General features: G+C 66.9%; 55 protein-coding genes (2 of these 55 running past the window's edge). 8 read left to right on the top strand and 47 right to left on the bottom strand.

Translation table 11 applies throughout. The features are described 5' to 3' along the window. The 31 genes from ACSDHM_RS08260 to ACSDHM_RS08410 form a co-directional block, all read right to left on the bottom strand. Positions 1 to 755: the 5' portion of a flagellar hook-length control protein FliK gene (locus ACSDHM_RS08260; protein ID WP_353761820.1), read on the bottom strand. It extends 415 nt beyond the left edge of the window; only the first 755 of its 1,170 coding nucleotides appear in the window; it begins with the start codon at positions 753 to 755; its stop codon lies beyond the left edge, outside the window. Further along, positions 755 to 1,222, bottom strand: coding sequence for a flagellar export protein FliJ (fliJ, locus tag ACSDHM_RS08265; RefSeq protein WP_005416437.1), 468 nt, complete (start codon positions 1,220 to 1,222; stop codon positions 755 to 757). Before fliJ ends, ACSDHM_RS08260 begins: the two co-directional genes overlap by 1 nt. A gap of 3 nt (positions 1,223 to 1,225) precedes the next feature. Next, the gene (locus ACSDHM_RS08270) at positions 1,226 to 2,611 is read right to left on the bottom strand and encodes a FliI/YscN family ATPase (protein WP_065178546.1); all 1,386 of its coding nucleotides are present in this window, start codon (positions 2,609 to 2,611) and stop codon (positions 1,226 to 1,228) included. Next, positions 2,608 to 3,249, bottom strand: a complete 642-nt coding sequence (locus ACSDHM_RS08275) for a FliH/SctL family protein (RefSeq protein ID WP_111008423.1) — start codon at positions 3,247 to 3,249, stop codon at positions 2,608 to 2,610. The genes ACSDHM_RS08270 and ACSDHM_RS08275 overlap by 4 nt, the downstream gene beginning before the upstream one ends. Then, positions 3,246 to 4,232 (bottom strand): flagellar motor switch protein FliG, encoded by a 987-nt coding sequence (gene fliG / locus ACSDHM_RS08280; protein ID WP_024958226.1) that lies wholly within the window; start codon positions 4,230 to 4,232, stop codon positions 3,246 to 3,248. The genes ACSDHM_RS08275 and fliG overlap by 4 nt, the downstream gene beginning before the upstream one ends. A 7-nt stretch (positions 4,233 to 4,239) precedes the next feature. Continuing rightward, a complete protein-coding gene (fliF, locus tag ACSDHM_RS08285; RefSeq protein WP_227838170.1) occupies positions 4,240 to 5,886 on the bottom strand; it encodes a flagellar basal-body MS-ring/collar protein FliF in 1,647 nt (548 codons plus the stop codon). Between the two features lie 13 nt (positions 5,887 to 5,899). Continuing rightward, positions 5,900 to 6,265 (bottom strand): flagellar hook-basal body complex protein FliE, encoded by a 366-nt coding sequence (gene fliE / locus ACSDHM_RS08290; RefSeq protein ID WP_061478712.1) that lies wholly within the window; start codon positions 6,263 to 6,265, stop codon positions 5,900 to 5,902. Between the two features lie 429 nt (positions 6,266 to 6,694). Continuing rightward, complete coding sequence (locus ACSDHM_RS08295) at positions 6,695 to 7,111, bottom strand: hypothetical protein (RefSeq protein WP_227838308.1); 417 nt, start codon at positions 7,109 to 7,111, stop codon at positions 6,695 to 6,697. A 185-nt stretch (positions 7,112 to 7,296) separates the two neighbouring features. Continuing rightward, the gene (locus tag ACSDHM_RS08300) at positions 7,297 to 8,799 is read right to left on the bottom strand and encodes a sigma-54 dependent transcriptional regulator (protein ID WP_072166963.1); all 1,503 of its coding nucleotides are present in this window, start codon (positions 8,797 to 8,799) and stop codon (positions 7,297 to 7,299) included. Beyond that, entirely contained in the window at positions 8,796 to 9,173 is a 378-nt protein-coding gene (locus ACSDHM_RS08305; RefSeq protein WP_005409556.1) for a response regulator, read from the bottom strand. The genes ACSDHM_RS08300 and ACSDHM_RS08305 overlap by 4 nt, the downstream gene beginning before the upstream one ends. 14 nt (positions 9,174 to 9,187) lie before the next feature. Continuing rightward, positions 9,188 to 10,597 carry an RNA polymerase factor sigma-54 gene (gene rpoN / locus ACSDHM_RS08310; RefSeq protein WP_072166964.1) on the bottom strand — a complete coding sequence of 470 codons (1,410 nt, stop codon included), beginning with the start codon at positions 10,595 to 10,597 and terminating at the stop codon, positions 9,188 to 9,190. Positions 10,598 to 10,881: 284 nt separating this feature from the next. After that, positions 10,882 to 11,514: a response regulator gene (locus tag ACSDHM_RS08315; protein WP_005413261.1), complete on the bottom strand. Its 633-nt coding sequence runs from the start codon at positions 11,512 to 11,514 to the stop codon at positions 10,882 to 10,884. A gap of 92 nt (positions 11,515 to 11,606) precedes the next feature. Then, positions 11,607 to 12,185, bottom strand: a complete 579-nt coding sequence (locus tag ACSDHM_RS08320) for a PilZ domain-containing protein (protein ID WP_061478708.1) — start codon at positions 12,183 to 12,185, stop codon at positions 11,607 to 11,609. Continuing rightward, on the bottom strand, positions 12,182 to 12,475 hold the full coding sequence (locus ACSDHM_RS08325) for a hypothetical protein (RefSeq protein ID WP_139727060.1): 294 nt from the start codon (positions 12,473 to 12,475) through the stop codon (positions 12,182 to 12,184). Before ACSDHM_RS08325 ends, ACSDHM_RS08320 begins: the two co-directional genes overlap by 4 nt. Then, on the bottom strand, positions 12,472 to 12,888 hold the full coding sequence (gene fliS, locus ACSDHM_RS08330; RefSeq protein WP_005416447.1) for a flagellar export chaperone FliS: 417 nt from the start codon (positions 12,886 to 12,888) through the stop codon (positions 12,472 to 12,474). The genes ACSDHM_RS08325 and fliS overlap by 4 nt, the downstream gene beginning before the upstream one ends. Positions 12,889 to 13,016: 128 nt before the next feature. Further along, complete coding sequence (gene fliD, locus ACSDHM_RS08335) at positions 13,017 to 14,432, bottom strand: flagellar filament capping protein FliD (RefSeq protein ID WP_061478707.1); 1,416 nt, start codon at positions 14,430 to 14,432, stop codon at positions 13,017 to 13,019. Positions 14,433 to 14,873: 441 nt separating this feature from the next. After that, a complete protein-coding gene (locus tag ACSDHM_RS08340) occupies positions 14,874 to 16,052 on the bottom strand; it encodes a flagellin (protein WP_072166967.1) in 1,179 nt (392 codons plus the stop codon). 86 nt (positions 16,053 to 16,138) lie between these two features. Beyond that, a complete protein-coding gene (locus ACSDHM_RS08345) occupies positions 16,139 to 17,329 on the bottom strand; it encodes a flagellin (protein WP_072166968.1) in 1,191 nt (396 codons plus the stop codon). 72 nt (positions 17,330 to 17,401) lie between these two features. Next, positions 17,402 to 18,619 carry a flagellin gene (locus ACSDHM_RS08350; protein WP_005416451.1) on the bottom strand — a complete coding sequence of 406 codons (1,218 nt, stop codon included), beginning with the start codon at positions 18,617 to 18,619 and terminating at the stop codon, positions 17,402 to 17,404. Positions 18,620 to 19,018: 399 nt separating this feature from the next. Then, positions 19,019 to 20,221: a flagellar hook-associated protein FlgL gene (gene flgL, locus ACSDHM_RS08355; protein WP_053496687.1), complete on the bottom strand. Its 1,203-nt coding sequence runs from the start codon at positions 20,219 to 20,221 to the stop codon at positions 19,019 to 19,021. Continuing rightward, a complete protein-coding gene (gene flgK, locus ACSDHM_RS08360; protein ID WP_053496686.1) occupies positions 20,218 to 22,098 on the bottom strand; it encodes a flagellar hook-associated protein FlgK in 1,881 nt (626 codons plus the stop codon). The genes flgL and flgK overlap by 4 nt, the downstream gene beginning before the upstream one ends. An 8-nt stretch (positions 22,099 to 22,106) precedes the next feature. Next, positions 22,107 to 23,306, bottom strand: a complete 1,200-nt coding sequence (gene flgJ, locus ACSDHM_RS08365) for a flagellar assembly peptidoglycan hydrolase FlgJ (protein WP_439426854.1) — start codon at positions 23,304 to 23,306, stop codon at positions 22,107 to 22,109. Between the two features lies 1 nt (position 23,307). After that, positions 23,308 to 24,450, bottom strand: a complete 1,143-nt coding sequence (locus ACSDHM_RS08370) for a flagellar basal body P-ring protein FlgI (protein ID WP_072166970.1) — start codon at positions 24,448 to 24,450, stop codon at positions 23,308 to 23,310. Between the two features lie 2 nt (positions 24,451 to 24,452). Further along, positions 24,453 to 25,145 (bottom strand): flagellar basal body L-ring protein FlgH, encoded by a 693-nt coding sequence (gene flgH, locus ACSDHM_RS08375; protein WP_005416456.1) that lies wholly within the window; start codon positions 25,143 to 25,145, stop codon positions 24,453 to 24,455. A gap of 22 nt (positions 25,146 to 25,167) precedes the next feature. Beyond that, complete coding sequence (gene flgG / locus ACSDHM_RS08380) at positions 25,168 to 25,953, bottom strand: flagellar basal-body rod protein FlgG (RefSeq protein WP_005416457.1); 786 nt, start codon at positions 25,951 to 25,953, stop codon at positions 25,168 to 25,170. Positions 25,954 to 26,056: 103 nt separating this feature from the next. Next, a complete protein-coding gene (locus ACSDHM_RS08385) occupies positions 26,057 to 26,806 on the bottom strand; it encodes a flagellar basal body rod protein FlgF (protein WP_049412405.1) in 750 nt (249 codons plus the stop codon). 32 nt (positions 26,807 to 26,838) lie between these two features. Beyond that, positions 26,839 to 28,062 carry a flagellar hook protein FlgE gene (gene flgE / locus ACSDHM_RS08390; RefSeq protein WP_005416459.1) on the bottom strand — a complete coding sequence of 408 codons (1,224 nt, stop codon included), beginning with the start codon at positions 28,060 to 28,062 and terminating at the stop codon, positions 26,839 to 26,841. Positions 28,063 to 28,094: 32 nt separating this feature from the next. Further along, positions 28,095 to 28,778: a flagellar hook assembly protein FlgD gene (locus ACSDHM_RS08395; protein ID WP_353080011.1), complete on the bottom strand. Its 684-nt coding sequence runs from the start codon at positions 28,776 to 28,778 to the stop codon at positions 28,095 to 28,097. Positions 28,779 to 28,801: 23 nt separating this feature from the next. Then, positions 28,802 to 29,209: a flagellar basal body rod protein FlgC gene (gene flgC, locus ACSDHM_RS08400; RefSeq protein ID WP_072166972.1), complete on the bottom strand. Its 408-nt coding sequence runs from the start codon at positions 29,207 to 29,209 to the stop codon at positions 28,802 to 28,804. A 3-nt stretch (positions 29,210 to 29,212) separates the two neighbouring features. Next, positions 29,213 to 29,608, bottom strand: coding sequence for a flagellar basal body rod protein FlgB (gene flgB, locus ACSDHM_RS08405; protein ID WP_005409576.1), 396 nt, complete (start codon positions 29,606 to 29,608; stop codon positions 29,213 to 29,215). 138 nt (positions 29,609 to 29,746) lie between these two features. Continuing rightward, positions 29,747 to 30,691: a chemotaxis protein gene (locus ACSDHM_RS08410; RefSeq protein WP_019659622.1), complete on the bottom strand. Its 945-nt coding sequence runs from the start codon at positions 30,689 to 30,691 to the stop codon at positions 29,747 to 29,749. A 166-nt stretch (positions 30,692 to 30,857) separates the two neighbouring features. On the opposite strand from ACSDHM_RS08410, the gene flgA reads away from it, so the two are divergent. The 4 genes from flgA (at position 30,858) to ACSDHM_RS08430 (ending at position 33,542) form a co-directional block, all read left to right on the top strand. Beyond that, positions 30,858 to 31,514 carry a flagellar basal body P-ring formation chaperone FlgA gene (gene flgA / locus ACSDHM_RS08415; RefSeq protein WP_069138596.1) on the top strand — a complete coding sequence of 219 codons (657 nt, stop codon included), beginning with the start codon at positions 30,858 to 30,860 and terminating at the stop codon, positions 31,512 to 31,514. A gap of 75 nt (positions 31,515 to 31,589) precedes the next feature. Then, positions 31,590 to 31,895 (top strand): flagellar biosynthesis anti-sigma factor FlgM, encoded by a 306-nt coding sequence (gene flgM / locus ACSDHM_RS08420; RefSeq protein ID WP_005409579.1) that lies wholly within the window; start codon positions 31,590 to 31,592, stop codon positions 31,893 to 31,895. Continuing rightward, positions 31,892 to 32,230 (top strand): FlgN family protein, encoded by a 339-nt coding sequence (locus tag ACSDHM_RS08425; protein ID WP_014037132.1) that lies wholly within the window; start codon positions 31,892 to 31,894, stop codon positions 32,228 to 32,230. The genes flgM and ACSDHM_RS08425 overlap by 4 nt, the downstream gene beginning before the upstream one ends. A 91-nt stretch (positions 32,231 to 32,321) precedes the next feature. Further along, a complete protein-coding gene (locus tag ACSDHM_RS08430) occupies positions 32,322 to 33,542 on the top strand; it encodes an ATP-binding protein (protein WP_439426855.1) in 1,221 nt (406 codons plus the stop codon). 93 nt (positions 33,543 to 33,635) lie between these two features. Here ACSDHM_RS08430 and ACSDHM_RS08435 read toward each other — a convergent pair whose 3' ends face one another. Next, on the bottom strand, positions 33,636 to 35,408 hold the full coding sequence (locus ACSDHM_RS08435) for an EAL domain-containing protein (RefSeq protein ID WP_439426856.1): 1,773 nt from the start codon (positions 35,406 to 35,408) through the stop codon (positions 33,636 to 33,638). 4 nt (positions 35,409 to 35,412) lie between these two features. Then, positions 35,413 to 37,515 (bottom strand): sensor histidine kinase, encoded by a 2,103-nt coding sequence (locus ACSDHM_RS08440; RefSeq protein WP_072166974.1) that lies wholly within the window; start codon positions 37,513 to 37,515, stop codon positions 35,413 to 35,415. Between the two features lie 130 nt (positions 37,516 to 37,645). Here ACSDHM_RS08440 and ACSDHM_RS08445 point away from each other — a divergent pair, with 130 nt between their 5' ends. Further along, positions 37,646 to 40,405 carry a bifunctional diguanylate cyclase/phosphodiesterase gene (locus tag ACSDHM_RS08445; protein ID WP_088497508.1) on the top strand — a complete coding sequence of 920 codons (2,760 nt, stop codon included), beginning with the start codon at positions 37,646 to 37,648 and terminating at the stop codon, positions 40,403 to 40,405. A gap of 185 nt (positions 40,406 to 40,590) precedes the next feature. Here the strand turns inward: ACSDHM_RS08445 and ACSDHM_RS08450 are convergent, their stop codons facing one another. The 8 genes from ACSDHM_RS08450 to ACSDHM_RS08485 form a co-directional block, all read right to left on the bottom strand. Then, positions 40,591 to 41,766, bottom strand: a complete 1,176-nt coding sequence (locus ACSDHM_RS08450; RefSeq protein ID WP_353762412.1) for a GAD-like domain-containing protein — start codon at positions 41,764 to 41,766, stop codon at positions 40,591 to 40,593. Positions 41,767 to 41,820: 54 nt separating this feature from the next. Further along, on the bottom strand, positions 41,821 to 42,327 hold the full coding sequence (locus ACSDHM_RS08455; protein ID WP_439426857.1) for a hypothetical protein: 507 nt from the start codon (positions 42,325 to 42,327) through the stop codon (positions 41,821 to 41,823). 67 nt (positions 42,328 to 42,394) lie between these two features. Next, positions 42,395 to 42,610 carry a hypothetical protein gene (locus ACSDHM_RS08460; RefSeq protein WP_088497505.1) on the bottom strand — a complete coding sequence of 72 codons (216 nt, stop codon included), beginning with the start codon at positions 42,608 to 42,610 and terminating at the stop codon, positions 42,395 to 42,397. Between the two features lie 98 nt (positions 42,611 to 42,708). Continuing rightward, complete coding sequence (locus ACSDHM_RS08465) at positions 42,709 to 43,899, bottom strand: methyl-accepting chemotaxis protein (protein WP_088497504.1); 1,191 nt, start codon at positions 43,897 to 43,899, stop codon at positions 42,709 to 42,711. A gap of 162 nt (positions 43,900 to 44,061) precedes the next feature. Then, positions 44,062 to 44,676 (bottom strand): high frequency lysogenization protein HflD, encoded by a 615-nt coding sequence (gene hflD, locus ACSDHM_RS08470; RefSeq protein WP_049412377.1) that lies wholly within the window; start codon positions 44,674 to 44,676, stop codon positions 44,062 to 44,064. Between the two features lie 12 nt (positions 44,677 to 44,688). Beyond that, positions 44,689 to 45,816, bottom strand: a complete 1,128-nt coding sequence (gene mnmA / locus ACSDHM_RS08475; protein ID WP_188241058.1) for a tRNA 2-thiouridine(34) synthase MnmA — start codon at positions 45,814 to 45,816, stop codon at positions 44,689 to 44,691. Next, the gene (locus ACSDHM_RS08480) at positions 45,813 to 46,274 is read right to left on the bottom strand and encodes an NUDIX hydrolase (protein WP_439426858.1); all 462 of its coding nucleotides are present in this window, start codon (positions 46,272 to 46,274) and stop codon (positions 45,813 to 45,815) included. The genes mnmA and ACSDHM_RS08480 overlap by 4 nt, the downstream gene beginning before the upstream one ends. 1 nt (position 46,275) lies before the next feature. Continuing rightward, entirely contained in the window at positions 46,276 to 46,749 is a 474-nt protein-coding gene (locus tag ACSDHM_RS08485; protein ID WP_005416476.1) for a hypothetical protein, read from the bottom strand. 112 nt (positions 46,750 to 46,861) lie between these two features. Here ACSDHM_RS08485 and clpS point away from each other — a divergent pair, with 112 nt between their 5' ends. Beyond that, a complete protein-coding gene (gene clpS / locus ACSDHM_RS08490; RefSeq protein WP_005416477.1) occupies positions 46,862 to 47,188 on the top strand; it encodes an ATP-dependent Clp protease adapter ClpS in 327 nt (108 codons plus the stop codon). Positions 47,189 to 47,363: 175 nt separating this feature from the next. Here the strand turns inward: clpS and ACSDHM_RS08495 are convergent, their stop codons facing one another. After that, on the bottom strand, positions 47,364 to 48,176 hold the full coding sequence (locus ACSDHM_RS08495) for an APH(6) family putative aminoglycoside O-phosphotransferase (protein WP_072166980.1): 813 nt from the start codon (positions 48,174 to 48,176) through the stop codon (positions 47,364 to 47,366). A gap of 138 nt (positions 48,177 to 48,314) precedes the next feature. Here ACSDHM_RS08495 and clpA point away from each other — a divergent pair, with 138 nt between their 5' ends. Continuing rightward, positions 48,315 to 50,600 (top strand): ATP-dependent Clp protease ATP-binding subunit ClpA, encoded by a 2,286-nt coding sequence (clpA, locus tag ACSDHM_RS08500; RefSeq protein ID WP_061478688.1) that lies wholly within the window; start codon positions 48,315 to 48,317, stop codon positions 50,598 to 50,600. Positions 50,601 to 50,673: 73 nt separating this feature from the next. On the opposite strand, the gene ACSDHM_RS08505 is transcribed toward clpA, so the two are convergent. From ACSDHM_RS08505 to ACSDHM_RS08520, 4 genes are all read right to left on the bottom strand, one after another. After that, the gene (locus ACSDHM_RS08505; RefSeq protein WP_072166981.1) at positions 50,674 to 51,060 is read right to left on the bottom strand and encodes a hypothetical protein; all 387 of its coding nucleotides are present in this window, start codon (positions 51,058 to 51,060) and stop codon (positions 50,674 to 50,676) included. A 204-nt stretch (positions 51,061 to 51,264) separates the two neighbouring features. Beyond that, positions 51,265 to 51,483 (bottom strand): translation initiation factor IF-1, encoded by a 219-nt coding sequence (gene infA, locus ACSDHM_RS08510; RefSeq protein WP_005409596.1) that lies wholly within the window; start codon positions 51,481 to 51,483, stop codon positions 51,265 to 51,267. A gap of 86 nt (positions 51,484 to 51,569) precedes the next feature. Further along, entirely contained in the window at positions 51,570 to 52,310 is a 741-nt protein-coding gene (gene aat / locus ACSDHM_RS08515) for a leucyl/phenylalanyl-tRNA--protein transferase (RefSeq protein ID WP_088497515.1), read from the bottom strand. A gap of 65 nt (positions 52,311 to 52,375) precedes the next feature. Beyond that, positions 52,376 to 53,500, bottom strand: a complete 1,125-nt coding sequence (locus ACSDHM_RS08520) for a GNAT family N-acetyltransferase (RefSeq protein ID WP_343648263.1) — start codon at positions 53,498 to 53,500, stop codon at positions 52,376 to 52,378. 191 nt (positions 53,501 to 53,691) lie between these two features. On the opposite strand from ACSDHM_RS08520, the gene ACSDHM_RS08525 reads away from it, so the two are divergent. Further along, positions 53,692 to 55,200, top strand: coding sequence for an N-acetylmuramoyl-L-alanine amidase family protein (locus ACSDHM_RS08525; RefSeq protein ID WP_353080006.1), 1,509 nt, complete (start codon positions 53,692 to 53,694; stop codon positions 55,198 to 55,200). Between the two features lie 119 nt (positions 55,201 to 55,319). Here the strand turns inward: ACSDHM_RS08525 and trxB are convergent, their stop codons facing one another. Then, on the bottom strand, positions 55,320 to 55,519 hold the end of the coding sequence (gene trxB, locus ACSDHM_RS08530; protein ID WP_005416486.1) for a thioredoxin-disulfide reductase. It continues 772 nt past the right edge of the window; only the last 200 of its 972 coding nucleotides appear in the window; the start codon falls outside the window, past its right edge; the stop codon is at positions 55,320 to 55,322.

The following is a 55,519-nucleotide window of genomic DNA, read 5'->3' on the forward strand; positions in this document are numbered from 1 at the left end:
TTCGGCGTCGGTTCGCCATTGAAGATCGCGTTGCCGGTGGCGAGCGCCGCCTTGAGGTCCTGTACGGCGGCCGCTGGCGGTGAGTGCAGCAGGGGTACGCTGGTGCGGTCGCCAAGTGCAGCCACGTCGCTGCCTTCGCCACGCTCGGCGCGCTTGCCGGGCAGGATCATCTCCGGCAGTGGCAGCGCGGTGGCATCCTCCGGGCTGGTCGCCGCCGGTTTGCCGTCGGCCGCCACTGGGGCTGCGGTTGCCGCTGCCGGCGCGGCTGCAGGCAGTGTCGCGTTCGTGGCGGGGGCAGCAGCAGGCAGCGCGCTACCGTCGCTGGCCACCGCCGGTGCAGCGGTGGTTGGCAGAGCAGCAGCGGAATCGGCAGGCATCGGCATCGCCAGCACCAGGCCGGCCAGGCCGGGCGGTGGCCACGGGGCGTCCTCGGTCGCGGCGGGCTTGTCCTTTTCGGTGCCGGGTCCAGCCGGGGTCACGGCAACCGGCGGCAGCGACGGCGTTTCAGCAGTTGCCGCTTCGGCGTCCGCGGTGCGTTCACCCGGTGCCTGGCCATTGCTGTCGGCGGTCGATGGCGGGCTCGGCGTGGATGACATCGGTGTCGTGGCGCTGCCGGCTGGCGTGGGTGCAGACGGTGCGCCGCCCTGCAGCAGCTGGCTGAAGTCCTTTCCGCCTTCGCTGCGCGAGGCGCGTGCGGCACTGTTGCTGGTGGCGGGCGTGGCCGTGTTGGCGCTGCTGGCGAGCGGGGCGGGCATCACGAGCGGCCTCCCTGCTCGGCGCCGTCCTGGTCTTCGGCCTGCACCAGGCGTGCACGCCGTGCGCCAATGTCGTCCATCTCGCGCTGGTCGCGGCGGTCGGTCACCACCTTTTCCTGCGCCCGGTAGCTGGCGGCCAGCTGCTCCAGCACCGCCTTGTCACGGCTGGCGAGGATCAGGCGTGCGCGCTCGGCCTCCACTTTTTCGCGGTTGCCATTGACCGTGGCCTGCTGCTGCTCGACCGCGCTGTCCAGTCGATCGAGGAAGGCGCGGCGGTTGAGCAACTGTGCCGGGCTGGTCGCCGCCATCTGTGCGTTGGCGTACTCCTCGGCATAGCGGCGCAGTTCGTCCAGTCGCGACAGATGGGTGTCGAGCACGCGCTGGCGTTCGGCCAGGTCGCGGGCGACCGCGTCCTCATGTTCCTGGGCCCGCTTGAGCAGGGGATCGATGCGCTTGGACTGGTTCATGGCTTAACTCTCTTGTTCCACCAGGCGCTGCAGCGCCGCCTGGCTGTGCGGGAGATCTGCGGCCTTGGCAACGTCCTGGCCGAGGAACTCCATGATTTCCGGCCAGCGTTCCAGGGCTTCGTCGGTGGCCGCGTCGTTGCCGCGCTGGTAGGCACCGATCGCGATCAGGTCCCGGTTGGCCGAGTAGGCCGAGACCAGTCGCTTCAACTTGCGGATGCGCAGGCGCCACGGTTCGTCGGCGATTTCCGTGACCACGCGGCTGACTGACGATTCGACGTCGATGGCCGGGTACAGCCCGCTGTCGGCCACGCGGCGCGAGAGCAGGATGTGGCCATCGAGGATCGCGCGCGCGGCATCGGCGATCGGATCCTGCGGATCATCGCCTTCGGTCAGCACCGTGTAGAACGCGGTGATCGAGCCACGGCCCTTGGCGCCATTGCCGGCGCGTTCGACCAGTGCCGGCAGCTTGGCAAACACCGACGGCGGATAGCCGCGGGTGGTCGGCGGTTCGCCGACCGACAGCCCGATCTCGCGCTGCGCCTGGGCGAAGCGGGTCAGCGAGTCCATCAGCAACAGCACGTTCAGGCCCTGGTCGCGGAACCACTCGGCAATGGCGGTGGCGCGGTAGGCACCATGCAGTCGCGCCAGCGGCGGCCGGTCGGCGGGGCTGGCGACCACCACGGCGCGGCGCAGGCCTTCCTCGCCCAGCGTCGTCTCGACGAAATCGCGCACTTCGCGGCCACGTTCACCGATCAGGCCGACCACGATCACGTCGGCGGCGGTGTAGCGGGTCATCATGCCCAGCAGCGTCGACTTGCCGACGCCGGAGCCGGCGAACAGGCCGACGCGCTGGCCGCGGCCGATCGGCAGCAGCGCGTTGATCGCGCGCACGCCCACGTCCAGCGGCTGGGTGATCGGTTCACGCGCCAGCGGATTGATCGACACGCCGGCCATGCCAACATGGCCTTCGGCGCGGATCGGGCCCTTGCCATCCAGCGGCACGCCGTCGCTGTCGATGACGCGGCCGAGCAGGCCTTCGCCCACTTCCACGCCGCCCCGGCGCGCCGATGGCACCACCCGGGCGTTGGGCAGCAGGCCATGCAGTTCGGCGCTGGGCATCAGGTAGGTGCGTTCGCCGGCGAAGCCGACCACTTCGGCGTCGACCCAGCCACCGTCGACCACTTCCACCTTGCAGCTGGCGCCCAGCGGCGCTTCGCAGCCGACCGCTTCCAGGGTCAGCCCGACCGCACGGCGCAACACGCCCTCGCGGATCAGGCCACGACCATGCGCGGTGTCCACGCGCAGGCCATCCAGGCGCCGGGCCAGGCGCAGGTTGCGGGCCACGGCCCAGTCGGCCGGCGGCGGAGTGGTTTGTGGTCCGGCACTCATGCCGTGGCTCCGGTCTGGCGGATCACCGCATCCAGCGCACCGCGCAGGCGGGCTTCCAGGGTGCCGTCGATGCGCACGGCTTCGGCGTGCACGCGCAGGTCGCCACGGCTGAGGCTGGTATCCGGTACGAGGCGCTGCGCCGGTGAAAGGTTCAGCAGCGGGGCGAGCGCAGCGATGTCATCCGGGTGCAGCCGCACTTCCACCTCGCGGGTGCTGCCCCCCACGGCGTCGATCGCTTCGCCGACCAGCTGCGCCAGCAGTGCCGGCTCGGCTTCGTAGGCGCGGCCGACCAGTGCGCCGGCGATGCGCACCGCCAGTTCGCCGAGGGCGCCGACCACTTCGTTCTCCAGCCGCACCAGCGGCCGGCTGAAGTTGTCCAGGATCCCTTCGATCTGTGCGGCGAGGCGACGTACTTCGGCCTGGCCCTGGCCGTAGCCGTCGGCATGGCCCTGTTCGAACCCTTCCTTCTCGGCGCTGTCCTGGATTGCCTGGATCTCTTCAAGGGTCGGCAGCTGCAGCGGCGGCTCCGGATCGTGTTCCGGATCCGGCTCGGTGAGTTCGAACGCACCCTCCTGCTCCAGCACCGGTTCGGGCTGGGCCAGCAGGTCCGGGGCAAGCCAGCGCACGACGTTGCTCACAGCATGGCCTCCGCGCTGCCACCGATGGTGACGGTGCCTTCATCGGCCATGCGCTTGACGATGGCCAGGATCTCGCGCTGCGCGCCTTCCACGTCGGACAGGCGCACCGGACCGCGGGCCTCCATGTCTTCGAGCAGGATTTCGGCCGCGCGCTGCGACATGTTGCGGGTGATCTTGTCGCGCACCTTGATGTCGGCACCGCGCAGGGCCAGGCCCAGGCGCTCGCCGCTCACCTCGCGCAGCACCAGCTGCATCTCGCGGTCGTCCAGGTCGACCAGGTCGTCGAACACGAACATCAGGTCCTGGATGCGGTTGCTCAACGGCGCATCGATGCGCGCGATTTCGCCCAGGATCGCCTGGTCCTGGCCACTGTCCATGAAGTTCAGGATGTTGGCTGCGCACTGCACGCCGCCGATGTTGGACGACTTCAGGTTCTGGTTGCCGGCGAACTGGCGCTCCATGATCTCGTTGAGTTCATTGAGCGCGTTCGGCGGAATACCGTCGAGGGTGGCGATGCGCAGCAGCACATCCACGCGGGTACGGTCCGGCAGCAGCTTCAGCGCGTCGGCAGCCTGGTCGGTTTCCAGGTGCGCCATCACGATGGCGATGATCTGCGGGTGCTCGTTGCGCACCAGGTCGGCCACCGCACGCGGGTCCATCCACTTCAGCGCGTCCAGGCCGGTGGTGTTGCGGCCGAGCAGGATGCGGTCGATCAGGTTGCCGGCCTTCTCGCTGCCCAGCGCCTGCACCAGCATGTTGCGGATGTAGTCATCCGAGCCCACGCCCAGCGAGGTCTTCGAGCCCAGTTCCTGGCCGAACTGGTCCATCACTCGCTCCACCTGCTCGCGGGTGATGTCGGTCATGGTGGCCATGGCGATGCCGATCTTCTGCACCTCCTTGGGTTCCATGTGGCGCAGCACTTCGGCCGCATCCAGCTCACCCAGCGAAAGCAGCAGCACGGCCGCGCGCTGTACACCGGTCAGTTGTGCCTCAGTCATTGGCCACCCAGCCCTTGACCACCTGGGCCACGCGCTTGGAGTCGGTCTTCACGGCTTCACGCGCCATCCGCAGTCGTTCCTCATATGAATCCACCGGCAGTGCGAGCGCATCCGGTCCGCCCAGGCTTGCCCGGTCGGTGCCCAGCGCCGGCAGCGGCAAGCCATCGTCATCAACCAGCTGCACGTCCGCGGTGTGCGGCTCCAGTGCCTGCGGGTCGTCCTTCCTGTTCTGGCCGGTGATCGCGCGCAGCGCCGGGCGCAGTACGCCGAACAACAACGCCAGCACCACCACCGCGCCGAGGAGCATGCGGCCGGCATCGTGCACCCATGGCAGTTCCCACCAGGCCGGGCCTTCGACCGGCGTGGTGTCACGCACGAACGGGGCGTTCATCACCGACACGGTGTCGCCACGCTCGGCGTTGAAGCCGACGGCCTGCTTCACCAGCGCCTCGACGCGGGTCAGTTCCGCGGCCGACAGCGGCTGCGGGCTGACCTTGCCGTTGGCGCCGGCGCGCGGCACGTTGTCCACCAGCACCGCCACCGACACGCGCTTGATGCGGCCGGCCGGCTGGCGGGTGTGCTGCAGGGTGCGGTCCAGCTCGTAGTTGCGGGTGGCGTTCTTGCTGCTTTCGGTCGGGGCCTGCGCGGCGGCCGGCGCGGCCTGCTGGCCCGGCGGGCTGTTGCTGGTGGCACCCGGCACGCCCTGCGGACCCGGCGTGCTGGTGGTGTTCTCGCTCATCTGCTCGCTGCGCAGCTTCTGCGGTTCACCGTTGTAGAGCTCACGGGCTTCCTCGGTCACCGAGAAGTCCATGTCCACGCTCACTTCCGGATTGACCCGGCCGGGGCCGGTCATCGGCTCCAGCAGCTCGCGGATGCGCTGGTTGAACGAGGTTTCCTGGCGGCGCACCTGCTCAAACTGCGCGGCGTTGACCGCCGCCTCGCTGTTCGGGTCGGTGATGCTGAGCATGCGCCCGCTCTGGTCGACCACGGTCACCCGTTCCGGCGCCAGGTCCGGAATGCTGGCCGCGACCATGTGCACGATGGCATCCACCTGGCTGCGTTCCAGCTGCTGGCCGCCACGCAGTTCCAGGGTCACCGAGGCGCTGGCCACGTCACGCTGGCGGGTGAAGGCGCTGGGCTTGGGAATGGCCAGATGCACGCGTGAATCACGTACCGGGCGCAGCGTGTTGATGGTGCGCGACAGCTCTGTTTCCAACGCGTGCTGGTAGCGCGCGCTTTCCACGAACTGGCTGACGCCGAAGCCCGGATCGCGTTCCATCAGCTCGAAGCCGAGCTTGCCGCTGTCGGTCAGGCCGGAGCCGGCCAGTTTCAGGCGGGCGTCGTGCAGGTTCTTTTCCGGCACGGTGATGCCACCGGTGGCCGGATCGAGCGCGAACGGAATCTGTGCCGCGCGCAGCAGGTCGGTCGCTTCAGCGGTCGCCTTCTGGTCCAGGCCGGTGTACAGCGGGACCATGCCCGGCTTCTGTGACCAGAAGAACACGGACAGGCCTGCCGCCACCGCCACCGCGATCATCGCCATCAGGCCCAGCCGACGGGTGATCTGCAGACTCTGCAGGCGGTCGAACCATTGCCCGGCCTTCTCGGCGTTCAGGCTGTCCTTGGAGAGCGTCAGTGCCATGCGTCAATGTTCCTTACAGCGGCATGTTCATCACGTCCTGGTAGGCCTGGACGAGACGGTTGCGGACTTCCACGGTGGCGCGGAAGGCGATCTGGGACTGCTGCGAGGCGACCATCACCTTGGCCAGGTCGGCGCTGGGGTCGCCCATTTCGAAGGCCTTGGCGAGGGCGCCGGACTTCTGCTGCGCATCGTTGACGCCGGCAATCGCACCACGCAGGGTTTCGGTGAAGCTGGCCGGCTGGGCCTGCGGCGCGTCCAGCACCGTGCCCGGCAGGGCGTTGCTGCGCGGCGCTTCGCCCAGCGGGTTGAGCGCCGGCTGTCCCATCTGGGTCTGATAGGAGCGGATCTGCGAAAGGATCGAAGTGACGGAGTGGGACATCTGCAACGGTTCCAGAAACAGGGATGGGGTTGTCTGCTGGAACCAGTGCAAGTGCCGTGCCGAAACCGGTTTTCGATTCAGTGACGTGAGGGTGTGGGTGTTTGGTGGCAGGGCTGCGCCCTGCACCCGCCGACGCGACGTCAACATCAACGTCAAAATCGGGCTATCCGTGGGGTGGCGGGGTGGGTCCGGTTGCGGGGGACGCCGTGAATACGTCCCTGTACGCTCGGTCGCGCCATCCATGGCGCTCACGCCCCCGCAACCGGACCCACCCCGCCTTCGACAGTTGGCCGCGATCTGTTGGAAGCTGCTGCTGATGGTGGGTGCCGCCCGTTGGTCGGCACTAATCGGATGGGGTCAGATCCCGTTGCAACGCAACGGGCTCTGACCCCGGTCGTGGCGCCATTTATCCGGCGTCGGTTTTCTGGCCTAGGGCTGCAGGGTCCAGCGGCCGGAATTCTGGCGCCGGCGCGGGGCGATGGGGCCGTCGTGCTGGGTGTAGATGAAGCGGCCCTGGCGGTCGCTCTGGCAGGTCAGCAGCAGGGTGTAGTGGGCGGGACCGGCCGGGTGGGCCTCGGTCATCTGGATTTCCGCGATATGCGGGGCCAGGCGCTGGTAGCGGTAGCTGCCGCCGATGCGCAAGTCAGTGCCGAGGATGTCCAGCACGTACTGGCTGCCGGCAAAGCTGAGCTGCACCATGCGTCCGGCGTTGGGGTTGTCCGGGGCGTACAGCGGGTCGCTGAGGTTGGTGAAGTGGCGCTGGTCCAGCGTGACAGGCAGCGTGCAGTTGGCCGCGGTGGCCAGGGCCGGGCAGAGCAGGGTGGCGAGCAGGGCAAGGCGATGCATGGTGGAACCTCCTTGGGATGTCCTTGCCATACTCCGCACTGCGGCCGTGTTGTCTCTAGGAAAACATGCAAAAGCAATGGGCTCAGATCGCGTTCCGCAGCAAAGGGATGTGAGCCCAGGCGCCAGAAACACCAACGCCCGGGCAAGCCCAGGCGTTCGTGCCCCCTTCATGCTGGCGATGCGTTTCAGCCGGCCAGTTCGGCCTGCTCGCGCTCGATGCCGTACTTGCGCAGCTTTTCCACCAGGGTGGTGCGGCGCAGGCCGAGCAGCTGGGCGGCGTGGGCGACCACGCCCTGGGTGCGTTCCAGTGCTTCGTTGATCAGGCCCAGTTCGATGTTGGCCATGTGGTTGCGCAGGTCCATGCCTTCGTCAGGCAGCGCCGCCGGCGCCGCCGGGCGATTGACGGCGATGCCGTGCTCCAGCGCCGGCTGGTTGCCGCTGCCCGGGGTGTGGAAGGAGAAGCTGCGCAGGTCCAGGCGTTCTTCGCTGGCGGCCGGCTGTGCCGGTGCCGGCGTGGCGGCCGCCAGTGCCGCATCGCCACGGTAACGGGCCGGCAGGTCCTGCACGCGCACCGAACCACCCGGATGCAGCACCGCCAGGCGCTCGACCAGGTTGGTCAGCTCGCGCACGTTGCCCGGCCATTCGTAGCCGGCAAGGGCCTGCAGCGCTTCCGGGGTGAAGCGCACTTCGCCACGGCCGGTGCGGGCCAGCTGCGCGGCGATGGTTTCCACCAGCGCTGGCAGGTCTTCGCGGCGCTCGCGCAGCGCGGGCACTTCGATCGGGAACACGTTGAGGCGGTAGAACAGATCCTCGCGGAACTTGCCCTCGGCGATGCGGGTCTCCAGGTCGCGGTGGGTCGCGGCCACCACGCGCACGTTGCAGCGGATGGTCTGGTTGCCACCGACGCGCTCGAAGCTGCGTTCCTGCAGCACGCGCAGCAGCTTCACCTGCATCGGCAGGCTCATGTCGCCGATTTCGTCGAGCAGCAGGGTGCCGCCCTCGGCCATTTCGAAACGGCCCTTGCGCGCGGTCAGCGCGCCGGTGAAGGCGCCCTTCTCATGGCCGAACAGTTCGCTTTCCAGCAGGTCGGCCGGAATGGCGCCGCAGTTGATCGCCACGAACGGGCCGTCACGGCGCGGCGAGCGCTGGTGGATGGCGCGCGACACCACTTCCTTGCCGGTACCGGATTCGCCCAGCACGAGCACGGTGGTATCGAATGCGGCGACCTGCTCGATCATGGTGCGCAGGGCGGTCACTGCCGGGCCGTTGCCGGTGGGGCCCTGGTCCTGGGCGGCGCCTGCCTGGTGCTCGGCATCCAGGCGCTTGAGGCTGGCGCGGCGCAGCAGGGCTTCCATCTGTGCGTGGCGCAGCGGCGTTTCCAGCGGCCAGATGTTCGCTTCATGCAGCCCGTGCTGCCGGGCAAACACTGCAGCATCACCATCGGCCAGCAGCACCGGAGGCGGCAGGCTGCTGCCGCCCAGCCAGTTGTACAGCGCGGTGCTGGCGGGGCTGTCGTCCAGGCTGCCGACGATCACCGCCATCCAGTCGTTCTGGCGCTGCCGGCCCAGGTCGAAGTCGGCCGCGTCGGATACCCAGCGCGGGTTGAAGTCCATGAATTCCAGCAGGGCAACGGTGCGCTCTGCGCGCACGGCGTCGTTGTCCAGCACCAGGATGCGCGATTCACTCACGACTGTTCCTCCCTGAGGCCTTCCAGGATCGGCATCACTTCCTGGATGTAGGACAGCTTGCTGACAAAGTTGTCGGCACCGGCACGCAGCGCGTGTTCGCGGTGCTCGGCGTCATCGAAGTGGCTGGCGATCACGATGTACGGTGCATCGTCCTGCGACTTGATCAGGCGGGTGGCCTGCAGGCCCCCCATCTCCGGCATGGCCAGGTCCATCAACACCACCTGCGGGCGCAGCGTTTCCGAGCGCTCGATCGCTTCCAGGCCGTTGCCGGCACTGCCGACGATCTGCAGCCAGTCGATCTTGCGGAAATGGCGCATCGCCGCGTTGATGAAGCCCTCGTGGTCATCGACCAGCAGGACCGTGAGCTTGTTCATGTCCAACATCCTTTTCAGCCCACCCGGGCCAGCTGCGGTTGCCTGGCGCTGAGCCGGCGCCGTTCGCGGGCCGGGGCGATATCCAGTTGTTCTCGGTATTTTGCGACGGTTCGGCGGGCAATGTTCACCCCCTGGCGTGACAGCAGGCCGGCAATGGCCTCGTCGGCCAGCGGACGGCCGGCGGGTTCGGCGTCGATCAGGCGGCGGACCATGGCTTTCACCGCCTGGCCGGAGACGCTGGCGCCTTCCAGGCGCACCGCGAAGAAGTGCTTCAGTTCGAAGGTGCCGCGCGGTGTCTGCAGGAACTTGCCGGTGGTGATGCGTGAGACGGTGGACTCGTGCATGCCGATTTCCTCGGCCACTTCCTTCAGGGTCAGCGGGGCCATGGCCTCTTCGCCACGGACCAGGAAGGCGGCCTGGCGCTCGACGATCACCCGCGCGGTGCGCAGCAGGGTGTCGTAGCGCATCGACAGGCCGCGGCTGAACCAGCGTGCCTCCTGCAGCATCTCGCGCAGTGCCGGCGCGGCTTCGCTGGTTTCGGCCAGCGCCTGTTCGTACTGGCTGTTGATCGAGACGCGGCGGCTGGTGGCCGGGTTCAGTGCCACCTTCCATTGCCCATCGGCGTGCCAGGCGACGACGTCCGGCACTACCACAGCGTTGCGTTCGGGCAGCAGGCTGTCGCCGGGGCGCGGCTGCAGCGAGAGGATCAGGCGCACCGCCTCGCGCACGTCGTCGATCTCGGCGTCGTGCTGGCGGGCGAGGGCGGGGTAGTCGTGCGCAGCCAGCGCATCGAGCGCGCCATCCAGGATGCGGGCGGCCAGGTGGCGAGCAGGGACCACGCCGTGCAGGCTGCGCAGCTGTGCCTGCAGGCCTTCGCGCAGGTCCTGCGCAGCCATGCCAGCCGGTTCACCGTGCAGCAGCTGCTGGCGGATGGCCTCGACGCCTTCGGCGGCGATGTCGAACTGGGCGCTGGCCAGCAGCTGCAGCTGCGCCAGCGGCGCCTGCAGGTAGCCGGCCTCATCGCAGTGGTCGAGCCAGAACGCGGCCACCGCCAGTTCGCGGTCGTCCATGTCCAGCGCCAGGCGCTGCAGCACGCGCAGCTGCGGGTCGGTCGACTCACCGGCGGCAATGCGCGCCATGCGATCGTCGTCGCCGTCCTGCCAGCTGGCGCCGGCCACGTCCCACATCGAAGACTCCGGCAACTCGTCGAACGCAGCGGTTTCCAGCGTGGTGGCGGCGGCCTCGGTGGCGTCAGCGGCAGGCGCTTCGGCCTCTTCGATCTCCAGCAGCGGGTTGGAGTCCAGCAGGCGCTGGATTTCCTGTTCCAGGTGCAGGCCATCGAGCTGCAGCAGCCGGATCGACTGCAGCAGCTGAGGGGTGAGGTGAAGTTGTTGGCCCAGCTGGGTCGAGAGTGCAGCCTTCATCGTGGTTCCCCGGCGCCGCTCCCCGGCGCCTTGTGGAACGCATCTTGCTTTTGATCCGGCGTGGGCGGAATCGGGGGGTTCCTGAGGGGGTTCGTGGTTGTCCCGACAGGATGTAGGGGTTATCCCTACATTGGCTCGGGATATTGACGAAGCGGGCCGCCAAGTCATTGATTCGTCGTGCCGAAGCGGCGGGGTTCGCGGCGGCCGGTGTACGGATTCCTGTCAGGGAATGTCGGGGTGACGGGAATTCGTCGTCAGTGCAGGGCCTTGCCCGCTACTGGCGCTTACTCCAGCTCGTGCTGGTGGCGCGCGGCCAGCAGCAACAGGTCATTGGCGCGGCGGCAGCCCAATGACTCCATCATGCGTGCGCGGTGGGTTTCCACCGTCTTCACGCTGATGCCGAGGTCGGCGGCGATTTCCTTGTTGCTTTCGCCCTTGCCGATGCGGCGCAGGATCTCGCGCTGGCGCGGCGACAGCGCGGCAATGCCGGTAGGCTTCTCGCGGCCCAGCATGGGGGCCAGCATTTTGGCCGAGATCTGGGGACTCAGGAACACCTGGCCGGCATGCGCGGCGCGCAGCGCCAGTTCCAGCTCCTGCGGTGCTGCATCCTTCACCACGAACCCGACCGCGCCACGATCCAGGGCATCGCGCACATGCGCGGCATCGTCGTGCATGGTCATCATCACCACCCGGGTGCCGGGGGCGCGCAGGCGGATGTCGCTGAGCGCTTCCAGGCCGGTGCGGCCCGGCAACGAGAGATCCATCAGCACCACATCCGGCGCGTGCTGCAGGGCCAGCTGCAATGCCTGTTCGGCGTTGCTGGCCTCGGCGACGAGCTGCACGTCGGCAAACCCCTGCAGCAGCCGCGCCAGGCCGGCGCGGACGAGGGTGTGATCGTCGACGATGAGAACTCGCACAGGCACGCAACAGATCCGTGTAGGGGAGTCCACCTTAACTTAGCTGAACGGGCGCGCCAAGGCTTGCCCGCCAAGCGTGATGGTGGCAGCTTTCAGCGCGCCCGGCGTGCCTCGGCCACCTGGCGGCGGTGCAGTCGGAACAGGTGCCGCTCCATGGCCATTTCCAGGCCGTCGCCCAGGCGCTGGAAGCGCAGCCATAGGAAGTGGCCGCCGCCGCCGTCGGCTGCCTCGGCGATCACTTCCACCGGCAGGTCGATGTGGTCGGGCAGCCAGTCGCTGGGCTGCAGGCGCACCACGCCGGCCTGGCCGGGGCTGGCACCGCTGCGCGGGCCCAGCTGCAGGCGGATGCCACGGCGCGACCAGCGCACCGGGCGCAGGGGCAGTTCCAGGCCCTGCTGGCGCACCAAGCGGCCGAGCAGCACCATCGCCAGGTCCAGCTTGGCTTCAAGGCGTTGCAGCTGCAGGGTGGCCTCGTTGCGTTCGTCGTGCTCGTCAACACGGCTGTCTTCGACCAGTGCCAGGCTGCGCAGCAGGCCTTCGGCACCGCTGGTGCGTCCGGCCGCGCTGCCCGCCTGGAACTCGGCCGGCAGGGCCAGCTCGCAGCTGAGCGTTTCGTCGAACAGCTCGCTTTCGGCAGGATGGTGCAGCGACGTGGTCGGCAGCTGGGTCATGCCAGCGATCCTGCCTGCAGGTAGGCATGGGCGGCGCGAAGCGAGCGCTGGCCGTCATTCATCAGTGCGGCCGCTGCATCGCGGCGCTGGCGCAGCAGGCCCAGAAGGCTCTGCTGGCGCTCGAACAGGGCGCTCAGCGGCGCGTGGTCCGCAGCGGTCAGCGGCTGGCTGAGCAGGGCATGCAGGGTGCTGTCATGCCCGTCGAGCAGGCTGTCGGCCTGGTCCAGGGCATCATCGCCCAGTGCTTTCTCGAAGGCATCCAGCTGCGCGTGCAGCTCGGGCAGGCTCATGGCGCCACCGCGGCCGGGCGGCGCTGTTCGTGCGGGATCGCGTTCCAGGCGCTGTCGATCTCGCCCAGCAGCTGCAGCGATTCATCCAGCGCGGCGCGGTCGTTGTGCAGGTTGGCTTCGGTGAGGCGCTGCAGCACGTAATCGTACAGGGCCGACAGGTTGCCGGCGATCTCGCCGCCGGCCTCATGGTCCAGCGAGCCGTTGAGGTGGCCGACGATCGCGCAGACTTCGCCGATCGCCTTGCCCTTGCCGGCCTGGTCGCCCCGCTCGAGGCTGGCCAGGGCGCGACGCACGCGCTCCAGCGCGCCGGCCAGCAGCATCGCCACCAGCTTGTGCGGATCGGCATCGGCGACCGCACTGGTCACTCCCACCTGGCGGTACTGCTCGGCATATTGACGGCTGGAACCGTACATTCGTGATTCTCCTTGCGCGGGGTGCCGTCGGGTGATCGTGGGGATCGGTGCCGGCGGCGCGGCGATGATTGCTGTTGCGTCCGTTATCGGTGCATTGCGCGGCAAACTTGAGTGCCACGCACGCATCGTCAGCGGTTCAACTGTGCCAGCTGCTGCTGCAGCGCCGTGTTGCTCTGCTGCAACTTGCCCATCAGGCTGTCCAGCGCGATGAACTGCTTCTTGTAGCGCTCTTCCACGCTCTTCATCCGCGTGTCGAGGTCCTTGCGGCGCTTGTCGATGTTGTCCAGCGTGGTGTTCAGGCCCTTGGTGCGCGCGACGAACGCGCCTTCCTTGCCGACCGTGGTGCTGACATAGCCGTCGACCAGCGTGTACAGCTTGCCGGCACCGCCGGAATCACCGGTGATCGCCTGGCGCATCTTCTCCGGCTGGCTGGCCAGTGCGGCGGCGAACTTGGTGGTGTCCAGGATCAGCGTGCCGTCGGCATTGGGGTAGCCGCGGGTATCCAGACCGATCGCCTTGGCATCGAGCTTGTCACCGGCCAGGTCCTTGAGCACGCTCGACATCACCGAGCGCAGCTGGCTGGTGGCGCCGCGCATCTGCGCATCGCCGGTCAGCGTGGAGGCTTCCTTGGTCTTGGCGTCGTACTTGGTTTCGGTGTTGATCGCCGCCAGTGCGGCGTTGTAGGCCGTTACGAACTCCTGCATCACCTTGGTGGCCGCCGCAGTGTCGGTGCTGATGGTCACCGTGCTGGTGCCCGGCATCTTCAGGTTCAGGGTCAGGCCCGGAACCGCATCGGCCACGGTGTTGCTGGCGCTGACGACCTTCACGCCATCGATGGTCAGCTCGGCGTCGGCGGCGGCGGTGTTCTGCTTCAGGCTGTTGACCAGCCCCCCCAGCTTGGCGTCGCTGCCTGCGTACTCGAGCTTGATCGCGTTGGCGGCACCGGTCTTCTCCTGTGCGATCGACAGGTACTGGTTGTCGCCGGAGCTGATCAGGGTGGCCTGCACGCCTTCCTTGCGGCCGGCCGCATCGATCTTGTTGCGGATGGTGGTCAGCGTGTCGCCGTCCTCCACCTCCACGTTCATGGTCTTGGCCTTGTCGCCCACGCCAACGGTCAGCGTCAAGGTTCCGGCAGCAAACGTGTCGGTCTTGGGTACCGAGGTATCGGCGATCAGTTTGTGCGCGGTGGCCAGCGAGGTGACATTGACCACGTGCGTGCCGTTGGAGGCCGCGGCTTTGGTGGTGCCAACGTCATACAGCGCGACCGACGCCGTCAGGATCTCGTCGGTGCCCTTGTCGCCGCCTTTGCTGGCGGTCACCGTGCGCGTGTCGAACGCGGTGGTGGCCTTCAGTGCGGTCAGCGCCGTCTTCAGCTTGTCGAAGGCCGAGGTGATGGTGCCGATCGACGACAATTGCATCTTGGCCTTGGACTGCTGCAGGTTCAGCGCATTGTCGGCGGGCTTGCGGTCAGCTGCGACCAGCTGGTTGACGATGCTGGAAATATCCAGTCCCGAGCCAATGCCACCGTATCCAAAGTCTGCCACGTCGTTTCTCCTGGTATCCGGGCCCGGCCGTCGTGCGCTGGCCCGTCGTCAACGAAAATAGCGGCCTGCGCCGCTGGGTCTTGAGGACTTCGTTGATGCACGTGCCGTGCCACTCGCCTGGCGCAGGTTCTGGCACGCGGGTTGCAGGAGAGCTGGGGCAGGGTGCGGGTGGGTTCACCGCGGGCTGCCGGGAGTCTGCAAAAAGCCCTCCCCCAATGCAGGGGAGGGATCAGGCTACTGACAATCGGGGGGAGACGAAGCCGCCCGTTACGTACAGTCAAAGGTACAGCGCTGAAAGAGAGGTCCGCAGGAGCGGGCGATGCCAAGCCGGTTCGGGACTGATCCCGGGCCGGGCATGGCCCGCGCCTTCGTGCATCGTGGCTTCCCGGTTGCCGCTACCGTCGGTTCGACCCGACGGTAGCGGCGCCTTCTTGCCGTGGATCAGCGCAGCAGGCTGAGCACGCCCTGCGGCACCTGGTTGGCCTGGGCCAGCATGGCCGTACCGGCCTGCTGCAGGATCTGGGTGCGGGTCAGCTCTGCGGTTTCCTTGGCGAAGTCGGTGTCCTTGATGCGGCTGCGCGATGCCGACAGGTTTTCCGACGAGGTCTGCAGGTTGGCCACCACCGAGGTGAAGCGGTTCTGGATCGCACCGAGGTCGGCGCGGGTGCTGTTGATCGCACCCAGGGCCTTGTCGACCACTTCCAGGGCCTGCTGGGCACCGAGTACGGTGCTCACGTCCAGCTTCTGCACGTTCGCCGAGGTGTCGGTGCCAGCAGTGTAGGCGCCGGCAGCCGCTGCGGTGCCCCAGGTCTTGGCGGTGGCGTCGTAGTCGCTGCGCATCAGGGCGATATCGGCAGCGGCAACGGCCTTGCCTTCCTTCACCGAGCTCAGCTTCAGGGAGCCGTCGGCATTGGCTTCGGCGTAGATGCCGGCCTCGCCGATCTTGGCGTTGATGGCGGTGGCGACGGCCTTGGAGGCATCCGCCGTGGTGGCGCCGGCCTTGACTTCAACCGTGCCGATGTCCACGCCCATCACGGTGCCGGAGAAGCGTGCGCCGTCGGTGCTGGCGGCCAGGGCGGCGGTCGCGCCGGTGGCGAAGGTCGAGGTGCCCAGCGAGCCGGCCTTGGCATCGATGGTCTTGTCGATGGCGATGGCCTGGCCGGCATTAGCGCCGACCTGGAACAGCTGGCTGGAGAAGGTGCCGTCCAGCAGCTTGGTGCCGTTGAAGTCCGACTGCTTGGCGACGCGGTCGATTTCCGAGACCAACTGGGTCACTTCGGCCTGCAGCGCCTTGCGGTCGCTGGCCGAGTTGGTGGCGTTGGAGGCCTGCACCGACAGCTCGCGGACGCGCTGCAGATTGTTGCCGATTTCGGTCAGCGAACCTTCGGCGACCTGGGCCAGCGAAATACCGTCGTTGGCGTTGCGGATGGCGACGTCGGTACCGCGGATCTGCGTGCCGAAGCGCTCGGAGATCGCCAGGCCGGCGGCGTCGTCCTTGGCGCTGTTGATGCGCGAACCGGAGGACAGGCGCTGGATGGTGGTGGCCAGCGAGCTGCCGCTGGTGCTCAGGTTGCGCTGAGCATTCAGGGACATGGTGTTGGTGTTGATGACTTGTGCCATGGTGCATTTCCTTTGGCGAAGGTGGAACGTGTTTCAGGATCCGGGCGCGGCGTCATGCAGCGCCCGGAGGTCGATCAGTAAGCGGATCAGCGCAGCAGGCTGAGCACGCCCTGCGGCACCTGGTTGGCCTGGGCCAGCATGGCCGTACCGGCCTGCTGCAGGATCTGGGTGCGGGTCAGTTCTGCGGTTTCCTTGGCGAAGTCGGTGTCCTTGATGCGGCTACGCGAAGCCGACAGGTTCTCCGACGAGGTCTGCAGGTTGGCCACCACCGAGGTGAAGCGGTTCTGCACGGCGCCCAGGTCGGCACGAGTGCTGTTGATCGCACCCAGGGCCTTGTCGACGATTTCCATCGCCTGCTGGGCGCCCTTCACGGTGCTGACGTCCAGGTTGCTGGCGTACTTCGCGGCCGGCGCTGCAGCAGCAGTGGTGGCGGTGAAGGTCGGGGCGGTGGCGCCGGTCCAGGTGCCCACCGAAGCGGTGATGGCCTTGAACGAGCCATCGGCGTTGACGCTGTCCTTGACCGAGGTCAGGGTGACGCCGGCGGTACCGTTCACTTCGGCGTAGACACCGGTCTCACCGATCTTGGCGTTGATGGCAGTCACCAGCGCCTCGCGGGAGGCCTTGCCGGTAGCAGCGGCGTCGGCACCCTGCTTGACATCGACGTCGGCGATGGTCACGCCATTGATCTGCAGGCCAGTGACCTTGAGGTCGGCGTTGGTGCCCGGGTCGGCCAGGGCCAGCGAGTTGGTGTCGAACTTGGCGCCGCCCAGGGCGTTGGCCTTGGCATCGATGGTCTTGTCGATGGCGATGGCCTGGCCGGCGTTGGCACCGACCTGGAACAGCTGGCTGGAGAACGAACCGTCCAGGAGCTTGGTGCCGTTGAAGTCCGACTGCTTGGCGACGCGGTCGATTTCCGAGACCAGCTGGGTCACTTCGGCCTGCAGCGCCTTGCGGTCGCTGGCCGAGTTGGTGGCGTTGGCGGCCTGCACCGACAGCTCGCGGACGCGCTGCAGGTTGTTGCCGATTTCGGTCAGCGAACCTTCGGCAACCTGGGCCAGCGAGATGCCGTCGTTGGCATTGCGGATGGCGACGTCGGTACCGCGGATCTGCGTTCCGAAGCGCTCGGAGATCGCCAGGCCGGCGGCGTCGTCCTTGGCGCTGTTGATGCGCGAACCGGAGGACAGGCGCTGGATGGTGGTAGCCAGCGAGCTGCCGCTGGTGCTCAGGTTACGCTGAGCATTCAACGACATCGTATTGGTGTTGATGACTTGTGCCATGAGGAGAGGTCCTTGAGCGGTTGCACGTGAGTTGGGTCAGACGCCCCCGACGTGCCCCGGGGGCGGCTCATGTCAGCGCTGCAACAGGCTGAGCACGTTCTGCGGTACCTGGTTGGCCTGGGCCAGCATGGCCGTACCGGCCTGCTGCAGGATCTGGGTGCGGGTCAGTTCGGCGGTTTCCTTGGCGAAGTCGGTATCGCGGATGCGGCTGCGCGATGCGGACAGGTTCTCCGAGGAGGTCTGCAGGTTGGCGACCACCGAGGTGAAGCGGTTCTGGATCGCGCCGAGGTCGGCGCGGACGCTGTTGACCGATTCCAGGGCCTTGTCGACGATCGACATCGCCTTCTGTGCGCCTTCGGCGGTGGTGACGTTCAGGTCCTTGACGAAGCTGGCCGCTGCACCGGTCAGGGTGCCGCCGTTGGTGCTGGTCTCGGTCAGGCCCAGGCCGGCGATGGTCGCCGCGGTGACGCCGGCCGGCGGGGTTGCTGCGCTGACGCCCAGGGCGAAGGTCTGGCCATCCTTGACCGAAGCCAGGCTGATGACGCCGGCATTGACCGAGGCCACCACGCCGGTTTCACCCAGCTTGTTGTTGATCGCCGCAGCGGTGGCCGAGGTGATCGACTCGCCGGCCTTCACGGTGAAGTCGCTGATGGTGACCGTGGTGGCGGTGCCGCCCGGCGGGGTGACCGAGACCTGCAGGCCGGAGTAGGTGGTGTCGGCCGTGGCCTTGTCCACCGCCAGCGCAGTGCCGGTGTAGCCGTTGGCGAAGGTGGCAGCCCCCAGCGAATCGGCCTTGGCGTTGACCACGCTGTTGATGGCGATGGCCTGGCCGGCGTTGGCGCCCACCTGGAACAGCTGGCTGGTGAAGCTGCCGTCCAGCAGCTTGGTGCCGTTGAAGTCGGCCTGCTTGGCCACACGATCGATTTCCGAAACCAGCTGGGTCACTTCAGCCTGCAGGGCCTTGCGGTCGCTGGCCGAGTTGGTGGCGTTGGAGGCCTGCACGCCCAGTTCACGGATGCGCTGCAGGTTGTTGCCGACTTCGTTCAGCGAACCCTCGGCGACCTGGGCCAGCGAGATACCGTCGTTGGCGTTGCGGATGGCCACGTCCAGGCCACGGATCTGGGTGGTGAAGCGCTCGCTGATGGCCAGGCCGGCCGCGTCGTCCTTCGCGCTGTTGATGCGCAGGCCGGACGAGAGGCGCTGGATGGTGGTGGCGAGCGAGCTGCCGCTGGTGCTCAGGTTGCGCTGAGCGTTGAGCGACATCGTATTGGTGTTGATTACCTGTGCCATGGGGTCGTCTCCTCTTATATGGAACCCGTTGGTGAATGAAACGAAGCGCCGCCTGTTTTTTTGTGTGGCTGTGTGCTTCGCCGTTGCCAAATGAATAACGGCGCTTTGTCAACAACCTTTAGCCGTGAATTCCGCTGAAGCCAGAATTCGTTGCCTGAAGCTGTTTTCCCGGGGTTTTCAGCCCTGTTGCCAGGATGGATGCGAGCCCGGGAGGGGCGGTCGGGCAGGGCCTGACCAGCGCTGATGAAGGTATCGGCGGGGTGCGACCCGGCTTGATGGGCAATCACGGAGAATCGGCCGGAGATGGCCAGAGGGCCGCGTGGTGGCGGGCAGGCGCGCAAACGAAAAAGGCCGCGATGCAGGGCATCGCGGCCTTTCAGGGGTGACGCAGGAGAGGCGTCAGCGCAGCTTGTTGAACAGCGACATCGACTGCATCTGCGAGAAGATCGTCTGCGCCGCCTGCAGTGCGGTGCTCTGCAGCTGGTACTGGCTCAGTGCATCGGCGTAATCCAGGTCGCGCATCTGCGACAGCGTGGTCTTCAGGGTCACGCCATTGGCCTCGCGCATCTCCGCCGCGTTGTCCAGCGCCTTCAACTGCGCACCACCGGCAGCGCGCGAATCGATCATCCGCTCCGAGGCGCGCGCGACGTCGCGCAGTGCGCTCTGCAGCTGATTCTGCTGCGCAGTCATCTGCGCGGTGGTACCGGTGTCGGCACCCAGCGCGGCGACCAGGTTGTCCATGGTGGCGAAGATGTCGCGGCTGCTGGCGGCCTGTACGCTGAAGCTGTCGCCCGCTGCAGGTGCGCCGGTGATGCGCAGGCGCACACCGTTCACTTCCAGGTCGTCGCCAGCCTTGTAGGTGCCGGTGCCGGTCACGTTGCCCGCACCATCCACCACCTCGTACTGGGTGCCGGTGGTGAAGCGCACGCTGAAGCCCTGGCCGTTCCAGCTGTCGCTGCCGTCGCGGGTGATGTTGGTCAGCACGCCGTTGCCGGTGTTGCCGGCCGCGGCGCTGCCGTCAACGAAGCCGTCGCCGGTGGGGATGCGCATGAAGATCTCGCTGCCGGGCAGGGCGTCGCGCACATAGGTATCGGGGCCGACTTCAACCTGGCGCTGGGTCTGGTCGCCGCGATAGACGACCTTGCCGTTGATCTTGGCGAACGGCGGGTCACCGTCGTTGGTGCCACCGAACACGTAGCGGCCGGTACCATCGTCGGCGTTGGCCAGCGACAGCAGGCCATCGCGGATCTGGTTGACCTCGGTGATCAGCGTCTTCTTGTCCGCCGCGCTCAGTGCCGGATTGCTGGCCTGGATGGTCAGATCGTTGACGCGCGCCATCAGGTCGTTGACCTGCGCCAGGGTGTTTTCCTGCACGCCCAGGCGGTTCTGCACATTGCCGGCGTTGAGCTTCATGCGGTCCAGTGCGGCCAGGCTGCGGTCAAGGCCGACTGCAGTGCCGGCGGCAACCGGATCGTCCTTGGCGCTGACGATCTTGCTGCCAGTAGCAATCTGCTGCTCCAGGTGGCTGAGCTTGGCCTGCTTGGCCATCATCAGCGACACCGACTGGTTGAACATCATGCTGGTGGAGATGCGGCTGCTCATCGGCGGACGGCTCCCAGGATGGTCTGGAACATGCTGTCGGCGGTGGAGATCAGCTGTGAGGCGGCCTGGTAGGCCTGCTGCAGGCGCAGCATGTCGGCGGCCTCTTCGTCCAGGTTCACGCCGGAGACCTCATCGCGGGCTTCCTGTGCCTTGTCATTGATCACCAGCTGCGCATCGAGCGAGTACTCGGCCGAGCGGGCGGCGGCGCCGACCTGGGTGGTCAGGCCACCCAGTGCACCGTTCAGTGTCACCGTTCCGGCGTTGAAGGCCTTCGTGCTTTCCACCTTGGCCAACCTGGAGGCGTTGCTGTTGTCCGACGAACCGGCCGGGGTCGGGGTGATGTTGAAGGTATCGCCCACCTTCGGCGCACCGTCCAGTACGAAGCTCCAGCCGTTGGCACTGATGGTCTGGCCAGGTGTATAGGTCTGCGGCGGGCCACCGTCGATGGTGTAGGTGGTCGCCGAGGTGAACACGATCGCCGACGGATTGCGCAGGTTCGCGTTGGCCGAATCGGTGACGGTGACGCCGCTCAGCTTGCCGGTACCGGTGTTGGCGGTGGCGGCTGCGCCCTTGACTGCGGCGGCCGCGGCAATGCGCGACGGATCGGTGATGGCCATCTCCAGGCTGCCGGCCACGCCGGCGGTGGGCTGCAGCAGGAAGCGGTCATTGGCCGCCGGGGTGCCGCCGACGACCAGGTTCACGCCGTTGATCACCAGCGGATCGGCGGCGGTGCCGGTACCGGTCAGGGGAATGCTGGCGCCGGTGTCGGCGCGGCTGGCCTTCCAGGTGGTGCCATCGAACTGCAGCACCACGTTCTGCGCGTCCAGTTTGCCCAGGTCGCCATAGGTGGCGCTGAGGCTGGCGGTTCCGGTATTGCTGTTGTTGCCGGTCACGCGTGGGCTGCCGATGTTGAAGAAGTCCCCGCCCATCTGGCCATACAGATCCACACCCTGGTGGTGGACCTGGTTGAAGCTCTCGGCCAGGCCCACCGCCAGCTTGCCCAGTTCGGCCTGCGCAGGCGTCAGCACGGTGTCGCGGAATTCCAGCAGGCCCCCGATCTGGCCACCGACCGCTTTCGGGTCGAGACGGATGGTGTTGCCCTGGGTCTCCAGTGCCAACTGCAGGCGCTCGGGCTGGTAAGGATCGGCTACGGTGGTGACCTTGGTCGCCGTGGTACCCACCACCAGCGCGTTGCCGCCGGCAGTGTAGACATTCATGATGCCGCCGTCCTGGATCACCGCGGTGCCACCGGTGTAGCCGATCAGCTGGGTGATCAGCTGGTCGCGGCGGTCGAGCAGGTCCGGTGCAGCCGAGGCGATGTTGGTTCCGATGGCACCGTTGATCTGCGCGATCTCCTGCGCAAGGCGGTTGACCTCGGTCGCACCGGCCAGCAGGCCGTTGTTGACCTCGCTGTTGAGATTGTTCAGGTGCGTGTTGAGCTGCACGAAGCGGTTGGCCAGCGCCTTGCCACCGTCGAGCATGTTCTGGCGGTCGGCGGTGCCGGCCGCGTTGGACGACAGGCCACTGACCGAGTCGAAGAAGTTCGACCAGACGCCGGCCACGTTCGTGGCGGCATCGGAGAACAGGGCGTTGACCCGGTCGGCCATGCCCGAAAGCTGCTTCAGGCGCGCCAGCTCACCGCTGCTGTCGAGCAGGCGCGAGATCGCCAGCTGGTCGGCCGTGCGACGGATGTCAGTGATGCGGGTGCCGTTGCCGACCGTGCCGTAGCCATAGTTCTGTGGATCGGCGGTGGCGAAGTTGACCTTCTGCCGGCTGTAGCCGGGTGTATTGAGGTTGGCCACGTTGTGGCTGGTGGTCGCCAACGCTCGCTGGAAGGCGAGCAGGGCACCGGTACCGGTGGAAAGTACGCTGGACATGGTGTTCCTCAACGACGAGTGATACCCAGCGCCGCGGTCGCGGTGCTGGCGAAGGTCTGGCCAAGGCGCGAGCCGGCGTCGGCCACGGCGGCTACGGCGCGCTCGATGGTCGGGCCGCCGGCGATCGCAGCGATCTTGGCGGCGTAGCGCGGATCGGTGGCGTAACCGGCGCGCTGGAGGCCACGGGCGAAGCCCTGCACGTCGGTGCCGGCCTGCAGGGCCTGCTGGTAGCGCGGGCTTGTCTTCAGCAGGCGCACGTAGTCGGCAAAGCTCTCGGCAGCTGAACCGTAGGCGCGGAAGCTGGCGGTTTCGTTGCGGCGCACGCCATCGACATATTCATGGGTGCCGGCCGTGGCGCGCTGGCCGTTCCAGCCAGTGGCCTTGATGCCGAACAGGTTGTGCGAGGTGCTGCCATCGGCATGCTTGATGTGGCGCTTGCCCCAGCCGGTCTCCAGCGCTGCCTGGGCGACCAGGGCGCGGGCATCCACGCCCAGTTCCCTGGCCGCGCTCTGTGCGTGCTGCCAGATGCTGGCGACGAAGCCCTCCGGGGTATGCTCGCCGAGCTGGGCGACGGCGGTGCGCGCGGCCAGGGCATCGGCCGGGCTCATGGCCGTGCCGCGATTGCTGGCCGTCGCCGTCCACTGGTCGCTGTTGGCGGCCCAGTCCTCGCCCTGCAGGCTGCCGATGTACGGATCCTCGGTGCCCAACGAGCGGTGCAGGCCGCTGCTCTCACGGCCGGCGATCAGGTCCAGTGCCTGCTCCATCGGTGCCAGCGCGGCCTGCGCACCGTGCTGCGCGCCTGCGGCCATCTGCTGCAGCATGCGCACGGCCTGGCTGCCATCTTCCAGGGGCAGCGACGGTGCCGGCCTGGCCGGCGCGTTGAGCTGGTAAGCGCGGCTGGCCTTGGCCGGATCCACGCGGGTATCCAGTGCCGGACCTTCGGCGGCCTGGCCGGACAGCTGGCGGGTGATCATGCCGGACAGGCCCAGGCCCTTGCCGCGGGTCATCGCCTCGGCAATCTTCTGGTCGTACATGTCGCGGAACATCTTGTTCTCGCCGGGAAACAGCGAGTCGCCGAAGCTCGCATCGCGCATGCTCTTGACCAGCATCTGTGCGAACTGGCCTTCCAGCTGGCGTGCGACCTTGTCGATCTTCGCCGGATCGTTCTGCTGCGCCGGGTGCAGGTCGAATGCGGGATTGATGCGCATGTCAGATCACCTCGAGCTCGGCACTCAGTGCGCCGGCCTGCTTCAGGGCTTCCAGGATCGCGATCAGGTCGCCCGGTGCCGCACCCACGGCGTTCACCGCATGCACGATCTCGTCCAGGGTGGTGCCGCCGCTGAACTTGAACATGCGGCTGCCGTCGTTGGTGGCAGTGATGGTGGATTGCGGGCTGGCCACGGTACGGCCGCCCGACAGCGCATTGGGCTGGCTGACGTTGGTGTTCTCCTGGATCGTCACCGTCAGCGAACCATGCGAAATCGCCGCAGGGCCGACCCGCACCTGCTGGCCGATGACCACGGTGCCGGTGCGCGAATTGACCACCACCTTGGCCGGGGCGCTGCCGGGGGTCAGTTCAAGGTTCTCGATGCGCGCCAGCAGGCCGATGCGTGCGCCCGGATCGGTCGGTGCGGTGACGGCGACGGTCACGCCATCGATCGCGCGTGCCGCACCTTCGCCGAACGCGTTGTTGAGCGCGGCGACCATGCGCGAGACCGTGGTGAAATCATTGTTGTGCAGGTTCAGGGTGATGTCGCCGCCGTTGGCCAGCGGATCGGGCAGGGCACGCTCCACGGTGGCGCCGTTGGGAATACGGCCGACGCTGGGCACGTTCACCGAGACACGGGAACCGTCCTTGCCCTGCGCGCCAAAGCCACCCACGATCAGATTGCCCTGGGCGATGGCATAGATCTGGCCATCGGCGCCGCGCAGCGGGGCCATCAGCAGCGAACCGCCGCGCAGCGACACCGCGTTGCCGATCGAAGACACCGTGATGTCGATCGGCTGGCCGGGCTTGGCGAACGGCGGCAGCTCGGCATGGATCGCCACGGCGGCCACGTTCTTCAGCTGCGGGTTGACGTTCGGCGGCACGTTCACGCCCAGCTCGCCGAGCAGGTTTTTCAGGCTCTGCACGGTAAAGGGCGCCTGGCTGGTACGGTCGCCGCTGCCATCCAGGCCGACCACCAGGCCATAGCCCACCAGCGCATTGCCGCGCACGCCGCCGACCTGGGCGAGGTCCTTGATGCGCTCGGCGCTGGCCGGGGCGGCCACCGCGAAGACCATGAACACGCCACAGTAGAGCGACGCCATGCGTCGCTGCCAGGAAGAAGAGGAGAAGAGTTTCATGGCCATACTCAGAACGGCGTCAGGCCGGAATTGAAGAAGCGGCTCAGCCAGCCCATCGCGTTGGACTGCGCGACCGGTCCGCGGCCGCCGTAGACGATGCGGGCCTCGGCCACGCGGCTGGAGGGAATGGTGTTGTCCTGGCTGATGTCGCCCGGGCGCACGATGCCCTGCACCTGCACCAGTTCATCGCCCTGGTTCAGCCGCAGGTTCTTCTGCCCCTGCACCACCAGGTTGCCGTTGGGCAGGCGCTGGATCACCGTGACCGTGACGCTGCCCTGCAGGCGGTTGCTCTGCGCGCTGTTGCCCTTGCCGGTGAAGTCACGCGCGCCCTTGGCGGTGGCACTGAGGATGTCCTTGCCGCCCAGGGTGACCGGCGCACCGAGGATGGACGGCGTGCCCAGGCTCAGGTTGGATTCCTTGTTGGTGGCCGTGTTGGCGCTGGTCTGCGCGGTGGTGTTTTCCAGCAGGGTGATCGTCAGCAGGTCGCCGACATCGCGCGCGCGGCGGTCCGAATACAGCTGCAGGGTCGGGCCAGCGGCGTAGATCGCACCGGCGGTGGGCGCGGCCTGCGGCGGCATGATCGGCTGGATCGGTGCCATCGCCGGATAGGGGCGCACGTCGCCCGCGATCACGCAGCCACCGAGCAGAGCGACCACGGTGCAGGCGAGGGCAGTACGGGCGAGGTTGGAAATGGGCGACATGGCGGTTTCCCGGTTGGGCCGGTCAGATCTTGTTGTTGAGATAGCCGAGCATCGAGTCGGTGGTGGAGATCGCCTTGGCATTCATTTCGTAGGCGCGCTGGGTTTCGATCATCGACACCAGCTCTTCCACCACATTGACGTTGCTGCCTTCCAGCGCACCCTGCACCACGGTGCCGAGACCGTTCAGGCCGGGATTGCCGTTCTGGGCCGGGCCCGAGGCCGTGGTCTCCAGGAACAGGTTCTCGCCGCGCGCCTGCAGGCCGGCCGGATTGACGAAGTCGGTCAGGGTCAGCGCACCGACTTCCACCGAGGCGGCGTTGTCGGCCATCTTCACGCTGATGGTGCCGTCGCTGCCGATGGTGACCGACTGCGCGCCCTCGGGAATCTGGATGCCCGGCTGCACCGGGTAGCCGCTGTTGGTAACCAGCTCGCTGTCCTGGTTGATCTTGAACGAGCCATCACGGGTGTAGGCCGAGCTGCCGTCGGGCATCTGCACTTCGAAGAAGCCGCGGCCGTTGACCATCACGTCCAGTGCGCGGCCGGTCTGCTGCTGGCCACCCTGCTCGAAGTTCTTGGCGGTGGCGACCACGCGCACGCCGGTACCCAGCTGCAGGCCGGTCGGCAGCTGCGTCTGCGCCGACGAAGAGCCGCCCGGCTGGCGCACCTGCTGGTACAGCAGGTCCTCGAAGCTGGCGCGGTCCTGCTTGAAGCCGGTGGTGTTGGTGTTGGCGAGATTGTTGGAAACCACCGACATGCGCATCTGCTGCGCATCCAGTCCGGTTTTCGCGATCCACAATGCCTGGTTCATCTTCGGAGTCCTGTCTGGGTGAAGCCGGCCGCGCAATGCGGCCCTTGGTAGCGGGTGTGCAAGCGGTGTGCCAGCGCCGTGCCCGGGCGGCGCCGGAAATCCGTCAGCTGCCCAGGCGGAGCAGGCTGTTGGCGCTGCGCGCGTTGTCGTCGCCGTGCTTGATCACCTGCACCTGCATTTCGTACTGGCGCTGCAGCTGGATCATCTGCACCAGCGCACCGGCAGCATCGACGTTGCTGCCTTCCAGTTGCCCGCTGTGCACGGCGGTGCCCTGTGCCGGTGCGAACGGCTGGCGCGGGTCGGTGTTGCGGAACAGGCCATCCAGGCCACGTTCGAGGCGCTCGTCCGGCGCCTGCACCACCTTGATCCGGCCGATCTGCGCCATCGTCTGCGGGCCTTCGCCCTGCGGGATGATCGAGATCGTGCCGTCGGCACCGATCTCCATCGCCTGGTAGGGCGGAATGGCGATCGGGTTGTTGTTGTCATCCAGCACGGTGCGGCCGCCAGAGGTCACCAGCTGGCCGTTCGGCGTCACCGACAGGGCTGCGCCGCGCGTATACGCTTCGCTGCCATCGCTCGCCTGCACCGCCAGCCAGGTGCCGCTCTGCAGTGCAAGGTCCAGCGGTTTGCCGGTGATGTGCTGCGCGCCGGGCCGGCGGTTGAAGCCGGCGTCGACGTGCAGCGCATCCACCCGCGAGGCAAAGCCCGGACCCTTGATCGGGAAGGCTTCGGTGTTGGCCAGCGCTTCCTTGAAGCCAGGAGTATCCGAGTTGGCGAGGTTGTGGCTGAGCGTTCCCTGCGCCTGCAGGGAGGCGCGGGCACCGGTCATCGCCACGTAAAGGGCTTTATCCATGCGGGGGGTTCCGTGACAGGGTCAGCAGCTCATCAACGGATGTTGATGACGGTCTGGGTGATCTGGTCCTGCGTGGTGATCATCTGCGCGTTGGCCTGGAAGTTGCGCTGCGCGGTGATCATGTTGACCAGCTGCTCGGTGAGATCGACGGTGGACGCTTCCAGCGAGCCGGCCTGGATCTTGCCGAGATTGGAGGTGTCCGGCATGCCGGTGCGCGGCGTGCCCGACTCGAAGGTCTCCACCCACAGGTTGTTGCCCTTCGATTCCAGTCCCTGGGTGTTGTTGAAGGTGGTCAGTGCGACCTGGCCCAGGGGCTTGTCGTCGCCGTTGGAGTAGCGCGCATAGACCACGCCCGACTCGGACACAGTGATCTCGTTGAGCTTGCCGGCGGCATAGCCGTCCTGCTGGGTGTTGCGCAGGGCGAACTTCTCGCCGTACTGGGTCGAACCGCTGATGTCCAGCGTCATGTTCAGCTGGCCAGCGCCCGTGGTCGGGGTGAAGGTGCCGAGGCCAACCTTGCCGTTGGCCGGGGCGGTCAGCTTGCCGCTGTTGTCGAAGGTGACCGCGGTCGGGGTGCCGGCGGGCTGGCCATCGACATAGTTGTGCACGGTCCATTCGTTGGGGTTGGCGCCCTTCACGAAGTACGAGACCTGGATATGGCTCACGCCCAGCGAGTCGTACACGGTGATGCCGCCGCTGGAGTGGTTGTAGCTGTTGGAGTCGGTCGGGTCGAACGTGGCCACGGTCGGCTGCTTGGCGTTGGCCGGCAGGGTGAAGCCCACCTTCACTTCGCTGGTCTGCTTCGGCGGGCTGTCGGTGGTCAACAGCTGCAGGTCGACCAGGCGGCCGGCGTCGAAGTTGGTGCCATCGGCATTCGGCGCGAACACCTGCAGGCGCGCGCCCTGCGGATTGACCACGTAGCCGGCCGAATCGGTCTGGAAGTTGCCGGCACGCGAGTACACACGCGAACCGTTCATGTTCATGGTGAAGAAGCCCTCACCGGAAATGGCCATGTCCAGGCTGCGCCCGGTCTGCTCGTTGTGGCCCTGGATGAACTGCTGGGCGACGTTGGAGACGCGCACGCCCGAGCCGGTCTGGTTCTTCGACAGGCCATAGCTGGTGGAGGCGAACAGATCGGCGAACTCGGCGCGCGACTGCTTGAAGCCGGTGGTGTTGACGTTGGCGACGTTGTTGGCGGTGACGCTCAGGTCGGTGTTGGCGGCATTGATGCCGGACAGCGAGACATTGAAGCCCATGGGATGCTCCTGGTTGATGCGGGATGTGCGGCTCAGCTGACGCGGAGCACGTAGTCGATCGGGGCCGTGCCCAGGCCCTTGAGGTTCAGGTACAGGCCGTCGGACCCGACGGTCACGCTTTCCACCGGCGCCTGCACATAGGTGGACAGCTTGGTGCTCTTGCCGGCGGTATCGACATGGTTGGCAACGATGGAGTACTTGCCCGGTTCCATGCGCTTGCCGTTGGCGTCCTTGCCGTCCCACTGGAAGGCGGTTTCGCCTGCCGCCTTGGCTTCCACGCTCAGCGAGGTGACCTTGGCGCCGGTGGCATCGGTGATATCCACGGTGATGATGCCGGCCGACGGCGCGGCCACCGTGCCCTCGACGCTGCCTTCCTTCTCCAGCACCAGCTTTTCCGATGGCACCAGCACCTGGTGGCCGACCAGCGCCGCGCCACGCAGCACCTGGTCGCTGGCCATCGATTCCTGGAAGCCCTTCACCGTCTTGTTCAGATCGGTGATGCCCTGCACGGTGGACATCTGCGCCATCTGCGCGACCATCTGCGTGTTGTCCATCGGCTTCAGCGGATCCTGGTGCTGCAGCTGCTCGGTCATCAGGCGCAGGAAGTCGGCCTGGTCGAGCGTGTTCTTCTTTTTCGTGGCGTTGCTGTTGGGGGCGTTCAGGCCCAGCGCGGTATAGACGTCCTGGCTGGTCTGGTTGTTGACGGCGGTGGTCATGGCGGTATCCGCTGCTGCGGGCCTCAGCGGCCCATGGTCAAGGTGGCCAGGGCCAGTTCCTTGGCAGTGGTCAACATCTCCACGCCGGCCTGGTAATTGCGCGAGGTCGAGATCAGGTTGACCATCTGCGCCACCGGATCGACGTCGGGCTGGTAGATGTAGCCATCGGCGTCTGCCAGCGGGTGGCCCGGCTCGTAGCGCTTGATCGGCGCCGCTTCGCTCTGGGTGATCTCCTTCACCTTCACCGAGGTGATGTTGGGATCGTTCTTGCTGGTGACGGCCTGGAAGACCGGCTCCAGCGGCTTGTACACGGCGTCGGCAGACCCGGCCACGGTGTCGGCGTTGGAGAGATTGGAGGCGATGGTGCTCATGCGCACCGACTGCGCCTGCAGCGCGGAGCCGGCGATATCGAAGATCGGCAGGTTGCTCATGGCTTATTGCCCCGTGATCGCGGTCAGCATGGAACGCACCTTGCTCTCGACAAAGCTGAGCGAGGCGCGGTACTCGAGCGCGGCTCGGCCATAGGCGGCACGCTCGGCATCGGGATCGACGGTGTTGCCGTCCAGGCTGGGCTGCACGCCCTCGCGCGCGATCTGGAACGGGTTCAGGCCACTACTGATTTCGTAGTGCTGCTCATGGGTGGTGGCCATCAGGCCGTTGGCATCCTGCCCCTGGGCATGGCGCAGGGCGGCATCGAAGTCCAGGTCCTGGGCCTTGTAGCCGGGGGTGTCGGCATTGCCGAGGTTGCTGGCGATCAGCTTCATCCGCTGTTCGCGCAACGGCATGGCCTGGGCGTGGACGCCCAGATAGTCGGTAATCAGGTTGCGCACGGTGCACTCCCACGGGAACGTTGCCCGGGAAGCTGCAAGGGGTGTGCCAAATTCGAGAGGGTAGTGCCGGCCGCTGGCCGGCTCCCCGATGGATCTGCGGTTGCCGGCCAGCGGCCGGCACTACCGGATCAGTGGCCGTCAGGCCGCCATCGCCACCTTGCGCAGGCGGTCCAGCACGAAGTCAGCCAGCTCGTGCGGCGAGTACTTGGCGACGAACGCGTTGGCGCCGACACGCTCGACCATGGCGTTGTTGAAGACGCCCGACAGCGAGGTGTGCAGCAGCACGTAGAGGCCGGCAAGGCCGGGGTGGCGCCGGATTTCCGTCGTCAACGTGTACCCATCCATGGCCGGCATCTCGATGTCGGAGATGACCATGGCATAGCGTTCGGCCGGGTTTTCGCCCGAGGCGTGGATCTGCAACAGATGGTCGAGAGCCTGCTTGCCATCGGAAAGCAGGGTGGCACCCACGCCCAGCTGATCCAGCACGCTGCGGATCTGCTGGCGGGCCACGCGCGAGTCGTCCACCACCAGCACCTGCAGCTGGGGGCCATCGGCGGGCATCGCCATCGCCGGATCGAGTACGGCGTCACCGCGCACCTGGGCGATATCGGCCAGCACGCTTTCAACGTCGATCACCTGGATCAGCTCACCCTGGAAGCGGGTTACCGCGGTCAGGTAGCTCGACTCGGCGCCAAGCTCCGGCGGCGGGTGGATGTCTTCCACCGCGATGTTGACGATGCGTTCGACGCCGCTGACCAGGAACCCCTGGATCGAGCGGTTGAATTCGGTGACGACCAGGTAACCCGGCGAGGTATCGGCATCGGGCTCACGTTCGGGGTGGCCGATCGCCAGGCCCAGGTCCAGCACCGGCACCGAGCGGCCGCGCACGTCGGCCACACCGGCGAACTGGCTGGGCAGGCCGGGTACCTGGAACAGCTCCGGGCGCCGCAGGACTTCCTGCACCTTGAAGACATTGACGCCAAAAAGCTGACGTCCGCCGAGACGGAACAGCAGCAGCGCCAGGCGGTTGTGGCCGGCCAGTCGGGTCCGCTGGTCGATCCGGTTGAGCAGGTCATGGGACATGGCTGCTGTATCGGCGCGTTGGGCGCCAAACTTGAGGGTGCTCTGCCACCTGCGCGCTGCACACCGCAATTGTGGTGGCGCGCCATGTTCGACCGAGGCAGCTCTGCCCCTCTGGCACACGCCTTGCACGCACCTGGGCCAGCTCTTGCCGATTGAAGGAGGCGCCATGCGCCGGGTCACATCTCTATTCGCCATCGCGCTGGCACTGGCCTCGCCGTGGGCGGCTGCCGCCGACTGGCAGCCGGTGGCGAGCATCCGCGCGGCGGCCTTGTCGACGCTGCCGGCGGGCAGCGAGGGCGAGGCCCAGGTGGCCGATGCCCTGCGCCTGCCGAAATGTGGCAGCGCGTTGCAGGTGCAACCCACCGCCAACACCACGGTGGAGGTCAGCTGTCCGGATGCGGGCGGCTGGCGCCTGTTCGTGCCGGTAAAGGTGCGGCGCAACCAGACCGTACTGGTGCTTAACCGCGGAATCGGCACTGGAGAAACCCTCACTGCCGCCGATATCACCACTGCCCAGCGTGACGCTGCCCGGATTGCCGGCGCGGTGCTGTCCGATCCCAATGCAGCGATCGGCCGCGTCGCCCGCCGTCCGCTGCAGGCCGGGGCCCTGCTGTCGAACAACGATCTGGTGGTGCAGCGTCTCATCAAGCGAGGAGACAATGTTTCCCTGGTGTCGCGTCGCGGTTCGGTCGAGGTCCGCATTGCCGGCCGTGCGATGGGTGATGCCGGTGAGAACGAACGGGTCTCGGTCGAGAACCTGTCCTCGCGGCGGATCGTGCAAGGCACAGTCGATGCCGCAGGTGACGTAATCGTGGCGCGTTGAATTACCGCAAAATATCCCTAAAGATCACGGCCCTGCGGCCGTTATCCCTTGTGAACGGCAACTCCAGGACACCCCATGAGCCAGAAAATCGACGGCAACCTGCAGGTCCCCCAGGCACTGCGCAGCGTGACGACCCCGGCCAACAAGCCCGGTGTCAGCACCGATGCGGCGGCGCGCCCGGTCGAGGCGGCCGACAGCCTGCGCCTGACCGGCGAGGCCACCAATCTGCAGGCCATCGAGCGCGAGCTGACCACCGCCCCGGCGATCGACGCCCAGCGCGTGGCCGCCGTGCGCGAGTCGCTGCAGAACGGCACCTACAAGATCAATCCGGACGCGATCGCATCGCGCATGCTCGATCTGGACCAGCAGCTGCACGGATGACTGCGGCGATGAGCGAGCCGCTGCAGCGTCTCGCCCAGGCCCTGGACGTTGAACGCCAGGCCCTGGTCGAGCACGACGTGCACGCCCTGATCCGGGCTACCGGCGCCAAGCTGGAAGCGTTGCGTGCGCTGGAAGGCGCGCCGCCGGTGGGCGAGGGCGAACAGCTGCAGGAACTGGCCGAGCGCAACCGGGCCAACGGCGTACTGCTGTCGCGCCGCCGCCGCGAGGTGAACTGGGCGCTGCGCCAGCTCGGCCGCACCGAAGACGCCTCGGCCTACGATGCCAAGGGCCAGTCGCACACGGTCAGCATCGGCCGGCCCCTCGCCGTCGCCTGAGGCGACGGCGGTCGCATATCCCCTCCCGGCGGGCTGAAGCCCGCTGCATGACCGCGTATATTGGGCGCCTGTTCGAACGTCCCGAGTCGCCGTGTCCGCTGCCAACGCCCTGGTTACCGCCCCCCTTCCGCCGCAGCCGGTGCTGCAGGCCCTGCTTGAGCGCCTGCGCGAAGGCCTGCTGCTGTTCACCGATGACGGGCGGGTGGCCCTGGCCAATCCGGCCGCACAGAACCTGCTGGCCAGTGGCGAGGACGGCGGGTTACCGCCGCCGCAGCGCCTGCGCGAACTGCTGGCGCCCGATGCGCTGGAACAGGCTCGCCAGCATGGTCACTGGAATGGCAGCCTGCCGCTTGGCGAGGGCGTGGTCATCGCCCATCTGTACCACCATGGTCCGGTCGGCCAGGGGCATTTCCTCGCCCTGTTCCGCCACATCGAAGGGCAGGAAGACTACGAACGCGAGCTGCAGCAGCGCCATGCCGAACTGCGCCAGGCCTACCTGCGCCTCAATGGCACCCAGGAAAAGCTGCTGCAGTCGGAGAAGATGGCGTCGATCGGCCAGCTGGCCGCCGGCGTCGCGCACGAGATCAACAACCCGATCGGTTACGTGCACTCCAACCTGGGCAGCCTGCAGGAGTACCTGCGCAGCCTGTTCACCGTGATCGAAGCCTACGAGCGCGCCCTGCGCGCGCCGGACCCGAAAGCGCTGATCCCGGAAATCGATGATATCCGTGACCGCCTGGATATCGATTTCATCAGCCGCGACCTGCCGCAGCTGATGGCGGAATCGCGCGAAGGCATCGAGCGGGTCACCCGCATCGTGCGCGACCTGAAGGATTTCTCGTATTCCGGCCGCGACGAGTCGTGGAAGCTGGTCGACCTGCACGCGGGCCTGGAATCGACCATCAATATCATCTGGAACGAACTCAAGTACAAGGTCACCCTGGTGCGCGAGTTCGGCCAGTTGCCCTTGGTGGAGTGCCTGCCATCGGAGTTGAACCAGGTCTACATGAACCTGCTGCTCAACGCCGGCCATGCCATCGCCGAGCGCGGCACGATCACGGTGCGTACCGGCGTTGATGGCGATCACGTTTGGGTTGAGTTCGAAGATACCGGCGGTGGCATCTCGCCGGAACTGCGCCAGCGCATCTTCGATCCTTTCTTCACCACCAAGCCGGTGGGCAGTGGCACCGGCCTGGGCCTGTCGATCTCCTACAGCATCATCAACAAGCACCACGGCCGCATCGACCTGGACAGCACGCCCGGCGTGGGCTCGCGCTTCCGCGTGGTGCTGCCGGTCAAGCAGCCGCGCTGACCGCTTCTGGTAGTGCCGGTCGCTGGCCGGCAATCTCATTGAACCCGATATCCAGAGCAGCCGGCCAGCGGCCGGCTCTACCAGAGGGGATGGTTACCGCAATGGGCGATCCTCGCCGCCATCTCCGCTCTCCACCGGCGCCGGGCCGGCATTGCTGCGGCGCTGCTCCTCGTACGTGCGGAACGCCTGGTGGATGTGCTTGCGCAGTTCGTCGTCGTTCCACGGCTTGGTCAGGAAGCGATAGATCGCGCCGCGGTTGATTGCATCCGTCACCGTGTTCAGATCGGTATAGCCCGACAGCACCAGGCGGATCGTATCCGGGTACAGCATCTTCACCCGGCCCAGGAACTCGGTGCCGCTCATGTCGCTCATGCGCTGGTCGGACAGGATCACCTGCACGTCGTTGATCGCCAGCAGGTCGAACGCATCGCGCACGTTGCCGGCGGCCAGGATGCGGTAGCCGTCGCGGCGGAACAGGCGCACCAGCGAGCGCAGCACGTTCTCCTCGTCATCCAGCAGCAGCAGCGTCCGATCCGGGCGCGTCTCGGCGAAGGCTTCCGGACGCAGGTAGCGGCGGCGCAGGGTCATGCCGGCGGCATCGGCCGACATCGGTTCGCCGAACAGGTAGCCCTGGAACACGTCGCAGTCGTTGCGGCGCAGGAAGCCCAGCTGGGCCTGTGATTCCACGCCGTTGGCAATCACGGTCATGCCCAGCTGGTGGCCCATGGCGATGATCGCGCGGGCGATGGCCGCTTCACGATTGCCAGCCGGTGCGCTCTTGATGAAGCTGCGGTCGATCTTCAGCTTGTCCACCGGGTAGCGCACCAGCGCGCTGAGGCTGGAGTCGCCGGTACCGAAGTTGTCCAGGCTCAGGCTGATGCCTCCGTTGCGCAGGTTGGCCAGCGTTTCGTGGACGAAATTGACGTTGTTGGTCAACGCACTCTCGTTGATCTCCAGCGTCAGCATGTGCGCCGGTACGCCCGCCGCCTGCAGCAGTGACATCACTTCGGCGAAGAAGTTCGGCCGCAGCAGCTGCAGGGTGGACACGTTTACTGCGATGGTGAAGTCATCAAAGCCCTGGTCGCGCCACAGCCGCGCCTGCTTCAAGGCGCCTTCCAGCACCCAGGTGCCGATCTGCACGATGATGCCCAGGCGTTCGGCGGTGCGCATGAAGCGCTCCGGCACCAGCATGCCCAGGGTCGGCGACTGCCAACGCAGCAGCGCTTCCATGCCCACCACGTGGCCGTCGCGCGCGCTTACCAGCGGCTGGTAGCGCAGCTTCAGCTCGCCATTGGGAATGGCATCGACGATCTGGCGCGCGATGATGCTCTCGCTGTGCGCACTCGGCGGGGTGTCCACCGCATGGATGCGCACGGCATTGCCGCCTTCGCGGGCGGCCTGGTACAGCGCATCCTCGGCATGGTCGAGCAGGCGCGAGGTGCTGCTGGCATGTTCCGGGCACAGGCTCACGCCCAGCTTGCCGGTCATGAACAACGTGTACGGCAGCACCGACAGTGGCAGCTCCATCTGCTGGCGGATCTCCTCGGCGAAATCCTCCGGCAACGGCAGATCGGCGGTTCGCGGCACCGCGATCAGGAACTCGTCGCTGCCATGCCGCCACAGCTTGCCGCGCCCGCGCAGGTAAGACTGCAGGCGCTGTGCCACCAGCACCAGCGCCTGATCGCCCACTTCGGCACTCATGTTCTCGTTGACCGATGCGAAGTGGTCGATGTCCACGTGCATCAGCATCAGCGCGATACCGCCGGAGGCCGCCTCGGCAACCATCGCCTGCAGCTCGGGGTTGCCGGCGCCAAGGCGGTCGGGGGCATCATCGATGCTGACCGGGGGCAGGTTGGGATTCCACATAGGCTCAGTATTCCGGTGAATCGACGGCAGCCCTGCTGGCCGCCTGGTAGGGGAGGTGGACATCGACCAAGGTGCCTTCGCCATGCGCGGATTCAATCCGCACGTGGCCACCGACGCTCTGTGCGCGCTCGCGCATCACGATCAGGCCCAGGCCGCGCGGGCCGTCCGGATCGAAGCCTTCGCCGTCATCGCGGATCTGCAGATGCAGGCCGCGCTGGCCGACATCGCGCAGCTGCAGCAGGACCTGGCTGGCGCGCGCATGGCGCAGCGCATTGGTCAGGCTTTCCTGTGCGATGCGGAAGCAGGCCTGTTCGATGCTGTTGTCGGGGCGATGCGGCAACGGCTCGATCTCGGCCCGCAGCTCCACCGGCGAGGAGCGGAACAGAACCCGCGCCTGCCAGCTGAGCGCTGCCTCCAGGCCCAGTGCATCCAGCTGCGGGGGGCGCAGCAGGGTGGAGATGTCGCGCAGTTTGGCCACGGTGGTGTCGGCCAGGCTGACGATCTGCGCCAGATCCTGCCCACGCCGCTGCGGATCGTCCTCTTCCAGCGCCGCGTGCGCCGACAGCTTGATCGCGGTGATGGCCTGGCCGATGTCATCGTGCAGGTCGCGCGAAATCGCACGACGCTCGTCTTCCTGCAGCGAGAACAGCCGCCCGGCCATCGCCTGCAGTTCGCGGTTGCTGGTTTCCAGCGCGCTGCGGATGCGTTCGGAATCACTGAGATCGCGCACGATCAGCAGCTTGCAGTCGCGGCCACCGTAGCGCACGTCGCCCACCGCCAGGCCGGCATGGAAGCTGCGGCCGTCGCCGCGCTGCATGGCCACCACGCTACTGTGGCCCGGTCCCAGATGTGGCTGGCCGGCACGCAGCTGGCTGCGCACCCGCGGCAGGTCTGCGGCAGCGACCAGTGCCGACAAGGGCTCGCCCAGCAGGGTATGGCTGCCGTAGCCGAACAGGCCGGCGGCCCAGGCGTTGGCGTACAGCACATGCTCGTCGGAGAGGATCACCACGCCGTCGGGCAGTACCCGCACCAGCTCGCGGAACTGCTCCTCGCGCTCGCGCAGCAGGCGCCGCGACTGCTCGCGTTCGGTCACGTCCTGCAGCGTGCCCAGCACGCGGTTGCGGCCAGCTTCATCAAGACCACTGGCGGCGCGCAGGTGCACCATCAGCGCGCGCCCGTCCATCGACAGCAGCGGTAGCAGCACGTCCACCTGTACCGGCTCGCCGGAGCACAGCTCGGCCAGCAGCTGCTCGGTCTGGGTGGCGGTGGCCGGGTCGGCCGGCACCAGCAGTTCGTCGAAGCGGTGCCAGCGGCGGGCTTCGGGCGGGCGGCGGCCGAGCAGGCGATAGACCTGGTTGGAATAGCGGCCCAGCCCGGTGGACGGGTCCAGCTCCCAGGCGCCGATGCGGGCCAGTTCGTGGGCTTCTTCCACCCGTGCCAGCGCCTGGTCGCGACGCAGCTGGGCCAGGTCCTCGGCAGTGCGGTCGATGGCGATCAGCAGGCGCGCATTGTGACCGTCGTAACTGATCGCGTTGGAGCGCAGTTCCATCTGCCGCAGCGCGCCATCGCGCAGCTGCAGCTGCGCGCGCAGGATGCACAGCTCGTCGGGCGCCTCGCGGATCGCCTCCAGCTTGGCCTGCAGCGCCTGGCCCTGGCCGGGTGGCCACAAGGCGTCGATGGTCTGTTCCAGCAGCTCATCGCGCTCCCAGCCGAAAGCGGTGCAGGCGGCTGGGTTGGCGTCGAGGATCGCCAATGTGTCCAGGTCATAGACGAGGATCGGGCCGGGGTTGCCCTCGAACATCTGCCGCAGGCGCAGCTCCGAGGCCTGCTGGCGGGCGTGGGTATGCAGCACGTGCTCGGCCAGCGGGCGCAGCAGCAGGTACAGCAGGCCCGCGCTGGCCAGGGCGAAGAACGAGCCCTTCAGGCCCTGCCACAGGGCCGCCTGCTGCGGATCGGGCACCAGCGCCTGCACCACGCTGTCGGTGGAGATCATCCAGGCCAGCGCCATCACCAGGTAGCTCAACACCACCCGCCGCCGGTCACGGCTCAGCGCCTGCGCCATCCGCGGGTCGGGAACTGGGGCGTTGCCGGTCGGTTCTGCGGGCATGGACGGGGCGGGTGAAAGGGGCGCCGGTCATCTTACCCCGCAGCGTGCCGTCACCACTCAATTATCCGCCGCAGGCGCCGTTAACCACTGCGTGCCCCGCTGACGGGCGTGTCATCCGGAGCAAGATCGCGTGGACCAAGGGATCATCGCCAGCCTGCTGCAGCACCCGCTTGCGTCGGCGCTGGTCATCGTCGACCGTACCGGGCGCCCGCTGGCGGCCAATCCAGCCGCGCGCGAGCATGGCCTGCCGGCTACCGTGGCTGCCTATGCGCCGATGCTGGAAGATCTGCGCCTGATGGCCGCCGATGGGGGCATCGTGCCCTGCACGCTGCCGGGCGGCCCGCGCGGCCACTACGACGGTCACCTGCGCGCCGTGCATGACGGTGCCGGCAACCTGCTGGCGTTCACCCTGAGCATTCCCGAGCCGGTGCCGGTCGACGGGGGCGGGCGCTGGGAACTTGCACTGGACAGCGCCGGCCACAGCCTGTGGGACTGGGACATCCCCAGTGACCGGGTGGCGCGCACGCCGGCGCTGGGCGACGAAACGGCCACTGAGCTGCTGTCGCGCGTGCACTGCGAGGACATTGACCAGGTGCGCGCCGCGCTCGACGAGCACCTGCGCGGGCGCAGCGAGCAGTACAGTGCACAGTTCCGCTTCCGCCAGGCCGATGGCCAGTGGCGTTGGGTGCTGGATCGCGGCCGCGTGGTCGCGCGCACCGCCGATGGCCAGCCGCTGCGCATGGTCGGCACGCATACCGATATCGAACAGCAGAAGCAGCTCGAATCGCTGCTGCAGGAGCAGCAGCTGCACCTGAGCGAAGCCCAACGTATCGCCAGCATGGGCAGCTGGTCGTTCGACCCCAACAGCGGGCATTTCTGGTGGTCGCCGGAGCTGCGCTCGCTGCTGGCGCTGGAGCACGGCGCCGTGCCTGGCCAGCGGCGCTGGCTGAAGCAGCTGCACCCGCGCTCGCGCGGCGCGTTGCGTGCGGCATGGCGGCGGCTGTGGCGCGATGGTCGTGCCGCCAATCTCGAGCTGGAGCTGACCCGCGGCCATGAGCCATCACAGCACCTGCGGCTGTGGATGCAGCCGCTGCTGGACATGGACGGGCAGCCCAAGCGCCTGCTCGGCCAGGTGCAGAACATCACCGAACAGCACCAGACCGACGCGTTGATCCGCTGGCGCACGGAACTGCTGAACCGGGTTTCCGCGCTGGGCCGCATCGGCGGCTGCGAGATCGAAGTGCAGACCCGCAGCATGCAGTGGACCGAGGAGTGCTACCGCATCCACGGCCTGCGCAAGGAACCGATCACCCTCGACCAGGCGATGGCGCTGTATACCGAAGACTCGCGCGATGCGTTCGAGGCGGCGCTGGCCCGCATCGCCAACGGCGGCCTGCCCGAGCAGCTGGACCTGTGCTTCTACCGCCAGTCCGGCCTGCGTGTCTGGGTGCAGGTGCTGATCGAGCTGGATCGTCGTGACGGACTGCCGCCGCGCTTCGTCGTCCTGTTCCGTGACATCACCCGCGAGCGCGAGGCCAACGAGCGCATCGAACTGCTGGCCCACTACGATCTGCTGACCGGCCTGCCCAATCGCGTGCTGCTCGGTGAACAGACTGCCGAGGCCATCGAGGAGGCGCGTGATCGCGGCACCTCGTTGGCGATGCTGTTCATCGACCTGGATGGCTTCAAGACCATCAACGACAGCTTCGGCCACGCCACGGGTGATGCGCTGCTGAAGGCTGCCGCCACCCGCCTGCACCAGAACCTGCGCAACAACGATCTGTTTGGCCGTTTCAGCGGCGACGAGTTCATCGTCGTACTGCGCGACCTGGCTGAGCCCGAGGATGCGGGACATGTCGCCCGCAAGCTGATTGCCTCGCTGGCCGAGCCGCTGCGCCGTGGCGAGACCACGCTGAAGGTCGGTGCCAGTGTCGGCATCGCGATGCTGGGCGATGCGCAGACCGATTTCGATTCACTGCTGCGCGCTGCCGACGCCGCCATGTACGCGGCCAAGGAAGCCGGACGCAACACCTACCAGTACTACAGCCAGGATGCCCTGGCCCGCATCCAGCGCAGGCTGGAGCTTGAGCACGCGCTGCACGGTGCGATCGAGCGCGAGGAGTTCAGCCTGGCCTATCAGCCGCTGCTGCATGCCCACCAGGGCGAGCCGCCGGCAATCGAAGCACTGCTGCGCTGGCATCGCCCCGGCATCGGCTATTGCAGCCCGGCCGAGTTCATTCCCATCGCCGAGAAATGCGGCGAGATCGTGCGCATCGGCGACTGGGTACTGAACGAAGCCTGCCGCCAGGCAACCGCCTGGGACCGGGCAGGACTGCATTTCGACCGCATCGCGGTCAACGTGTCGGCGGTGCAGCTGCGTGATCGCGGCTTCGCCGAGCGCGTGATCGACATCTGCCATGCCCACGGCTGGCCGCCGCAGCGGCTGGAGCTGGAACTGACCGAATCGGCGCTGATCCGTGACACCGACATCCTGCGCCACTGCTTCGACGTGCTCGAACGGCACGGCGTGCCGCTGGCGGTGGACGACTTCGGTACCGGTTTCTCCAACCTCAACTACCTCAACCGCTTCCCGGTGGGGCGCCTGAAGATCGACCGCAGTTTCGTGCAGGGCATGCTGCACGACTCGGGTACGGCCGAGGTGACCCAGGCCATCGTCCACCTGGGCCACGCGCTGGGCATGAAGGTGGTGGCCGAGGGCGTGGAAACGCACCAGGAAGAGGACATGCTGCGCCGCCAGGGCTGCGACGAGATCCAGGGCTACCTGTACTCGCGCCCGCTCAGCCCGCGTGACCTGGCGCAATGGCTGCGCCAGCAGCGTCCGTTACCGATGCGCACCGACGCCAGCAGCGAAGCGGTGCTGGTGCGCTGACCACCCGACGCTGGTAGGTGCCGACCGTTGGTCGGCACGGATGCATGTACCTCGCGATCATCCACGCATGGCGTGGTTCTACTTGCAGCACCTGCAGTGGCGAGTGCCGGAGCCTGCCACGGTGGGTGCCGACCGTTGGTCGGCGCCGATGCCAGAGATCGCGACCAGCAATGAACGGCGCGGGTTTACCTGTCTTCAGCATCAGACCGCAAGGACCGTCTTGCTGCTGTCTGCTTGGCGAGTGACTTCAATTCAGCGAGACGATCCCGCTTGACCAGGTGCGCTGCCTGCCAGCCACCTTCAACAACCGAGGGTGAGAAGCTGTAGATCTCGTTGGGAGCCAGGTGGCCCAGTAAATCGAGTGCGCGTGCGTACAGGGGCTGCTCGTCATCGTCGGTGGCATCGAGATCGGGCGCATCCAGGACGTGCAGCAGGAACTCCAGTTTCCAGTTGCGTTCAGTCGCGTCGGCAGTGGCTGCTACATCCGAGTCCGCCGAAACCTGTCCGCTGTGCGGGTCGATGCTGATATGCATGGAGGTGTTCTCTCCACACAAGAGCATCTGGCCGAAAGGTGTCACCGCATAGGCATGGAACCGATCAGCACCCTCCATCGGAGTGCCCTGCAGGAAGGCTGCGACAACCCCTGAGTACAGGTGCGGATCGACCAAGATGAGCCTGTCGTCGCGATAGCGTGCGAACCCGTCGCGTCGCCACAGCGCCAGCAGCAGGTCGGGCAGCACGCCCTTCCATGCGGCAAGAGTCGCCTCGGAGAGCGCCTCGCCCCGGGAGCTCGCACTGAAGCTCTCCATGAACGCCCTGGTTTCAAAGCTTGATTCCTGCGCTTCGATGCCTGGTTCCACCAACGCATTCCTCCCGGCGTCGAATGGCAGATAATCCAGGAATGTCAGCATTCGCTCGGCCTGTGTGGCTTCCTTGTTCGCCTCCTGAGTTGAGATGATGGCCGCTGTGTTTCCAGAGACGAGCAACAATGTTCCCGCCGAAAGGCTTTGCCAGGGCTCGTTCAGCACCAGATAGCGCTCGGGTGCCTCGTCTACATCCGCGTCCAGGATGATGACCTGTGGACCATCCTTCACACACCCGGCGGAGATCTCGACAGTTGCATCGGTCACACCTGCATCAGGATCGGTCACATCTACAGGTGCGGAGTAGGGCTGTTGAAACTCGCCGAAGGACTGGAGCGCTTGGTGAAGGGCGAGCAGGGAGTCGGGATCTACGGCAAGCGGTTCTGAAGCAACCGGGAGCTGCAAAGCGAGTGAAAGGCAGAGGGCGGCGCTGGTCATCGGGCTGATCTGAACCGGAATCGGCCCTTTACGATGAAGGGCCGAGCGCTCACGATCCATGCAAACAATCCGAAAATCGTGAGTCGCGGGGCATCATCCACGCATGGCGTGGATCTACCTCGAAAATTCCGCCTTCAACTGCATGCGCAGCGCCTCGACGATGGCGGCATAGCGGCGCTTCTGGACCAGATAGCTGGCCAGGAACAGCGGCAGCACCAGCAGCATCGGCGCCACCGTCGGACGCATCGCCACCAGTGGCAACAGCAGCAGCGACAGGATCGCCACGAACCAGCTGCACAGGCCGATCACCCGTACCTCGTGCCGCCGTGCGTTGAGCACGATGCGTCCACGCATCACCGGGAAGTAGCGCAGGCCGAAGCTCGGCGCGAAGCTCTCGCGGAACGTCATGCTGCCATCGGGCAGCGCATGGAAGGCCAGCCGCAGCCACTTGTCCTGCGGCAGGTCACGCTCCAGGCTGCCCAGCGAGAGCCGGGCCTGCATGGCCGATGATGCCGCGATGCGTTCGTTGAACAGGGCGATGCCCCAGCTGAAATAGCCGGTCACCCAGGCCATCAGAAGGACGGTCTCGATCAGGACCACTGCGATCAGGGCAATGACCATCGGTCTTCCATGAACGGGACCGGAGCATCATGCCATGCGGGACACGACACCCACGCATGGCGTGGATCTACTTCAGCGCTTCCCCATCCAACCCCAGATCCCACGCCAGGCCCAGCAGCGCCTCGTCCACCCGCGATGGGGCCGGGCGCGCGTCCGCCAGCTGCTGCAGTTCGCGGATCTCTTCGCGGGCGACATCTTCCAGCTGCTGCAGCTGCTCACGCACGCTCGCGTTGCGCGGGCGCTCGGTGTCGGTGAGGGCGGGCAGGGCGTGGATCAGGGTCATGGTGTGCGTACAGGGTGCATCCAACGGCGGGTCACAGGCAAAGGCCCCGGACGAACCGGGGCCTTGCGGGCTGCCGGCGAGGGCAGCGGACATCAGGATCAGAACAGCTCGACGGTGCCGGCGCCCATGCTCTGCTGGGCGACGGGCTTGTGCGGCGGGCGTTCCCATTCGCTGCGCAGCTCGCGCAGGCGGTTGCCGGTGCGCTGCAGGGCGCTGGCGATCTCTTCGTCGAACACGCCGCCATTGCGGTGCAGCAGCTCCTGCAGGGCCACCGCTTCGCGGTTGATCGCGGTCAGGCGGTCCAGGTGGGTGTGCACGCCGCCCAGCGCCTGGGTGGCGATGTCTTCGAACTGCAGGGCGCGCACGGCTTCGGCCACGCTGCCATCGATCGCACGGGCGCACTCGGACACTTCGCGCATGCCGTCGCCGAGCGAGGCATTGATCTGCGCGACGTTGTCGAGCATTGCCGCCGCTTCCTGGCGCGCTTCGCGGGAGCGGTCCATGTCACGCGAGGCCATGTGCGAGACCGTCTCGCGCACCTTGGCGATGGCGTCCTTGGAGCTGTGCGCCAGCTTGCGGATCTGCTCGTTGAAGGTGGTCGAGCGCTCGGACAGGTTGCGCACTTCGTCAGCGACCACGGCGAAGCCACGACCGGCCTCACCGGCACGGGCCGCTTCGATGGCGGCGTTCAGCGCCAGCAGGTTGGTCTGGTCGGCGATCGACTTGACGTCTTCCAGCAGCGCGAAGATGCCATCCAGGTGCTGCGCCATCTGGTCGATGTGCTGCACGGTGGTGCTGCTCTGGCCGCTCACCTGTTCCAGCGCTTCCACCAGCTGTTCCATGCGGTGGCTGGCGTGCTGGGCGAAACGGGCAACGTCGAGGCCGGCATTGCCTTCATCGCCGGCGCGGTCGACGATACGCGACAGGGCCTGGCTCTGCTGGCGCGACTTGCGGTTCATCGCATCGAAGCTGCCACCGAGGCTGGAGACCGCCTGGCGGATCAGGTCACGGGCGCGTTCCACTTCGCCGCGCGAACCCTCGATCTCGTTGCCGACGAAATTGCGCAGTTCGGTCAGCAGCTGGTCCTGCTCACGCAGGACACGGGCGTGTTCCGGGGAACGGTGTGCCTGAGCGCGGGTGGTCCACCACGCAAAGCCGAGCCAGCTCAGCGTCATCGTGGTCAGGATCGCCCATCGCAGGGCGGCCGGCCATTCGAATCCGATGGCGAAGGGGAGCAGCAGGGTCAGAGCCAGGGGGGCGGCCAGACGGATGAAAATGCGTGAGTACATGGACGTTCTCGGGAGGTGCACGGAGGATGTATCGGCCGTACCCCCTTTCTCTTTAACGTCGATGTGCCTGGAAGTGCATTCTGAATGCGCCGGATTTCCGGCGCCTGTGCGGTCTCGGGGTCGGATCCCTTTTCCATGGGAAAGGGCTCTGACCCCACACCCTCAGGCCAGCAGGCGGTCCACGGCCTCGATCATCGCCTTTCGCCCGAACAGGAAGTCCCAGTAGCTGCCGCCCAGCTGGCGCCACAGCACTGCCGAGCGCACCGCCGCCAACAGCAGGGCACGGATCTCGGCCACCACGCCGGCCTGGCCCAGGTAGTGCGGGTTGCCCTGCACCATCACCCGCGGCTTGAGGTGGCTGATGGTGTCCGCGTACAGGCTTCCCAGGCTGGCCAGCACATCCGGGTGGCCGCTGTCGCCCAGTTCGGTGGCCTGGCGCTGGGCACGCTCGATGCCCGAAGCAACCTTGTTCACGGTGGCGCCATCCTGAACGAAGCGGCGCTCCAGCTGCAGCACCGACAGCGCCAGCTTCGGCAGGATCGGATCCTGGCCCTGGTTGCGGAAGTAGTTGTGCAGCAGGCGCAGCCCGGCCTTCAGTGCATGGCGGTCACCGAACACCGCCTGCGGCGAGGACGCATCGACACGGAACACGCTGTCCACGGCGGTGCGCACGGCGGCGGCGTCGGAATGGCCGGTATCGGCGATGCGGCGTACCTGCTGCAGGGCCTGGGCAATGCCGGCCAGGGCCAGGACGCGGTCGTCGACAGTGAAACTCATGCAGCGATTACCTCAAAAGGGGGAGGGGGTGGTGCGCAGGCGCTGTTCCAGCGGCGCATCGGTGGCGGCGATCACCGCGCCACCCAGGCACACATCACCGTCATACAGCACCAGCGATTGACCGGGGGTAACGGCGCGCTGCGGGCGCGCGAAGGTGACCAGCACGCTGCCATCGTCCAGCACGTTGACCGTACACGGCTCATCGGGCTGTCGGTAGCGGGTCTGGGCGGTGCATTCGAAGCGCCGCGCGGGTGGCGAGCCCGCGATCCAATGCGCCGGCTCCGAGCGCAGGCGCTCGGACAGCATCCATGGGCTGTCGCGGTCCTGGTCGACGTACAGCACGTTGTTGGCCACATCCTTGCCGACCACGTACCACGGTGCGGCCGGGCGGCCGCGTACGCCGCCGATGTTCAGGCCCTCGCGCTGGCCCAGGGTGAAATAGAACACGCCCGGATGTTCGGCGATCACGCTGCCGTCGGCCGGGTCGAGGATCTGGCCGGGCCTGGCCGGCAGGTAGCGGCCGAGGAACTCGCGGAAATCCCGCTCGCCGATGAAGCAGATGCCGGTGGAGTCCTTCTTGGCATGGGTCGGCAGGCCGACGTCGCGCGCAATCCGGCGCAGGTCGGTCTTCTCCAGGTCGCCGATCGGGAACAGGGTGGCCGCCAGCTGCTCCTGGCCCAGCTGGTGCAGGAAGTAGCTCTGGTCCTTGGAACGGTCGGCGCCGCGCAGCAGCAGCCACTGGTGGCCGCGCTGGGTCACCCGCGCGTAGTGGCCGGTGGCGATGCGCTCGGCGCCCAGCTCGCGGGCGGCATCCAGGAAATGCTTGAACTTCACCTCGCGGTTGCACAGCACGTCCGGGTTCGGCGTGCGGCCAGCGGCGTATTCGGCCAGGAAGTGCTCGAACACGCCCTGCCAGTACTCACTGGAAAAGTCCCGGAAGTGGAACGGGATACCGAGCAGGCCGCATACGGCGACCGCATCGCGGCGGTCATCCTCGGCGCGGCAGTCACCGCTGCCGTCGTCGGCCCAGTTCTGCATGAACAGGCCGGCCACGGCCTCGCCCTGCTGGACCAGGCGCCAGGCGGCGACCGAAGAGTCGACACCACCCGAGACGCCCACCATCACGCGCGGCGTGCTCATGCGACCTCCCGGACCAGCGAAAGCGGATGGCGCTGGCCACCCAGGTAATCCGCCACCACCTGCCAGACCAGCGGGCTGCGCTGGCGCTCACCGGCAGCCTGCAGCTCGGCCGGGGTCAGCCACAGCGCGCGGTCGATGCCGGTATCCAGCGGTTGGGCCGGGTCGTGCGAGACCGGGCGCGCTGCGTAGCAGAAGCGCAGGAAGGCGATGCCGTCGCCGGCAGTCCACTGGTAGCAGCCGATGAAATGGGTCAGCTGCACGGTCCAGCCGGTTTCCTCCCGGGTCTCGCGCAGGGCTGCCTCGGCCAGGCTTTCGCCTGGCTCGAGGTGGCCGGCCGGCTGGTTCAGCACCTGGCGGCCTTCAATGGTCTCTTCGACCAGCAGCACGCGGCCGCCGTCAACCACTACCGTGGCGACGGTGGCGTGCGGTGCCCAGCGCGGGTCCGGCGTGGCGTTCAACTCAGAACTCGTCCTTCTTGGTCAGCTCCAGCTCCATCGCGTCGGCGGTGCGGATGGCCGCATCGATGGCGTCGCTGAGCTGGTCCGGGGTGGCATCGGCGTCGATCTTGACCACGAACATGGCGGTGGTGTCCTGCTTCACCCAGCCGCCCATCTTGGCGTCCTGCGAATCTTCCAGCAGGCGGTTGGCCACGGCCACCGGGAACTGCTTGGTCTTGGCGTTGTAGGCCGGCGACCAGATCTCGCGGATGTTGTGGCTGCCGAAATCCTCCACCGCCGAGCGCACGTAGACCATCTGGGTGCGGTCACCCTCGACGTCGAAGACCATGCGGTAGTCGCCATCCTCGTCGACTTCGTAGGTATAGCCCAGCTTGTCCAGGTGGCGGGCCACGGACTTGTCGGCGCTGGTTGCGGCAGTGGCAGAGCCGGCAGCGGCCAGCGCGATCAGCAGGGCGGGAAGAAGGGTCCTTTTCATGAAGATCCTGTGAAACAGTGTTGGGAGAGGATGCAATTGTGACGGTGGGCGTGCGTGCCGTCCAATCTGCGGCGGGCCGACGCAGGCCTGCCCGAGCCCCTATAATGGACGGATGCCCCATGAGTCCTCCCCCGATTCCCAGCACGAGCACGGCGTTGCCGTAGAGCCCGCGCGCCCGGAAGTGGCGCCGCCACCGTTCTACCAGGTGATGCTGCTCAACGACGACTACACCCCGATGGATTTCGTGGTGGATGTGCTGCAGCAGTTCTTCAGCATGGACCTGGACAAGGCCACCCAGGTGATGCTGCACGTCCACACCCGCGGCCGCGGCGTCTGCGGTGTCTTCACCCGTGAAGTGGCGGAGACCAAGGTTGCCCAGGTCAACGAGTACTCGCGGATGAACCAGCATCCGCTGCTGTGCACGATGGAAAAGGCCTGACCGGCTGGCGATTCTCGTCCGGGCACAACGATCCCGGACCCAGTGTGCCCACCAAGGCGGGCACCTACCGAAGCAGAGGCCTGCGGAGCCGAGGCTGCGCTCGGCTGCTTTTCGTTCAGATGTTCCGCATTCCCGGAAGCACAGTCGAGCATGGGCTCGGCTCTACAGGTCGAGATCACCCCGCCGCCAGCGCCTCCAGCGCCATCCGCGCCACGGCCTCGTCGACCTCGGCAGGGTCGCCATCATCCCTGAACCATACCGCCGACAGCCCCGCACTCGCCGCGATCCAGCGCAGCAGGCGCGTACGTTCCAGGCCGGCCAGCGCAGTGACCTGTTCCAGCCGTGCGGCAAACCGCTCGGGCCGCGTCGCAACGTGGATGCCCGGGCCGCAGAGATCCGGGTTGCTGAACAGCGTCGTGTAATCGAACGCACGGTCGCCCAGCAGCCGCTTCGGGTCGATCGCCAGCCAGCCGCGCGCGCCGAAATCCAGCACGTTGTCGTGGTGCAGGTCGCCGTGCAGCGGCCGGATCTCCTGTTCGTCACGCAGCAGCCCCTCCGCCAGTGATCTGCACTGTTCCAGCAGTGGCGGCAGCGCGGCCCTTGGCTGCAGCAGATCGGCGAACCATGTACGCAGGCAGACCAGTTCCGCTGGCGGCGCGCTCCGTGGCCGGTGCAGCCGTTGCAGGACCTGGCACAGGATCGTGGTGCAGGCCTCATCGTCGCCCTCGATCGAGCGTTGCCGCAGCGAGTCGCCGCCGGCACGTTCGATCAGGATCGCCGGCCCGGCGTGGGCCAGCAGGCGGGCAGCGCCATCGCCGTCCCACCAGCGCAGCAGGCGATGGCTGTTCTGCTCCTCCGCTTCGCTGCTGATCTTCAGCATCGCCGGCTCGCCGGCAGCGGTCAGCACCGGCCAGAGCCGGGCGTGAGGTGTTTCGATGGCCGGGCCATCACGCCGCAATCGCCAGCGGCTCAGGTAGGGTTCGCTCATGCCGGTTGAGGTCTTCTGGAGTGAACGAAGATCAAGCGTTCTGCAGTGCTAACGCCATCTGAACGCAGCAATCCGCTAGGGTGATGGAAATCGCGTAGTCAGGCCGCATATTGTTCCCATCTGCCGCCGGAGTAATCCATGTTCAGCAAAGACCTCGAACACACCATCGGCCAGTGCTACAAGCGCGCCCGTGAGGCCCGGCATGAGTTCATGACGGTCGAACACCTGCTGTTGGCACTGCTCGACAACCCGTCCGCCCAGGCCGTCCTGAAAGCCTGTGGTGCCGACGCCGAACGCCTGCGCCAGGAGCTGGAGCAGGCCATCGAGGCCTCGGTGTCACGCCTGGCCGAAGATGACGGCCGTGACACCCAGCCGACCCTGGGCTTCCAGCGGGTGCTGCAGCGGGCCGTGTACCACGTGCAGTCCTCGGGCAAGAAGGAGGTCACCGGCGCCAACGTGCTGGTCGCCATCTTCGGCGAAAAGGACTCCCACGCCGTCTACTACCTCAACCAGCAGGACGTGACCCGGCTGGATGTGGTCAATTACCTGTCCCACGGCATCGCCAAGCTGGGCGAGGAAGGCGAGCAGCCGTCCTCCTCCTCCGACGGCGAGGGCCGCATGGAAGGCGGGGAGGGCGAGCCGAAGGGCGATGCCCTGACCGAATTCGCCAGCAACCTCAACGAACAGGCCCGGTCCGGCCGCATCGATCCCCTGGTCGGTCGTGGCGACGAGATCGAGCGCACCATCCAGGTCCTGTGCCGCCGCCGCAAGAACAACCCGCTGTACGTGGGCGAGGCCGGCGTGGGCAAGACCGCCATCGCCGAGGGCCTGGCCCGCCGCATCGTCGAGGGCTCGGTACCCGACGTGCTGGCCGACGCGGTGATCTACTCGCTCGACCTGGGTGCGCTGGTGGCCGGCACCAAGTACCGCGGCGACTTCGAGAAGCGGCTGAAGGGTGTGTTGACCGCGCTGAAGAAGGTGCCCAACGCAGTGCTGTTCATCGACGAGATCCACACCATCATCGGCGCCGGCTCGGCGTCGGGCGGCACCATGGATGCGTCCAACCTGATCAAGCCGGCGCTGGCCTCCGGCGAGCTGCGCTGCATCGGTTCGACCACTTTCCAGGAATACCGCGGCATCTTCGAGAAGGACCGGGCACTGGCCCGCCGCTTCCAGAAGATCGATATCGTCGAGCCTACCGTGGGCGAGACCTACGAGATCCTGCAGGGCCTGAAGTCCAAGTACGAGCTGCACCACAGCGTGACCTATTCGGATGAAGCGCTGCAGGCTGCGGTGGACCTGTCGGTGAAGCACATCGGCGACCGCCTGCTGCCGGACAAGGCCATCGACGTGATCGACGAGGCCGGTGCCCGCCAGCGCCTGCTGCCGGAAGGCCAGCGCAAGGAGCTGATCGACGTCGAGGAAGTGGAGGCGATCGTCGCCAAGATGGCGCGCATCCCGACCAAGCAGGTCAGTGCCACCGACAAGGATGTGCTGCAGCACCTGGAGCGCAACCTGAAGATGGTGATCTTCGGGCAGGATCCGGCCATCGAGACGCTGTCCTCGGCAATCAAGCTGGCCCGCTCGGGCCTGGGCAACCCGGAGAAGCCGATCGGCAACTTCCTGTTCGCCGGCCCGACCGGTGTCGGCAAGACCGAGGTGACCAAGCAGCTGGCGCTGCAGCTGGGCATCGAGCTGGTCCGCTTCGACATGTCCGAGTACATGGAGCCGCATTCGATCAGCCGCCTGATCGGTGCCCCTCCGGGCTACGTCGGCTTCGACCAGGGTGGCCTGCTGACCGAGAAGATCGTCAAGACGCCGCACTGCGTGCTGCTGCTGGACGAAATCGAGAAGGCGCACCCGGACATCTTCAACATCCTGTTGCAGGTGATGGACCGCGGCGTGCTGACCGATACCAACGGTCGTGAGGCCAACTTCAAGAACGTGGTGCTGGTGATGACCACCAATGCCGGCGCGGCGCAGGCCTCGCGGCGCTCGATCGGCTTCACCAAGCAGGACCACGCCACCGACGCGATGGAGACCATCCGCCGCAGCTTCACCCCGGAATTCCGCAACCGCCTCGATGCGGTGGTGCAGTTCCAGGCGCTGGGCTTCGAGCACATCCTGCGCGTGGTCGACAAGTTCCTGATCGAGCTGGAGATGCTGCTGCAGGACAAGCACGTCAGCCTTTCGGCCACGCCAACCGCGCGCGACTGGCTGGCCCACCACGGCTTCGACCCGCTGATGGGGGCGCGTCCGATGGCCCGCGTGATCCAGGACAGGATCAAGCGTCCGCTGGCCGACGAGCTGCTGTTCGGCAAGCTGGTCAACGGCGGCAAGGTGAGCATCGATGTGCGCGACGACGAGCTGGTGGTCGAAACCCAGGCCGAACCGGAGCGCCTGCTGCCGGTCACCGTGGAATGAACTGACCCCCCGGCCGGTTTCGGCGGACCTGAAATGACAAGGGCGGCTTCGGCCGCCCTTGTTGTACGCGACGTCAGCGGCTGCGCTGGCGGGCTTTCTTCTTGAAGGTTGCCTCGTCAACTGGTTCGATCTGCGACACGATGCAGCGGCTGGAATCGGTGTTCAGCTGGCTGCGGCCGGCAGCGCACAGCAGGCCCTGCTGGCCGTCCGTGGCGAAGCTCAGTTTCCGCGAGTAGCCTGCCGCCGAGCAGTCGTCCTGGAAATGCACGAGGTAGTGGTCCTGGCCATTGCGCAGCAGGATGTTGCGCGAGGCGCCGGCGCGCACCAGTTGCTGGTCGCTGCCCAGTTGGATGCAGTCAGCGGCGTTCGCCGCAGCGGGGGCATCGGCGGCGTGCGCAGGCAGCGCGCTGGCGGACACGGCAAGGGCGACGAGCAGAGCGGTCAGCGGGAGCATGTTCATGGCAGGGCAGGGGGGGTGGCGGTCCGGACTGGACCGGGTCCCACGATGCTGCTACGGATGCAGATGCGAATCTGCCGCAAGCAGGGCTGACCGACGTCACGGTGAGTTCGGTCACGATGACCTCCGGCAGGGCCGGATTGCAGGCATGACAAAAGGCCAGCAACCAGGGCTGGCCTTGTCGAAGTGGCGCAGCGCGCCGACCGCTTACTTCATGCGGTAGGTGATACGACCCTTGGTCAGGTCGTACGGGGTCATTTCAACCTTGACCCGGTCACCGGTGAGGATGCGGATGTAGTTCTTGCGCATGCGGCCGGAGATGTGGGCGATGATTTCGTGCCCATTTTCCAGACGAACGCGGAAAGTGGTGTTCGGCAGCGTCTCGCTGACGGTGCCCTCGAACTCGATGGAATCGTCTTTCGACATGTAGTCCTGTGCGGTTCAGAAAACGGCCACGCTGGGCCTAAGGCGCGGTATTTTACGCGTGACCGGCCCAGCTTGCAAAGTTTGTGTTAACCGCCGGCCAAATGCCGGGCTGGCAAGCGTCCGACGGCCTGTGTCCACGAGCCTTCACGGCCGTCATGGCGCACGGCCTGGCGCACGTGCTGCAGGAATTCCGAGCGCGGCAGGTGTTCGGCGCCCATCCGCAGCAGGTGCGGATTTTCCACCTGGGCGTCGATCAGCTCCCAGCCCCAGCCGTGAATCGTGGACGCCAGTGCCGCCAGCGCGATCTTGGAACCCCCGCTGGCGCCGCTGAACATGCTCTCGCCGAAGAACATCGACCCGATGGCCACTCCGTAGATGCCGCCGACCAGCGACTGACGGTCCCAGACTTCGAACGAATGGGCGAAGCCGAGATCGTGCAACTGGCTGTAGGCCTCGACCATCGCCGGGCTGATCCAGGTGCCGTCCTGGCCGGGCCGAGGTGCCGCCGCACAGGCGCGCATCACCTGGCTGAAGGCGGTGTCGGCGGTGACCTCCCACGTGCTACCGCGCAGCTGGCGGCGGAAGCGGCTGGACAGGTGCACGCCATCGGTGCGGAACACCATGCGCGGATCAGGCGACCACCACAGGATCGGCTCGCCCTCGCTGAACCACGGAAAGATGCCGCCGGCGTAGGCGTTGAGCAGGCGCGCTGGATGCAGATCGCCACCCACCGCGAGCAGGCCGTCGGGCTGGCGCAGGGCGGTCTCGGCCGGAGGGAAGGGCGCGTCCGGCGCATCGGCCAGGCGCCAGGGCAGCTGACGGGTCATGCCGGCATTGTAGTCGTCGCGGCCCCGCGCGAATGCCGCGGTAGATGCCAACCCTGGTTGGCTGGTCACCCGTCCGCGCGAAATGGGCTGTGCCCCAGCAGCTCCTGCCGGTACCGCCGCACATCGCGCCGCTCCTGCCGGCACCACTCCTGCAACGCCTCGGCGAAATCCGCGTCGGCCACCCAATGCCGACTGCGCACCAGTGCTGGCAGGAAGCCGCGCGCCAGTTTGTGCTCGCCCTGGGCGCCCGGCTCGAAACGGCTCAGGCCTTCGCGCAGGCAGTATTCGATGCCCTGGTAGTAGCAGGCTTCGAAATGCAGGCCGGGCAATGTGGCGCCGCCCCAGTAGCGACCGTACAGCGTGTCACCACCGCGCAGGCAAAGTGCGCCGGCAATCGGCTGGCCTTCCTGCTCGGCCAGGAACAGCACCAGCCCGCGTCCCAATGAAATGGCCAGATGGCGCAGGAAGGCCTCGGTCAGCGCCGGGGCATTGCCGTACTCAAGGAAGGTCTGCAGGTAGAAGCGGTACATCGCCTGCAGGTCGGCGCGGCCGGCTTCATCGCCGTGTACCACGCGGAAGCTGATGCCCTGGCGGGTGACCTTGGCCCGTTCCTGGCGGATGTTCTTCCGATGCTTGTGGTTCATCGCACCGAGGAACTGCTCGAATGTCGCCCAGTCACCCGGGTTCTGCCACTGGAACTGCACGTCCTCGCGCAGCAGCCAGTCATCGCCGAACAGGGCCTCGTCCACTGCGGTGTGGAAGTTGATATGGGCCGATGACACCTCCAGTGCTGGCAGTGCGTCGCGCAACGCCGACAGCAGCGTGGTGCGCTCTGAATCGTGACGGGCCAGCAGGCGCGGCCCGGTGACCGGCGAGTACGGCACCGCGCCCAGCCATTTCGGGTAGTAGTCGCGGCCATGCCGGGCATAGGCGTTGGCCCAGGCATGGTCGAACACGAATTCGCCGTGGGAGTTGGTCTTCAGGTAGCCCGGAATGGCGCCGATCAGGCGCTCGCCCTCCCAAAGCGTGAAGTGCCGGGGTTGCCAGCCCCAGTCCTCGCGCAGGCAGCCGTGCTGTTCCAGGCCTGAGAGGAAGGCGTGGCTGACGAACGGATTCTGGCCGTCGTGCAGGGCGTCCCAGTCGGTGGCGGGAATGGACTGCAGGGAGTCGAGGAAGCGGGCGGAGGGCATGGTTGGCAAGGATAGGCCAGGTGGATCGCGAACGGTGCTGGCGGGGCTGGGTTGGTTTGTTCCGGTTGGGGATGAGGAAAGTTTGAATTGTCCATCCGTGTGCGCTGGGTTGCGGAATGCCTGAATTCGAAAGGACAGAGTGAGCTGCGCCGCTGGAGCGGTGCATTCACTCTTTGCATGGAGTAGCCAAAATGAACCAGAAGCTTCGCCTTGGATCCCTTTCTGTTCTGCTGTCTCTTGTGGGCGGCGGACTGTTGATCAGCCCCGCGCAGGCCGTTGACGCTCCTCGTGCGGTGGAGCAGGACACTGGGCTCGACATCCTCTTGACCCAGAAGGCGCGCGACATTCTGGAGAGCGTTCGTCTTGTAGATGGCCAGGCGCGCAGTCGCCGGGTTGAGGTATCAGCAGATATCGCCAACGGTGTAGTGACCGTGGCGCTGGATCGGGTCTTCCTTCCTGCCGATTACGGGCCGTCGTTCGAGGATCAGCGAAGCGAGATCAGTTTTGGACTACTGCATTGGGCCGAGCAGGCGGCTCCGTTCAGTCGTGTCGTTTTTCTGTATGACGGGAAAGAGATCGAATACTACTTTCCTGAGATAAAGGCTGCGGACGATGCGGCGCGGGAAGCGGGGGAAGCGCTGCGGCGGACGCGTGGAACGCCTGGGTCCGGGATGGCGTTTGTCGCAGCCGGGCATGGGTATTTCTACAGCTACAAGGACAACCGGTGGGTGACCTCAAGGGATGAATGGAATGGCGTCTCGGAGGGGCTGTTGACTCCGTCGTACGCCGCGGACCTGAAGGCGATGATCGAGCAAAGGAGTCAAATGCCTGTCATCCGCCCGCGCGTTCAGATCACGGGAACGACTCATCCTCCGAGTGGTGAGGAGTGGTGGACCATAGCTGCGCGCTACGCGATTGCCGAGCAGTATCCGGCCGAGACAAAGATATGGAACACGTACGCAGGCAGTACGCTTTGGGATCGGGAGGAGCGTGAAGACATCAACAGTCGGCCGCTTCTCGCAAACCACCACGGAGCTGAGGTGGCGATTCATCTGCACAGCAATGGAGAACCCTCGGGGGCCGCGCGCGGTACTCGTGTGATCGTGCAACCTGGTAGGCCGATGGATGCTGCTCTTGCAGAGAGTGTCCTGTGCTCGATGAAGGAGCTGATTCACTCGCTACCTGAGTATGCGGCATTCACCGTGGCTCCCGCTCCGCACGCGCTGAACAAGGGGGAGAACCGAGAGGCGCACATGCCATCGATCATCGTAGAGACGGCGTTTCACACGAATCCGGATGATGCCAAGGCGCTGCAGGACCCCGTCTTCCGCTCGGCGTCGATGAAAGGGGTGGAGAAGGGCTATCGCCTGTGGGTATCAGGAAAGACCTGCGAGCCCCTGGCATTGCATCCGGTGCCGGATACCGACGTGCCGATCCAAGCGGCCCGGGACATTGAACTTGGATATGCCGGGAATCCCCAGTATCCGGTGTCGGTTGAGCTCTCGCTGGCGTCCTGTTCGGAGGAAGGCGCGTGCACGCCATCGGCGACGACGTTCGATGACCCTGCCAAACCGCTGACCATCAATCTCGCCTGCAATGGCCCAGACCCGGGTGTCGCGCGCTGGATTGCTGTACTGCGCGACGCGGATGGCGTTGCCACGGCACCGGTCGAGTTCTCGCAGGCGTGCGTACGGGCGTGAGGGCAGGCTTCGGTCTGCCAGGCATGGCCTGGCACTACTGAAAGCACAAAGGCCGACGCTTTCGCGTCGGCCTTGCCTGAGTCGAGCATGGCTCGACTCTACAGAGCATAACCAGCGCTTCAGCTGGCCTTCCCCTGCGCGTCCAGGTAGCGCTCGGCGTCCAGCGCGGCCATGCAGCCGAAGCCGGCCGAGGTGATCGCCTGGCGGTAGTGCTGGTCGGCCACGTCGCCGGCGGCGAACACGCCTTCCACCGAGGTCTGGGTGGCGTTGCCGCCCAGGCCCGAGCGGATTTCCAGGTAGCCGTTGTTCATCGCCAGCT

It is taken from the genome of Stenotrophomonas sp. T8 (assembly GCF_051853085.1).
Lineage (GTDB): Bacteria > Pseudomonadota > Gammaproteobacteria > Xanthomonadales > Xanthomonadaceae > Stenotrophomonas > Stenotrophomonas sepilia.

What these genes read in the sequence shown, in the direction of transcription:
- fliJ (WP_005416437.1), bottom strand. Translation starts at nt 1,222, where the DNA reads ATGAACCAGTCCAAGCGCATCGATCCCCTGCTCAAGCGGGCCCAGGAA.
- ACSDHM_RS08270 (WP_065178546.1), bottom strand. Translation starts at nt 2,611, where the DNA reads ATGAGTGCCGGACCACAAACCACTCCGCCGCCGGCCGACTGGGCCGTG.
- fliF (WP_227838170.1), bottom strand. Translation starts at nt 5,886, where the DNA reads ATGGCACTGACGCTCTCCAAGGACAGCCTGAACGCCGAGAAGGCCGGG.
- fliE (WP_061478712.1), bottom strand. Translation starts at nt 6,265, where the DNA reads ATGTCCCACTCCGTCACTTCGATCCTTTCGCAGATCCGCTCCTATCAG.
- ACSDHM_RS08295 (WP_227838308.1), bottom strand. Translation starts at nt 7,111, where the DNA reads ATGCATCGCCTTGCCCTGCTCGCCACCCTGCTCTGCCCGGCCCTGGCC.
- ACSDHM_RS08305 (WP_005409556.1), bottom strand. Translation starts at nt 9,173, where the DNA reads ATGAACAAGCTCACGGTCCTGCTGGTCGATGACCACGAGGGCTTCATC.
- rpoN (WP_072166964.1), bottom strand. Translation starts at nt 10,597, where the DNA reads ATGAAGGCTGCACTCTCGACCCAGCTGGGCCAACAACTTCACCTCACC.
- ACSDHM_RS08320 (WP_061478708.1), bottom strand. Translation starts at nt 12,185, where the DNA reads ATGACCCAGCTGCCGACCACGTCGCTGCACCATCCTGCCGAAAGCGAG.
- ACSDHM_RS08325 (WP_139727060.1), bottom strand. Translation starts at nt 12,475, where the DNA reads ATGAGCCTGCCCGAGCTGCACGCGCAGCTGGATGCCTTCGAGAAAGCA.
- fliS (WP_005416447.1), bottom strand. Translation starts at nt 12,888, where the DNA reads ATGTACGGTTCCAGCCGTCAATATGCCGAGCAGTACCGCCAGGTGGGA.
- ACSDHM_RS08340 (WP_072166967.1), bottom strand. Translation starts at nt 16,052, where the DNA reads ATGGCACAAGTCATCAACACCAACACCATGTCCCTGAATGCTCAGCGC.
- ACSDHM_RS08345 (WP_072166968.1), bottom strand. Translation starts at nt 17,329, where the DNA reads ATGGCACAAGTCATCAACACCAATACGATGTCGTTGAATGCTCAGCGT.
- ACSDHM_RS08350 (WP_005416451.1), bottom strand. Translation starts at nt 18,619, where the DNA reads ATGGCACAGGTAATCAACACCAATACGATGTCGCTCAACGCTCAGCGC.
- flgL (WP_053496687.1), bottom strand. Translation starts at nt 20,221, where the DNA reads ATGAGCAGCCGCATCTCCACCAGCATGATGTTCAACCAGTCGGTGTCG.
- flgK (WP_053496686.1), bottom strand. Translation starts at nt 22,098, where the DNA reads ATGTCCAGCGTACTTTCCACCGGTACCGGTGCCCTGCTCGCCTTCCAG.
- flgJ (WP_439426854.1), bottom strand. Translation starts at nt 23,306, where the DNA reads ATGCGCATCAATCCCGCATTCGACCTGCACCCGGCGCAGCAGAACGAT.
- ACSDHM_RS08370 (WP_072166970.1), bottom strand. Translation starts at nt 24,450, where the DNA reads ATGGCCATGAAACTCTTCTCCTCTTCTTCCTGGCAGCGACGCATGGCG.
- flgH (WP_005416456.1), bottom strand. Translation starts at nt 25,145, where the DNA reads ATGTCGCCCATTTCCAACCTCGCCCGTACTGCCCTCGCCTGCACCGTG.
- flgG (WP_005416457.1), bottom strand. Translation starts at nt 25,953, where the DNA reads ATGAACCAGGCATTGTGGATCGCGAAAACCGGACTGGATGCGCAGCAG.
- ACSDHM_RS08385 (WP_049412405.1), bottom strand. Translation starts at nt 26,806, where the DNA reads ATGGATAAAGCCCTTTACGTGGCGATGACCGGTGCCCGCGCCTCCCTG.
- flgE (WP_005416459.1), bottom strand. Translation starts at nt 28,062, where the DNA reads ATGGGCTTCAATGTCTCGCTGTCCGGCATCAATGCCGCCAACACCGAC.
- ACSDHM_RS08395 (WP_353080011.1), bottom strand. Translation starts at nt 28,778, where the DNA reads ATGACCACCGCCGTCAACAACCAGACCAGCCAGGACGTCTATACCGCG.
- flgC (WP_072166972.1), bottom strand. Translation starts at nt 29,209, where the DNA reads ATGAGCAACCTGCCGATCTTCGATATCGCCGGCTCCGCGCTGCAGGCG.
- ACSDHM_RS08410 (WP_019659622.1), bottom strand. Translation starts at nt 30,691, where the DNA reads ATGTCCCATGACCTGCTCAACCGGATCGACCAGCGGACCCGACTGGCC.
- flgA (WP_069138596.1), top strand. Translation starts at nt 30,858, where the DNA reads ATGCGCCGGGTCACATCTCTATTCGCCATCGCGCTGGCACTGGCCTCG.
- flgM (WP_005409579.1), top strand. Translation starts at nt 31,590, where the DNA reads ATGAGCCAGAAAATCGACGGCAACCTGCAGGTCCCCCAGGCACTGCGC.
- ACSDHM_RS08425 (WP_014037132.1), top strand. Translation starts at nt 31,892, where the DNA reads ATGACTGCGGCGATGAGCGAGCCGCTGCAGCGTCTCGCCCAGGCCCTG.
- ACSDHM_RS08435 (WP_439426856.1), bottom strand. Translation starts at nt 35,408, where the DNA reads ATGTGGAATCCCAACCTGCCCCCGGTCAGCATCGATGATGCCCCCGAC.
- ACSDHM_RS08440 (WP_072166974.1), bottom strand. Translation starts at nt 37,515, where the DNA reads ATGCCCGCAGAACCGACCGGCAACGCCCCAGTTCCCGACCCGCGGATG.
- ACSDHM_RS08450 (WP_353762412.1), bottom strand. Translation starts at nt 41,766, where the DNA reads ATGGATCGTGAGCGCTCGGCCCTTCATCGTAAAGGGCCGATTCCGGTT.
- ACSDHM_RS08455 (WP_439426857.1), bottom strand. Translation starts at nt 42,327, where the DNA reads ATGGTCATTGCCCTGATCGCAGTGGTCCTGATCGAGACCGTCCTTCTG.
- ACSDHM_RS08460 (WP_088497505.1), bottom strand. Translation starts at nt 42,610, where the DNA reads ATGACCCTGATCCACGCCCTGCCCGCCCTCACCGACACCGAGCGCCCG.
- ACSDHM_RS08465 (WP_088497504.1), bottom strand. Translation starts at nt 43,899, where the DNA reads ATGTACTCACGCATTTTCATCCGTCTGGCCGCCCCCCTGGCTCTGACC.
- hflD (WP_049412377.1), bottom strand. Translation starts at nt 44,676, where the DNA reads ATGAGTTTCACTGTCGACGACCGCGTCCTGGCCCTGGCCGGCATTGCC.
- mnmA (WP_188241058.1), bottom strand. Translation starts at nt 45,816, where the DNA reads ATGAGCACGCCGCGCGTGATGGTGGGCGTCTCGGGTGGTGTCGACTCT.
- ACSDHM_RS08485 (WP_005416476.1), bottom strand. Translation starts at nt 46,749, where the DNA reads ATGAAAAGGACCCTTCTTCCCGCCCTGCTGATCGCGCTGGCCGCTGCC.
- clpS (WP_005416477.1), top strand. Translation starts at nt 46,862, where the DNA reads ATGCCCCATGAGTCCTCCCCCGATTCCCAGCACGAGCACGGCGTTGCC.
- ACSDHM_RS08495 (WP_072166980.1), bottom strand. Translation starts at nt 48,176, where the DNA reads ATGAGCGAACCCTACCTGAGCCGCTGGCGATTGCGGCGTGATGGCCCG.
- clpA (WP_061478688.1), top strand. Translation starts at nt 48,315, where the DNA reads ATGTTCAGCAAAGACCTCGAACACACCATCGGCCAGTGCTACAAGCGC.
- ACSDHM_RS08505 (WP_072166981.1), bottom strand. Translation starts at nt 51,060, where the DNA reads ATGAACATGCTCCCGCTGACCGCTCTGCTCGTCGCCCTTGCCGTGTCC.
- infA (WP_005409596.1), bottom strand. Translation starts at nt 51,483, where the DNA reads ATGTCGAAAGACGATTCCATCGAGTTCGAGGGCACCGTCAGCGAGACG.
- aat (WP_088497515.1), bottom strand. Translation starts at nt 52,310, where the DNA reads ATGACCCGTCAGCTGCCCTGGCGCCTGGCCGATGCGCCGGACGCGCCC.
- ACSDHM_RS08520 (WP_343648263.1), bottom strand. Translation starts at nt 53,500, where the DNA reads ATGCCCTCCGCCCGCTTCCTCGACTCCCTGCAGTCCATTCCCGCCACC.
- ACSDHM_RS08525 (WP_353080006.1), top strand. Translation starts at nt 53,692, where the DNA reads ATGAACCAGAAGCTTCGCCTTGGATCCCTTTCTGTTCTGCTGTCTCTT.